We start from the raw sequence: 57,671 nt of genomic DNA on the forward strand, positions 1-57,671 counted from the left end.
CATAATAAATGCTTTACTCCAGTCCCAATCGGTATTAGCAGCATTCATAGGAGCCATGTATAAGGTTTTCCTACCATCACCATCAGGTGTATGCCATATCCATGAATTACTCCCTGCGCTAACAAAATCGAAGAATCTTGCACCACCATTTACATCAAGTTTAGCAGCAGGCGAAGCTGTTCCTATTCCCACATTCCCATTTTCCAGTAATTGAAAACCGACTCCTGTTGATGTCCGAAGTCTTACTCCGCCGAACCAATTAATATCCAATCCATCAGAACCTGTTACAGGATAATGACCTAAGTAAAAATTTACAGGATCTGAGTTACCATACAATTTGTTAAATGCAATATCTTGAGAAAATAATGATCCACAAATAACCAGACCAAAAATTGATAATGTTTTTTTCATAATTTCAATGTTTTTTATATGTTTTATAATTAATAAGTTTCGTTTTAATCTTCAAGGATTCGGCTCAATTGAGAAAGTTGATACTTGCGCAACACTTTAAAATTACAATTGTTGCTAACATTAGTAAGGAGAATGATATGATTTAATTTTCATCTGTTTTAATGTGTTAAAGTTGTTGCAAAAATATATTTTTTAGTTCACAATAAAAAGATTTATTTATAGATTTAATATGATCTTTTTAATCTTTTATACCAGTCCTTAACAGTTCAATTGCAAAGGTATATTCTCAAAGCGACAAAACATGTCGTATTAAAGTATATTTAATTTTTTGTTTACATCATTTCTTTGCTTGTATTATAAATAAAACCATCCCAAATTAATGGGGCAGTCTCTCTAGCTCAAAAACCAATGATAAGTAGAATTACCATTGAGCGTTTTCTGAATCCCTTTGGTAAATTCAAGGGCATTCAGATTCCTATCCAGGAAAGTATCTATATATGAAGACTTATTAGCCTGCGTGAAAAGGTTATAAACTGACCATAAATTGATATTTCCATCTTCCTGTCTACAAAAGTTCTTATCTTCGTAATAGTCCTTTGCCATTGTGTTGATATGGCTGTCATTGAAATTAAGCAGAGGAATATTCTGTTTTTCAGCTCTAGGCAAGTGTTGGTATAACCTGCTCCTACCTATAACCTGTGCAAACTGATGTTCAGAAAGATAATCGTGTGTGAGCTCTTTCATCTCCATTAAATGAAGCTTTGCATTATAATTCTGCATAACTTCCAATGTTTTGGAATACAACTCCTGAGTACCGGATACCCTCATATCTTCCTTGAATCCATCTGTTGATACACATAAATTACAGCATACCTGATTCTGAAAACCGATGAAAAATTTGAATTTTTCCAATGTCTTCTTATTATAAAGGTTCTCCTGGCTATAGCTCCTGACTCCGCCAATGCATAAGGATAATTCATTACCATTCACTATACCCGTGATACCAGGAATCTTGATAATGAATGCCATTCTTTCGTAGTAAATGTTTTTTTTGGTGGTTCAGTAAGTCTTTTACATTCAATGTATTGCGTCCGGTGTTCTGCCTTTAATCTGGTGGGATACCCTTTATTTCAGGTTCTGTAATATTCCGCATGGGAAATACCTTTTGTGCAGCATTCATCACCACATCTATGTACTCATTGTGGGCTATTGTTTTTTCGTTATCTTTGCTGAAAATCGGTATTATGCAGTCATTCTTAGATGGTAAAGCTTGACAGCTTGTGTATTGGCTTCAATAAAGGGCTTATGTTCATATTGTATCATTTCCATTGGTTTGTGCTCCTGGTGAACTTCGATTCTTTGAAAGGAATTATCAAACTCTTGACAGGCTTTATCTTGTTCTGCTTCAGTTGGAACAGCACCAGGAACAAAATAATGATGATTTGAATGATTAGCTGTATCATTGTTCATCCGGCTTTCATACAAAGAAATCTCTTTAATATCCTGTGCTGGTCTAAGTTCAAATGCTTCCTCTAATGTAGCTGGTTGTATTTTATTGATGGTGTCCATTGGTTGAAAAGTTTTGAGGATTAGATAATTTGATTAAGAATGATTTTCTGGCTTCATATTCAGGTTTCAATTCCTGCTGATATTCCGGGTACTGTTTGTAAATAGCCAAAAGCTCTGCAATAGTATTACTGGTACTGATTCTATTTAGAATACTATCTTTAGAGAAGCGCTCATTACCAGGACCAAAATAATCTGTTGAGTTCAGAGAAGTAACAGAGGATTCAGAAGAGGTTGCAAAACTTGCATTTTCTGCAATACCGGAGTTACACCAGTCTAAAATAAGTCGTCCTGTTTCAGATGTAATAATAAATTCGGGCTTATTTGCGAATAGCCCCGTTCTGTCCTTACTTGCTTTAGCTAAGTGATTTTCATTGACTGATTCAAAATTAATCGTCAATTCATATTCGAACCCTTCCCTTGTAATTTCTTTAGTTCCATGCTTCACTACCTGGGTTTTACCATTGCTTCCAACATCTAAAGAATAATCTATTTTTCTCCTGGTGGTTGTAATAATGTGACAGCTTGATTGCAGAATTTTATTGATAAAGGCTTGGTGACGTGGTGAGACTAAACTCCAATCTTGAAATCTTCCTCCCAGCTTCGGGCAAAAGCATCAAGTTTAATGAATTGTAAAAACTATTTAAGTTGACATCTATCTTTTGAATGGATATAGTAGCTCATTGTTCACAACCCAAAAATAATAAAATGTTGCAGTATTGTTGCAGTCAAAAAATAAAAAAAGACCTACATTTCTGTAAGTCTTTTTTGGCTCCTCCTGCTGGGCTCGAACCAGCGACCCTCTGATTAACAGTCAGATGCTCTAACCAACTGAGCTAAGGAGGAATGTCCTTGTTTTTAAGTGGTGCAAATATAGGACGAATATTTATACCCTGCAAATATTTTCAATGATTTTCTCGAAAAAATTATAAACCTCCGGTAAGCATTTTAAAAATATCACTTCCGAATATCAGTACCATTAATCCCAACAGGAAGATAACTCCCACCATCTGAGCATTTTCCAATATTTTTTGTGGTACAGGTTTTCCTACAATGATCTCATATAAGGTAAATAAAACGTGACCTCCGTCAAGTCCTGGAATTGGAATAAGGTTAAGGAACGCCAACCATACAGAGAACATTGCTGTAAAGCCCCAGAACGCCGACCAGTCAATGGAAACATGTCCTGCAGCATCTTTATTTACAGGCATGTTTTTTACAATAGCGATAGGTCCGCCCACTTTCTTATAACCTTTAATCTTTTTATTGAAGATTAATTTGAACTGCTTGATCTGGTAAGTTAAACTCTCAATAGTAAGTGTGAATCCCCTTTTGATTGATCCAAAGAAGTTATAGTCGTTATGAACGGAATATTTTTGAATTTCTTTAAACGCTAAAATTCCAATTGTTCCTTCTTTAGATACCGGGATTTTTAAATCTTCAACCTGATTATTTCTCAATACTTTAAAGTCTGTCACTTTTCCTGCATTAGGAACTACCAAAGGTTTTACTTCATCGTAATAATTAAGAGGTTTTCCATTTACAGAAAGTATTTTATCTCCAATTCTTAATCCTGCATCCAGAGTAGATTTTGTTACAATGGTATCTACAACAGGAGACATTCTTGGTGTTAAGAATGCTTTAGGTTCAGGATCTTGAAATGCAAAAGCCTTTCCGTCGTCATTTGTTGGGAAAGTAACCTCTTTTCCATCTCTTAAAACAGTGATCTCATCACTTAATAAAACATCAAGTGCTAATTTTTTGAAATCTTTCTGAACATTTCCGTCTACTTTTAAGATCTTATCTCCATCCTGAAAGCCCATTTTTTTTGCAGCTTCCGTATAATGAAGAGGAGTTGTGATTTTATCAGCTTCAAAGATGTTTTCTCCATTTTTTCCAACCAATGCTGAAAATATGATCCATGCAAGGAAAAAGTTGACAGTAACCCCACCAAGCATGATGATCAGTCTCTGCCAGGCCGGTTTAGCTCTGAATTCCCAGGATTCCGGATCCTTTTTTAGCTGTGCGGTATCCATGCTTTCATCTACCATTCCGGCAATTTTCACATACCCTCCGAATGGAAGCCATCCGATTCCGTATTTAGTTTGCTCAGGATGTTTTCTCCAGTCGCTGTCCGGAAGTTTTGATATATCGATAGGAACTTCTTCCTTCTTTCCGTTCACCTCTGTTACTTCAGTATCCGGCAGGTTTTTTGAGAAGAATTTATACTTCCATTGACCATTGATCTTCTTCATTGAGAAAATTGAAAAGTAAGGATCAAAAAACAGGAAGAATTTTTCGGCTCTTGTTTTAAACCATATGGCCGGTAAGAAGTGCCCAAGCTCATGAAGAACTACCAGTATAGAGATACTCAGAATGAACTGAAAGAGTTTGATTGCTATTTCCATTAATAAATTTTAGATTTTAATTTGCAAAGGTAACAATTATCAAAACTATGCCAAATAAAAAAGCCTCCCGAAACGAGAAGCTTTGTCATATTTAAAGACGATTGGTTATAAATTGAACGAAACTCCAAGACTTCCATTATTACCGACCTCTGCAAAAACGCCGATTTTTTCTGTGAAAAAGTAACGTGCTCCAATATGAGCTCCTATTCCAAAGTCTTTTCCAAGCACTCCAAGGTCAACTCCCGGGTAAATATCCCATTTGGAAGGAAGGTTCAATGCTTCCTGTAAGTGGAAATTCAGTCTTCCGAAAACAAAAACACGGTTGTCCTTATCGTTATCTTTGTAATTGTCAAAATAGCCATTGATACCGGCTCCCAATGATATCATTTTGTTAAGTCCATAATCATAGGTTCCGGTAATACCTGTTCCGTATCCCCAGGCACTTAAACCCAACTGAATTTTCTGGTCTCCTTTTCCTGTCCATGCCTGTGCATTGGCAGCCACTCCAAAAAAGAGTACCATCACCATAAAAACCAATTTCTTCATAAATTTCTAATTTTTAATGATTTTAATAAAAATTATCACCATCAAAAATGAAACCGAAAACTATTAATCTTGTAAAAACAGAAGACTTTATGAATTATTAAGAAATTCAATATTTTGATAGAAAGTTTTAAAAGAGTAACTATTCAGGGTAAAGAATAGAGGATATAACTCCTCTTTATCTGTTTGTAAATATAAAAGCTGTATTTTTATATATCGGAATTGAAAATAATTTAAAAGTAATTAAAGATGGAAGTGACAGGGCTTAATTTAGATATCATCTGGAAAGATAAAACCGGAAATTTTAAAGCAATAGAAAAAGAACTTCAAAATCAGGAAGCTGATCTCTTTCTTTTGCCCGAAATGTTTTCAACAGGTTTTTGTATGGATGCTTCTGAAGTTTCAGACAGGAATGAAGAATCTCTGGAATTTTTAAAAAAAATCTCAAAAGAAAAGAATACGGCTTTCAGTGGAAGTGCTCCGGTAGAGCAGGATGGGCACTTTTATAACAGGATGTACTTTGTACAGCCGGATGGAGAGACTGTCTTTTATAATAAAAGACATTTATTTTCCTTTTCAGGAGAAGATAAAGTGTATACTCCAGGAAAAGAGCGGGTTATTGTCAGTTGTAAAGGAGTCAGGTTTCTGCTTCAGGTATGTTATGATCTGCGTTTTCCTGTTTTTGCAAGAAACAATAACGATTATGATGCTATTTTATATGTAGCCAACTGGCCGGAAAAAAGGGTAGGAGCCTGGGAGCATCTTTTAAAAGCAAGAGCTATTGAAAACCTGTCTTTTGTTTTTGGGTTAAACAGGATAGGAACGGATGGCAATAATCTCTTTTATCAGGAAAGTTCTCATTGTTTTTTTGCCGATGGAAAAGAAATTTCCCATAAAAACGGGAATAGGGTATCTGCGGAACTGGATATGAATGAATTGGAAGATTTTAGAAAGCATTTCCAGTTTTTAAATGACCGGGATGATTTTTCCATTCAATTATAAGAAATTGCTGAGATTGAAGCTGAGTTTTTAAGCAATAAGGCCCAGCCTCAATCTCAGCCTTAGTTAAATATATTGCTGGAGAAGGGTAGTCAATGTATTGACATCATGTACCCCACTTTCTTTCCATAAAAGCTCTCCATTTTTGAAGATGGCTAATGTAGGTACACCCCGAACTCCGTACTGAGACGCAATAGCCGGATATTGATCTACATCTATTTTTATAATTCTGGCCCCTTCACCAATGTTTTCTTTTACACTGTTCAGCACCGAAGACTGTACCTTACAAGGCTGGCACCAGGTTGCGAAAAAATCAATAAGTACCGGTCTTTCGGAGTTTATAATTTCCTGAAATTTTTGTGACATAGTTTTTAGCTTATTCAAATTATTTGTTGTCAGTTTCGTTCTGGATTGCTTTTACATTTTTCCAGGATGTTCCATCGTAAGCTTCTACACCATTTTTCTTTAAAATTTCCATGGCCTGGTCTGCCTGAATTCCTTTGTTACAGAATACCACTACTTTTTTGCCTTTTAAGGCTTCAATATTATTCTGAATATCAGCCAGAGGAATATTGATGGCATTTTTAGCGGTTCCTGCAGTGTATTGTTCCGGAATCCTTACATCTACCAATGTTACGTCCGAACTGTTTACCACTTCTTTAATATTAGCCTTTGGAGCTTCTGCTATACTGGCTGTTTTGCATGAGCTTAATAGAAAAGCTGAAGCAAAAATAAGCCCCCAGAATTTAATCTTCATGAATTTATAATGTTTTGGATTGACATACAAAATCCGTTGTAGGAAATTTTTCTGTCTTTTTGATTCCGTTAAAGCCTCCTTCAATTTCTGTGAAATTTCTAATCCCGTGAGAATTAAGAATGCTGGCTGCAATCATGCTTCTGTATCCACCTGCACAGTGAAGGAAAAAATGTTTTGAATCATCAATACCGCTAGCCCACTCACTGATGCTGTCTAATGGTTTGTTATAAGCATTGTCAATATGTTCAGCCGAGTATTCACTCAGTTTTCTGACATCAATAACGGTGGCATCTTCTGTAAACTGATCAGCAAATTCAGCAGGGGTAATTCTTTTGATCTCATCTGTTTCCCTGCCTGCATTTTTCCAGGCTTCAAAACCTCCTTTTAAATAGCCTACAACATTGTCAAAACCTACTCTGCTTAATCTGGTAATCACTTCTTCTTCCATTTCTGCATCTGTTACCAATAACAGAGGATGTTTTACATCCACAATAAGAGTTCCTACCCAGGGAGCAAAATCACCTTTTATTCCAATATTGATAGCGTTTGGAATAAATCCTTTATGGAATTCTGCAGCACTTCTGGTATCTAAAATTAAAGCACCGGTTTCTTCTGCAAAAGCTTCGAAATCTTCTGCGGAAACAGGCGTTAAACCTTTGTCCATCACAACGTCCAGACTTTCATATCCGCCTTTATTCATGGCTACATTCATTCCGAAATATTTTGGAGGAGTGGTTAATCCGTCCAGAACTTCTCTGATAAAAGATTCTTTGTCAGGCTGGTTCAGTGCATAATTGGTTTTTTTCTGATTCCCCAGAATATCTACCGTTTCCTTTTGCATGTTTTTTCCACAGGCAGAGCCGGCACCGTGTGCAGGATAAACAGTGATGCTGTCATCCAGTGGCATGATTTTGTTTTGAAGGCTGTCGTATAAGATACCGGCAAGATCTTCCTGAGTAAGACTGGTTGCCTTTTGGGCAAGATCCGGTCTTCCCACATCACCTAAAAATAAGGTGTCTCCAGTGAAAATTGCAGTTTCAGTACCGTTTTCGTCAATCAAAAGATAGGTGCTGCTTTCCATGGTGTGCCCAGGGGTATGCAGTACTTTTATTTTTATTTTTCCGATTTCAAAAATTTGGTTGTCTTCCGCAATGATAGCTTTAAATTCAGGAGCGGCAGTTGGCCCATAAATGATTGGAGCGCCCGTCTTTTCACTTAAGTCTAAATGACCTGAAACAAAATCAGCGTGAAAGTGGGTTTCAAAGATATATTTTAAGGTGACATTGTCTTTTTCCAGTCGATCCAGATAAGGTTTTACCTCTCTTAGCGGATCTATAATGGCAGCTTCATTTTCTGACACAATATAATAGGCACCCTGAGCCAGACAGCCCGTATATATTTGTTCAATTTTCATTGGGTATTTTTTTAATGAGTTAAAGATACAAAGTATTAGATGAATTGTAAACGAAATGTTAAATCTGAGTCATAGTTTCTTTCAATACAACAGCTCAATAAATACGTAGATCCCTTTCTTTTCAACAAAAATAATGCCTTAGAGAATGTTAATTTTTAAATGCTGTTTTTTATCATGTTCTTGTAATGAAACTTAAGATATAAGCTGTTTTAACTTTTTGACTAAACTACAAATCGAAGATTCGGCTTAGTCAAAAACCACAAAACTTTAGTGTGTACTTTTTATACACAAAGTATATAACTTAAATAGCTTAGGTGTTTAAAAATCTTTTATGGTTAAGTTTAAACGGACTTGTTATCTATTCCAGCTTATAATATATCTTGTATACAATTTCATTGGTGCTTTCTGAAATGTTTTATCTATTTTGAGTTGAATATATTCCTCTTTTTTAGCCGCCCCTTCTTCATAATTGATCAATCTGGATCGTGTTTACATACATCTGGTGTTCTTTTAAAAGAATAAGATAGGTATTAATTTGTAGAAAGTAAAAACAAAAATTAATGGTATAATATTTTCTTAATGATTAAATATTTTATAAAAACTTTTATATTTATAAGTTTAAAAAAAGATCAGATGGCAGACAAAACACAATTTATAGAAGAATTAAATGCTAGATATACTCCAAAAGGGGATCATATTATATTGGGAAAGGGAATGTTGGATGGAGAAGTTGTTCCCGAAGTTAATGTAACAATTCCCTTAAAAACGATCAACCGTCATGGTCTTATTGCCGGAGCTACAGGAACCGGTAAAACAAAAACACTGCAGGTTTTTGCAGAACAGCTTTCTCATGCAGGAATACCCTCGCTGGTTTTAGATATTAAAGGAGACTTTTCAGGGATAGCTGAAGCAGGCCAGATGAATGCTATTATTGAAGAGAGATACGCTAAAACGCAACTGCCTTATACTCCACAAGCATTTCCGGTAGAACTCATGAGTATTTCCGGAGGCAAAGGAGTAAAGCTAAGAGCCACCGTTACAGAATTCGGGCCGGTTCTTTTAAGTAAAATACTGCAATTGAATGATACTCAGCAGAGCATCATGTCTATTGTTTTTAAATATTGTGATGATAAAGGTCTTCCATTAATTGACCTGAATGATTTAAAGAAAGTACTGCAATATGTGACGGATAATGCTCAGGGAAAAGCAGAGCTTGCAGCCAATTACGGATCAATAGCATCGGCGTCTTTAGGTACTATTCTCAGATCTATTGTGGCTTTGGAACAACAGGGAGCTTCCGGTTTTTTTGGTGAATTAAGCTTTGATGTTCAGGATCTACTGGCAACAAGAGACGGAAAAGGAGTGGTAAACATTTTAAGAGTAGCTGAGATTCAGAGTAAGCCGCAATTGTTTTCCACATTTATGCTTTCTCTTTTTGCAGAAATATATATGACATTTCCTGAAGAAGGGGACAGTGGAAAACCAAAATTAGTGCTGTTTATTGATGAAGCCCACCTTATATTTGATGAAGCATCAAAAGCTCTTTTATCACAGATTGAAACAATGGTGAAGCTGATCCGTTCAAAAGGGGTTGGTATTTATTTTATTACGCAGATTCCAGGAGATGTCCCTGAAAATATATTGTCACAGCTGGGGCTGAAAATACAGCATGCACTTAGAGGCTTTACTGCAAAAGATAAAAAAGAAATTACTAAGGCTGTTGAAAATTATCCCACTACGGAGTTTTATAATGCTTCAAACCTGATTCAGAATTTAGGAATTGGGGAAGCATTTGTAACAGCTTTGGACGAAAAAGGGATTCCTACTCCATTAGTGCATACCTACCTTATTTCCCCGGAATCAAGGATGGACGTTCTGAGCGATGCTGAAATTTCTGAACTCACCGCGAAATCTGCTTTAGTAGCTAAGTATGAAGAGGCTGTAGATAGAGAATCAGCCTACGAAATGCTGACAAACAGAATGGAACAGGCTGCCCAGAATCCTACACCTAATCAAAGAACAAGACCTGTAAAAGAAGAGCCTGGTATGTTTGAGCAGGTATTACAGAGTAAAGCGGGAAGAACTTTTACCTCTACCTTAATGAGAGAAGGGGCAAAAGCTATTCTGGGAATGTTTGGCCTCGGTGGCAGAAGAAGATAGGTGAAAAGAAAGAGGACCTGTTATGTTTTTGATATATTTTTCGTTACTTTAGCAGGTTATCTTGATGGGTGAAGAAAATATCAGGACCACGGGATTATTAATTTAAATTAAAAATATCAGTTAACGGGAAATTAAATGTATTCGATTATAGATATAGAAAGTAATGGTGCAGGTTATAGAAATGAATGCATTATAGATATTGCCATCTACAGGTATGATGGTCAGAAAATTACGGACCAGTTTATATCTCTTGTAAACCCCGAAAGTGATATTACTCCTTTTGTGCAGAAGCTGACCAGCATTACCCCAAAGATGGTTAAAACGGCACCGAAATTTCATGAAATAGCCAAAAGAGTTATCGAGATAACCCAAAATACCACCTTGGTAGGTCACAATATCGATTTCGATTACCGGATGCTGCGCCAATCTTTCAAAAGACTCGGGTACGATTTTAAAACCAATACATTAGATACTATACCGCTCGCCAAAAAACTCATTCCGGATGAGGTAAGTTACTCGTTAGGGAAACTGGTGAAATCATTAGGAATTCCTTTGACGAATCATCACAGAGCTGAAGGCGATGCCAGAGCAACGCTGGAATTGTTCAAGCTTTTGGTGTCAAAAGATATTGAAAATGAAATTATTCAGAAGCAGCATGAGGAATCTAATGCGCAAACATATATCAATAAGATCAAAGAGCTGACCCAGGATCTGCCAAATGAAAAAGGATTTGTTTATTTTCAGAATGAAGCCGGAAAGATTATTTTCTCGGACTATGTTCAGGATATCAATAAATTTTCAAAAAAAGTTTTCAATTCAAAATCAAAAAAATGGGAAGAGGTTCAAAAAAATGTCACCCAGATTAATTTTGAGCTTACCGGCACAGATATTATTGCAAAGCTCATTCTCAATTCTAAAAATGTTAAGAAGAAGGAGGTCCTGCCTTTCGGACTTTATTTTAGAAATAATAAATATGTTGTTGAAAAAAACAACCTCAATAAAACAGAAAAGCCAATTTTGAAATTCAGGTCTTTCACCCAGGGAACAAAAGCGGTACAGTTTCTCGGAGCATTACCGGAATATAAAGAAGCTGCTGTACTGAAACAAAAAATAGACTTCCGAAAAAGGAATGAGCTCTGGCTTGGATCAGGAAGGAAACTAGGGGAAAAGTTATTTTTAATTATTGAAAACGGAAAGGTGATATCATACGGTTTTTATGAACTGTTTACGCAGATACAAACCCTGAGTAAGCTTGCTAAATTGAAAATTGATCTTCCTTTACCTGCGGGTGATTTGAATAACGAATTACAGCTGGCACTGCTTCGTGGTGATTTTGAAACATTGCCGTTACCGAAATAATAGAAAAATTTGCACCTTACAGGTTTTATCAAGAAAAAGAGCTTTTCAAATCAATTTTCATAAAATAAAAAATAAATAGTATTTTTGCAAAAAATAAAAATAAGCAATGCAAAATTTTAAACAAATAAAAACTGGAAAAAAGGGAGCTGTAAAGTTCTCTAAGGTTTGGAATATTTAAAAGACTTGTCTTGCATAAAAATAAGTAATGTGGCAGGCTCTTTTTCGAAGAATCTGCCTTTTTTTATGTTAAAAATGAAATTATGAATTCAAAAGAATTATTAAAGATTGCCAATGAGTTTGGCACACCCGTGTATGTTTACGATGCTGAATCCATCAAAGTTCAATACGAAAAACTTACATCTTCTTTTTTAAAACACACTAAGTTCTTCTATGCAGCGAAGGCGTTGACAAACATCAATATCCTTAAGTATGTCAAGAAGCTGGGTGCTTCTTTGGATTGTGTATCTATTAATGAAGTTAAACTTGGACTAAAGGCAGGATTTACGAAAGATAAAATACTGTTTACTCCAAATTGTGTTGACTTAGCTGAAATAGAGGAAGCAATGACTTTTGGAGTTCATATTAACATTGATAACATCTCTATTCTAGAGCAGTTTGGTAATAAATATGGAAATTCTTACCCTATTTTTGTGAGAATTAATCCACATATTTTTGCCGGCGGAAACTATAAAATTTCTACAGGACATATCGACAGTAAGTTCGGAATCTCAATTCACCAGCTTCGTCACATCGAAAGAGTAATGAAGAGTACAAACGTTAATGTGGAAGGGCTTCACATGCATACCGGAAGTGAAATTAAAGATCCCGAAGTTTTCCTTCAGGCTTTAGATATTATGCTTGAGCTTTCTGAGCATTTCCCTAACCTGAAATATCTTGATATGGGAAGTGGCTTCAAAATTCCTTACCAGGATAGCGAAGAAGAAACGGACGTTAAAACATTAGGTAAAAAAGTAGAAAGAGTTTTAGCTGAATTTGCTAAAACATCAGGAAGAAAGTTTGAACTTTGGTTCGAACCAGGGAAATTTTTAGTAGGAAAAAGTGGCTATCTTTTAGTGAAAGCCAATGTAATCAAACAGACAACAGCTACTGTTTTTGTGGGGGTGAACTCTGGGTTTAACCATTTGATCCGCCCGATGTTCTACGACTCTTACCACTTCATTGAAAACCTGTCTAATCCAAAAGGAGCAGAAAGAATTTATACTGTAGTAGGAAATATCTGCGAAACGGATACATTCGCATGGGACAGAAAACTGAATGAGGTGAGAGAAGGCGATATCCTTGCTTTCCATAATGCCGGAGCTTACGGTTTTGAAATGAGTTCTAACTTCAATTCAAGATTAAAACCTGCTGAGGTTTTATTTCTTGATGGAAAAGCGCATTTGATTCGTAAAAGAGATGAATTCGAAGATTTATTGAGAAATCAGATTGAAGTAGTTATTTAAATCAAAAATATAATGTATAAACGGCTGTCCTTTGGATGGCCGTTTTTTATTTTCAATACTGTAGTCATTCAGGTTTAAAAATCTTTTGTTAATCGCAAAGTTGCATTTTGTAGGGACGGGTTTATTATTAAATTACCATTTTTTAACATTGAAACCACGGGAAGGTTTCATTTTAATTAGTTAAATTTGATAGGGATACAGATTTTTCAAGGCTGTATTTTATCTTAAAATAACACCAAACCTATTAATTATGGCTAAAAATATAGCAGAGCAGATTGTTGAAATGCTCGAAAATGCCAATGTGAAAAGAATTTATGCAGTAACCGGAGATAGTCTCAATCATCTGAATGTGGCCGTAAAAAAAAGCAGTATTCAATGGATTCATGTGAGACATGAAGAAGTGGGAGCCTATGCCGCCGCCGCTGAGGCTGAGCTGGATGGCCTTGCTGTATGTGCAGGAAGTTGCGGTCCGGGACATGTTCACCTGATCAATGGGGTGTATGAGGCACATCGTTCCCATGTTCCCATGTTGGTTATTGCTTCCACGATTCCCAGTGAGGAAATGGGGATGGATTATTTCCAGGAAACGAATACAATAAAGCTGTTTGATGACTGCAGCTACTACAATCAGATGATTACAAGACCCGAACAGGTGCAAAGAACACTGCAGACTGCTATTCAACATGCCATCTCTAAAAAAGGAGTAGCAGTGATCGGTCTTCCTGGAGATGTTTCTGAGCTGGATGCAGAGGAAGCAGCTACTTCCGCCCAGATATTTAAAACGAATCCTGTTATCAGACCGTCGGATGACGAGCTGAAACACCTGGCGGAACTTGTGAATGATAATAAAAAAGTTGTTCTCTACTGCGGAATAGGAGCTGGTGTAGCCAATGCTGAAGTGGTGGAATTGTCAAAATTGTTAAAAGCTCCGGTGGGATATTCATTCCGGGGAAAAATGGCTATTCAGCCCAATAATCCTAATGAAGTGGGCCTTACAGGACTATTAGGATATCCGTCAGCTTACCATGCAATGCATGAAGCAGATCTCGTTATCCTTCTGGGAACAGATTTTCCTTACCAAAAGTTTATGCCAGTCAAAAATAAAATCATACAGATTGATGAAAGCCCGGAAAGGCTTGGAAGGAGAGCTAAGCTGGAACTTGGACTGACAGGAGATGTGAAAGAAACAATTAAAGCATTACTTCCAATGTTGAAAGAAAAAACAGATGATCATTTTCTCAATGAACAGCTGGCATTCTACGAAAAAGTAAAAGAAAACCAGCTCACGTATGTCAAAGATTTTGGAAAAAAAGATGCTATTCAGCCGGAGTATGTGGCATATACCCTGGACCAGCTTGCCAAAAAGGATGCTATTTTTACGGTAGATACAGGAATGTGCTGCGTCTGGGGAGCAAGATTCATTACCGGAACGGGAGAGCGGAAGATGCTCGGTTCTTTTAACCATGGATCAATGGCCAATGCGATGCCAATGGCTATTGGAGCTTCTTTAGCTCATCCTGAAAAACAGGTGATTGCGATGTGTGGAGATGGAGGATTGTCGATGCTCTTAGGAGATATGGCAACCATTTTTCAGTATAAACTTCCCATAAAGCTGATTGTTTTTAATAACAGAACATTAGGAATGGTGAAGCTGGAAATGGAAGTGGGAGGCATGCCGGATAATGAAACCGATATGATCAATCCTGATTTTGCTATGGTAGCTCAGGCAATGGGATATCCGGGGAAGAATGTTCATGATCCTGAAGAGGTGGAAAATGCGATTAAGGAGTGTTTAAACTATAACGGACCTTACCTTCTCAATATATTCACTAATCCTAATGCTCTGGCCCTTCCCCCAAAAATTGAATTTGATCAGGTTATAGGCATGACAAAATCAATGGCCCAGCTGATGCTGGGTGGTAAAATGGAGGAAGCTTTTGAAACGGTAAAGTCCAATTATAAGCATATTAAAGGATTGCTGTAAACTGAAATTGCATGGTGATTCCCTAAACTCAACTTAAAACTTCATACTGATTGTGTGAAGTTTTTCTTTTTTATAAGGAGGGTAAATATTTACCTTTGCTTATTTATACATATAAACTATGAAAACGATATTTTTACTTCTGGCTCTTTGTGCTGCAAATTTTTCATTTGCCCAGGACCTTGAAGACAGAGACGATTCTTTTATCACGGAGAACAATAAAAATATTTTAAAAATAGATATTAAAGAACCTTTTATGCAGGTTGCTGTTAAGTGCAATGATTTTAAACCTGCTGCTTATGAAGGAGGAGCAGCTGCATACAAAGAGATACTGAGAAAATATATGTATACCTATCTGAATTCGGATTTCTATACCCTGACAGGAGACTTTACATTTACATTAACGATTGATGAAAAAGGAAAAGTGACTGACATTGTGGGTTCTCCTAAAGTACTTCATAGCGAAGTTTTCTTTGATGATATGCAGTATGTGGTGAGAAGGATAAAGAAAAACTGGGTACCTGCCACCTGTAATGGCCAGCCTGTAAAATCTGAAATGAAACTGAGAATGAGCTTGACTTCTTTATCTGTAGACCTATAAATATGAAAAAATATATTGTAATCCTGTTCCTTCTTTTTAGCTTTTTGGGGTATTCTCAAGAATCAAAGCCACAGAATGAAAGTGTAACCAGTTTGCAGAATGCTGAATTTCCCGGCGGAGATGCTGCTTTTACTCAGGAGTTTTTAAAAATGATTCATGCTTATATTGATTTAAAGAAGTATGCCGTAAACGGACAATTCGTTTTTGTTTTTGATGTGAATACGAATGGGAAGGTTGAAAATCTTGATGTTTTGCCCAAAGTAAAAAATAGCGAAATGTTTATTGACGATATGCAGTTTGCCATCAAAAGAGTAAAAAAGAAATGGAAGCCGGCCATTAAAGATGGAATACCGGTGATTTCTAAAAAAATAATTAAAATCAACTTTACATCAGATCATTTTGACCATGGAGATTAGAAAATAAGTTCTTGATAGATTTTTAAAAAGGATTAGCATAAATGCTTACAATTTAATGATTTGATGGTGATCTTATTTCTTAAATCCAAGTTTTAAAAATAGGATAATACTTCAGTAGAATCTCCTGACATTCTGTCACAATATTTTGTATCTTTGCAAACTTATCTGTTTGTGATTTAAGTTTTCAGGACGTGTGCCCTGAAATTTAAATTCCGAACCTTAAACTGATTATTGTGCAAGAAAAATATATAGACGAAACAAAGCAAGGGGAAGCTTTTGCAGTGGCTGAAAAACCTGAAAATTCTAAAAAATTATTTTTAGAAAGCTACGGGTGTCAGATGAATTTTTCTGATTCTGAGATTGTTGCTTCTATTCTTAATGAGCAGGGATACAATACAACAATGAAGGTGGAAGAAGCGGATCTTATTCTTCTGAATACATGTTCTATCCGTGAAAAAGCAGAACAGACTGTAAGAATGCGTCTCTCTCAGTTCAAAAATCTTAAGAAGGAAAAACCCAATATGACGGTAGGAGTTCTCGGATGTATGGCTGAAAGGTTAAAAACCAAATTTTTGGAAGAAGAACAACTGGTTGATCTTGTTGTGGGACCTGATGCTTACAGAGATCTTCCCAATCTTTTGAAAGAAACAGATGATGGAAGAGATGCCATCAATGTTATACTTTCCAAGGAAGAAACCTATGCTGATATTAATCCTGTCCGTTTGGGTGGTAATGGTGTAACCGCTTATGTAACAATTACCAGAGGTTGTGATAATATGTGTACATTCTGTGTAGTTCCGTTTACAAGAGGACGGGAAAGAAGCCGTGATCCACACTCTATTATCGAAGAATGTAAAGAACTTAGCAATAGTGGTTATAAAGAAATTACCCTTCTGGGTCAAAATGTAGACTCCTATCTATGGTATGGAGGAGGTCCTAAAAAAGATTTTGCTAAAGCTTCTGAGATGCAGAAAGCAACAGCTATTAATTTTGGACAGTTACTTGATTTGGTGGCGAAAGCGGTGCCTGAAATGAGAATCAGATTCTCTACTTCAAATCCTCAGGATATGAGTTTGGATGTATTCCACATGATGGCTAAGCATGATAATATCTGTAGATATGTACACCTTCCGGTACAGAGCGGAAGTAATAATATGCTTAAGGCCATGAACAGACAGCATACCCGTGAGGAGTATTTGGAGCTGATCAGAAAGGCTAAAGAAATTGTTCCTGATGTTTCATTTTCACAGGATATGATCGTTGGATTTTGTGATGAGACTGAAGAAGATCATCAGGATACTTTAAGCCTGATGAAAGAAGTAGAGTATGACTACGGCTATATGTTTGCGTATTCAGAAAGACCGGGAACCCCTGCTCACAAGAAGATGGAAGACAATATTCCGGCTGATGTGAAACAAAGACGTTTGGCTGAGGTTATTGCACTTCAGGGAGAGCTTTCCAGAAAAAGAATGATCTCTTATGTTGGAAAAGTACATCAGATTTTAATTGAAGGAATTTCCAGGAAAAACAAAAACCAATGGAAGGGCAGAAACTCTCAGAATGCCGTTTGTGTCTTCGATAAGCTTGAAGGACAGAAAATAGGAGACATTGTGGACGTTTTTGTGTATGATAATACGCAAGGCACACTTTTAGGGAGAATTGCTGAATAATTTGAAGTTTTGGTAAAAGCAATCTGTTTTCTAGCCTTGTTTTCCTGTATTCTGATATCGTGTCAGGCAGAGAAAAAGGTGAGTAAATACCCCAATACGGTTGGAGATATTGAATATGACAGGAAATTAGATGCCGCAGATCTTAAGAAATGCGGAACAGGAAAAGATAAACCTTTCAGTTTTCAGTATTACCACGGCGCAAAAGGCTTTGATTACAAAGGAGAAAAGATGGCCATTGTAGAAAAACTGAAAAAAGAAAATATTTATTCTGAAAATAAGAGTAACGGTTTTATTACCGTCAGATTTTTAGTAAATTGTGAAGGAAAGACAGGACTGTTCAGGCTGCAGCATATGAGCCCGGATCTGAAAGATACAGTTCTGGATGTAGAATTGGAAAATAAGCTGTTACAGTTTACCCAATCATTAGATGGATGGATTCCAAAGGAAATCAATGGTTCTAAAGTAGACTATTATCAGTATTTAACCTATAAAATTGAAAATGGAAAAGTTTCAGAGGTATTACCTTAGCTTTTTATTACTTATAGTGTATACCAATACTATTGCACAGGTTAACTGTAATGCAATAGAGGGAGAGGACTGTAAAAAAGCTTGTGAGTTATACAACCTGGCTTCCGATTTTCAGGGGTACAGGGCATCTCAGGAAGGCTTTGATAAGGCTATTGAGTTGTGTCCGGATTTTGCCAATGCCTATATGGAGAAGGCCGTTCCCTATCTAAAAAATGGAGATTTTGTAACGTGGAAGGTATTAATTGATAAGGCGGTTGCTTTAGATCCTAAAATGCATTTAGGATACAGAGGCTGGTGCAAATTTCAGTTTTTAAGAGACTATAGTGGTGCTATTCTGGATTTAGATGCACTAAAAAATTATTATCCTGAAGATTTGGGAAGATCTCTAAACGGAGATTATAACCTGAGCATAGTAAAAGCTATGTCTTACAGTGCTTTAGGACAGAAAGAGAAGGCTGCCGGAATTATTGAAAGACAGCTGGCCACCAGAGGGTATGTAAAGGGAATGTTTGACCATTACCAGCTGGGTGTAACCTATTTTGAACTGGGGAGATATGATAAAGCCCTGGAAAATTTTGAAAAACAAAGCAAAGAATACGACTTTGCAGAGAATATATACTTTAAAAGTAAAGTTTCGAAAATAAGAAACAAAGATTATTTGGATTTAAAAACGTTGGCATTGCAAACGTATGATGAAGGAAAGACCATGAAAGATGTCTATACCCATCATTTTAACAAAGTCTACAGAAAGCAGATTGAAGAGCTGTAGATAACATTAAATCAATAATCAAACATTTACTTATGAGCAACGAGTTACAAAACATAAAAAACCGCTTTGGAATTATCGGAAATTTTCCGGCACTTAACCGGGCTTTAGAAAAGTCTATCCAGGTAGCACCTACGGATATTTCCGTTTTGGTGATTGGAGAAAGTGGGGTAGGAAAAGAATTTATTCCAAAAATCATCCATTCAGAATCCAGGCGAAAACATCAGCCTTATATTGTAGTTAACTGTGGAGCTATTCCTGAAGGAACTATAGACTCTGAATTATTTGGACACGAAAAAGGAGCTTTTACAGGGGCTACAGCCACCAGAAAAGGATATTTTGAAGTAGCCGACGGCGGTACTATATTTTTGGATGAGGTGGGAGAGCTTCCGCTGCAAACACAGGTTCGCCTTTTAAGGGTACTGGAAAGCGGTGAATTTATGAAAGTAGGTTCTTCACAGGTTCAGAAGACCAACGTAAGGATTGTAGCGGCTACTAACGTTAATATGATGAAGGCTATTCATGACGGAAGATTTCGTGAGGATTTATATTACCGTCTGAATACCGTTCAGATAGATATGCCTCCTTTAAGAGAACGAAAAGGAGATATTCATTTGTTATTCAGAAAGTTTGCAATAGATTTTGCAGAGAAGTATAGAATGCCTGAACTTGAATTGGAACCCAGTGCCGTTCATTATATTGAAAACTATGCTTTCCCGGGAAATATCCGCCAGTTAAGAAATCTGGTTGAGCAGATGACTGTGGTGGAAAGAAATAGAAGTATCACAGCAGAGAAGCTTGCAGAATATATCCCAATGGAAACCCATCTTCCAATGGTGGTCAATAATCAAAATACGCCCAAGCAAAATGACTTTGGAAGTGAGAGGGAGATTATGTACAAAATTCTCTTTGATATGCGAAATGATATCAATGATTTAAAATCCCTAACTTCGGAATTGATAAAGAACAGAGGGACAGCTGACTTGAGTAATCAGGAGAAAAATCTGATCAACAGGATTTATACTCCGGAAAGCCAGCCACAGGTAACTCAGGGATCTTTATTGTATTTTGAAAATAATAACGATACTCAGGCTGTTCAGAACCCAACGATTATCTCATCGCAGGATGACAGCTATGAAGATATTGAAGACATTGAAGTGGAGGAAAATAAACCGGAATCCCTTTCTCTTCAAAATAATGAAAAAGATTTGATTGTCAAGGCTTTGGAGAAGCATAAGGGACGCAGAAACAGAGCGGCAGATGAATTGGGAATTTCACAGAGAACCTTATATAGAAAAATAAAACAGTATAATCTGGAAGACTAATCCTGCATACAGGAATTGGATTCTATGAAATAAAATAAAAAATGAATATTAAGATTAAAAATATTAGTCTGAAGAGACCAATATTAGTTGGGGTACTTTTCGTTTTGCTGGGAGTTCTAAACTCATGTTACAGCTTCACAGGGTCATCCCTGACAGATGAAAAGACAGTTCAGATCAATGAGTTTCCTAATAATGCGGCGCTTGTAAATCCTACATTATCCCAACAGTTTTCTACTGATATTCAAAACAGATTTCTGCAGAGAACAACATTGAAAGGGACTAAAGAAAATCCTGATATTCTGATAGAAGGAGAAATTTCAGATTACAGCATTTCTCCTACTACCATCAGTTCCAATACCCAGACAAATCCTTCTGGTGGAGTGATACAACAGGCTCAAAACAGACTTGTAATAACAGTGAAAGTACATTATGAAAATAAAGTACACCCTGATTCCAGTTTTGACAGAACCTACACGGATGAAGCTGCTTTTAATAGCAATTTATCACAGAGTGAGATCGAAGCTTCTCAGGTGAAAATTGTTACAGAAAGAATAATTAATAAGATATTTAACGACATTGTAGCGAATTGGTAAGATGAATCCAAGAGTTTTAGAATTAATAAAAAATCCGAAAAATATTCAGTCAGAAGATCTTCATCTTTTGAAAGAAGAGATTCACGCTTTTCCCTATATTCAAAATATTAGGGCACTCCACTTATATGGGGTACATCTCTATGACAAAGAAAGTTATCAGAAGGAGCTTTCCATAACGGCGGCTTATACCACAGATAAAAAAATTCTTTATCAGCTGATCAATGGAGTGATTCAGCAAAGCCCTAAACCTGGAATTACAGAAGAAAAGCAGGTTTCTGAAAACGCTCAGAAGCCAGTCCGGTATTCTTTTAATAAAGAAAAAATCTTTCCTATCAAAAGAGAGCCGTCTTCTGAAAAAGAAGTGGAGCAGGAAGAAGGCATTTCGTGTATGTTGCAGACCTCGCAAGGAGTTGAGCCTATTTATGTTAACGGTGAACGTAACAGAATTCTTTTTGAAGGAGAAGAGAATTTTCTTGATGAAGAGCATACTGAAAAGATTGATCTTGAATCTACATTGGAGTCAGGTACACTGGTTACGCAGAAGCCTGTATCTCAAACTGTGGCAAAAAATATAAAAGAGGAAGAAAAAGAAGAAAATGTAGGAGAAAATTTCACGCCGGAAACCATTATTACTGAAGATGAAATTTCTTCAGAGCCTGAAGCGGAAGAGATTGAGAAAGAAGAGGAAGTAAGCTTCCATGAAGTAGAAGCTATATTGCCGGAAGTTACCGTTGAAGAAGAGACTGTTCAGGAGCATGAAGAGGGAGAAGAAAATTTCACACCGGAAACCATTATTACTGAAGATGAAATTTCTTCAGAACCTGAAGAGGAAGAAGTTCAGAAAGAAGAGGAAGTAAGTTTCCATGAAGTAGAAACTATATTGCCGGGAGTTACCGTTGAAGAAGAGATTATTCAGGAGCATGAAGAGGAACAAGAAAATGTAGAAGAAAATAATAATGCGGTTTCTAATAATGAAGGGATTGCTGATGAACCTGAGGCTGAAATTAGTTTCCATGGAACAGATTCATTTATGCCGGATGTCAAAATTCAGATAAATGAAGAAGAAATAAAAGAAAACACAGCAATTTCCCAACCTAATGTAAACAAGCATGAAGACGAAATGAGACGTCTGATTGAAGAGGTTGAGAAAAAAATGAAAGAGGCTAAATCTGCTCCACAAGAGGAAAAAGAAGAGCCGGAAGTAGTTGCTGATCATGAAATAAGCTTTGCAGAAACTCAAAATTTCCATTTCTGGTCTACGGAGAAAGAAGAAGAACCTGCCAAAGATGAGGAAGTACTGTCAGCTTCAGGAGAAGAAAAACAAGAAACTCCTGAACCGGTAGAAGAATCTCATATAGAAGAGGTTACACAGGAAGAAAAGAAAACTCCTGAAATCCGGTCTGCATGGAAGCCAATGAGTCTTGAAACCAATATGCCGGATTCCTTACTCACTAAACCTGCAAAAGTTTCTGAACCTGAAATAGAAGCGTCCTTACAGGATGAAACTCCTACAGAAGTGGAAGTGAAAAGGGAAAATATCACAGCCGTTGAAGAGCCTGAAAATACAATAGAAGAGTCTGTTGCAGAAGTGGTACAGATTGTAGAAGAAGTTCCTGAACTGCCGGAAAATGAAGCTGAACATGCTCAGGAAAATGCTCAAAAAGGGGCAAAAGAAGAAGCTCCGGTGATGAATGTATCATTCTTTGGAACGGATATTTCGAGCCTGAGAGTTGCAGAAGGAAAGAAAGAAGCTAATGAAGATTCAATGAAAGAAGAAACAATGCAGGAAGTTCCGGTACAAAAAACAGTTCAGCCTGTTGTAGACAGCAATGTTCCTGGTTTTATCAATACATGGCAAAGCTGGCTGAAAATCGACAGACCGGAAGAGGCTGAAAAAGAAAAGCCTGAAAAGAAGATAAAAGTTATTGATAACTTTATTGAAAATAACCCTAAGATCAGTCAGTTAAAAGAAGAAAGCTCTTATGTTGTTAAGGAGAAGAATGACGATATCTCCCATTTGATGACAGAAACATTGGCTAACCTTTATTTTGAACAGAAGCTATATACTAAAGCAATAAAAGCATTCGAAATATTAATCAAGAAAAATCCTGATAAAAAAGAATATTTTGAATCTAAAATCAAGGAAATAAAAGATTTTAGAAGTAAAAACTAAAAAAAATGTGCTGTCTCCCGGACAGCACATTTTTTATAAGGTATCATGAGTCTCTTTACGGCCCCGTAACTTCCTCCAGGCTTTCCGTCCGAAGACAACCACCAAAATAATAAGTAAGACAGCTAAAATAGCTGCTACCACCGGCATAGCCATTGCAAGAATAGACATTACACCTGCTCCTGCAGTCTCAGTAGTTCCCACTATGGGATTTCCCAGACCTCCTGTTGTTGCTGTAGAGGCTGCACGTAGTCCCGCAAAACCGGAACTTATCGTTGCGGCTGTTCCCCCTCCTGCAATAAGAGCCAATGCCCACTGAGGGAAGGTTTCCAGGCCTGCAAACTGGCTGGCAAATAATACTGATCCGGCTACCGCAGCCATTGGAACAGAAACCGTATCCAGTAAATGATCTATAAAAGGAATATAATAGGCCAGGATCTCCGCGATGGTAGCAATACCGGTGGTAATGAGTGCCGGCAGGCCGGAAAGCCATTCAAAATTTTCACTCATGGGGATCCAATGGAAGTAAGAAGCCAGGCTTACAAAAAACATGGGAAGGAAGACCCGGAATCCTGTGGCGGCAGCCAATCCAATGCCGATAAATGCGCTGAGAATGTAAGAAAAATAGGGAACATGGTCTAACATATTAATTTTCAGATTTATTGTTTCCCTTAAAAGTACAAAAAGTATCCCAGTGATGAAAACTTAAATTCACAAAGGTATACAGGTCAAGATGCCCGAAGTATGGTGTCAAAAAAGGAAGAATATAAAAAAATAAAAATCTGCTTACCCTATACACCTGAAAGCTAAAAATAGCATGTACAGATTTTATTGAATAAGCAGATATTTGTATTGTATATATTGCCGTTATGGCTTTTTTTGTGCTTCGCAGAGCTTGATAAACTGGTCCTCTACATCCTGGTATTTTTGAGGCATTTCCGAAGAAACCCAAAACAGCATAGCAAGGGTTTTTTCTCCGAATGCCGTCTCGAATAATCCCTTGTTCAGACGGTAGCATTCTCTCAGAAGCCTTTTCAAACGGTTTCTGTGGACCGCTTTTTTAAAATATCTTTTAGAAACAGAAACCCCGAACTTGACGCTTTCTACCGGAAGATTAGGCTTATCTTTTAAAATGATTATTCTTAGATTTCCACAAGTTCTCCATTTACCTTTTTCGAAAAGTAAAGCGATTTCTATATTCTTTTTGAGTTTTTTAGCTCTGGGATATGTAAAATTTTGCATTAATCTTGTTTCAATAAATAATTGATGACTTCAGAGGCAGCATACAGACCAAAAATGGCCGGGATATAGCTTATGGTGCCATAGAAAGATCTTTTGTAATTAGCTCCATCGGTCATCTTAAGGCTTTCCTCATTTTGAAGCTCATTGGAGAAAACACATCTAAACCCTTTATTAATCTTTTCCTTTTTAAGTCTTTTTCTTATTTGTCTGGCCAGGAAACAGTTTTGTGTCTTACTGATGTCTCTTACCATGACCTTACTTGGATCGGTCTTTCCACCGGCTCCCATAGAGCTTACAAGTTTTATTTTCTTTCTTTTAGCAGCACGGATAAGGTATAATTTAGGAGTTACACTGTCTATACAGTCCAGGATATAATTAAACTTACCGGAATCAAGCACTTCATCCATTCTTTCAGGATTCAGAAACTCATTGATTTTAATTAATTTTATCTGGGGATTGATGTCCAGAAGTCTTTCTGCAACTACTTCTACCTTATGTTTTCCTATGGTAGAATGTAAAGCAGGAAGCTGCCTGTTGATGTTCGTAATATCTACAGTGTCGCCATCTACAATAGTCATATGCCCTACGCCCGCTCTTGCGAGAAACTCTGCAGCAAAAGAGCCAACACCACCCAGACCTACCACCAGGACATTTGCTTTTGTCAGCTTTTCCAATCCCTCATCTTTAACTAAAAGCTCAGTTCTCTCGAGCCAGTATTTATCCATTTTTTATAGTGTGTAAATTTTCTAAAATTTGTTCATTGACTTGTTCCAAAGAAATCCCCTTTATTTCTGAGACTTTCTGATATAATTCTTCAATATCAAAATCTTCATTGTCAGTTTCTAAAAAGAATTTATCTGATGGTATGTTCCTTAAAACATGCTGCAAAGATAAATTATACAAAACAGCTTTTCCAAAACTCAGATAAAAATTATGAGCCAGCAGATCTTCCGCAATTTTTTGTTTTTTGTTAAAACCATGAATAATCATAGCTTGTTCAGCCTTTTTTGTAAAAGAAATTACCTCATAAAACTTTCTGACACAGTGAATAATAATAGGCTTTTTTATCTCATTGGCTATTTGGATCTGTTTCAAAAAAACATCCTCCTGAATTTTCTGGTTAATCATCACCAAAGAATCTAAACCACATTCCCCAATAGCAAAACAATTTTGTGATACCGTATTTCTAACCAGCTTAAGCTGTTCTTCAATATGGTTAACATCAATGTCTTTAGGGTGAATTCCTATTGAATAAAGGGAATCTGACGGAATTTCTCCAATATTTACATTGTAAATTCCATATCTGATGTTTTTTTTATGGTGATGAAAATCAAAAAATTCCATCCTCAAAAATACGACTATTTAGAATTAATATAAAATTATTAAACAAACGTTTACAAATGTGTTAAAAATTTCTTAACTTTACTCAAAGTGCACTTCATGAAGAAAAAATTTACAGAAAAACAGATTCACATTTTAGATATTGCTGAAGAATTAATAGCAAAAAAAGGATACGAAGGAACTTCTGTAAGAGATATCTGTTCAAAAGCAAATATCAACGTAGCAATGATCTCCTATTATTTTGGATCTAAAGAAAAGATGATGTCTTATCTCTACCAATATAGAGTGCTGAAGACCAGAGAGAATTTTTCTGAATTTGCTGATACGATCAAAGAAGGAAAACCTGAAATGCAGATGAGAGAAATGATCAAATACATTGTATCACAGCTTTTCAAATACAATTATTTTCATGGTTTTGTTACCCAGGAACTTCGTCATACCGAAAACCTGAAAGATGAGCTGCTTGATTTCTACCAGCTGTTTGTAAGGAAACTGGATGAAGTCATAAAAAAAGGGGTGGCATCAGGCGTTTTTACTTTTACCCCAAAACCCGAAGATATTCTTACCATGATTATAGGATCCACTCTATTTGTGATCCGAAATAAAAACTTCTACGAGCTGTATGTCCCAAGTAAAAATGATGAAACCTATGCAAAAGAAGCCGAAAAGAAAGTAAGAATGAATCTTTTATTGAGCGTTTTTGCAATTTTGGGATACGCTGCAGACTAAAATTACGTTAAATATTCATAAAAAAAAATCTATTGACAAAAAAGTTATATTTTTGCAAATTAGTAAATCGGCTGTCTAATCCGAAAACTGTTGAATTTTTTATATGAAAAAATATATTTTAGGGCTGTTTGCTGTAGCAGTGGTTGCTTCATGTGCAAGCCGTCAGGAAAAAGCAATGAAGAGTGCTGACAAAGATTTTATCTTAAAAGCAGCGAATGACAACTTTGCTAAGAAAAAGTGGAAAAATGCACTGGCTCTTTATGACAGACTTACCAATCTGGTAGCAGGAACAGATGATTTTCCCAACGTAGGTTTCAATACAGCCTATGCAAACTATTACGATAAAAGTTATAAACTGGCGGGGCATCAATTTAAAAACTTTGCGGTCAACTTTCCAAAAGATCCCAGAGCAGAAGAAGCGGCTTATATGTCAGCATTATGCTACTATGAAGGATCAATGGATTATAACCTTGACCAGTCCAGTACAGAACTGGCAATTAACGAACTTCAGGATTTCCTTACCAACTATCCAAATTCTGAAAGATCTAAAAATATCAGCCAGCTTATTGATGAGCTGACTTATAAATTAGAGTTCAAAGCCTATGAAAATGCAAGACAGTATTTCAAAATGGGGCAGTATAAAGCCGCTACCGTAGCTCTTGAAAACGTGTTGGAAGATTTTCCAAGTACAAAACTCCGTCCGAAGATTTATGATTATATCATGAAATCCCGTTATGAGCTAGCCGCAAAATCTGTTTATGAACTTAAAGATGAACGTATTGAAAGTGCATTAACCTACACAAAGGTGGTAGAAAAAGAATTGCCTAATACGGAATACTCTAAAACGGCAATAGATCTACGTGCTAAATTGGAAAAAGAAAAGAAAGATTTCGCTGTTGTTAAAAAACAGGTAGAAGCTAGAGTTGCCACTTTGAATGCAAAACAAAAGAAAGAGGAAGCAAAACTGACTGAAAAAAATAAAACTGATCAACAAATCAAGGATCAAATCAGTAATGAAAAGAAAGCAATGCAGATCCAGAGGGATAGTGCGGCACTTAATACCCCTCCTCCAGCGGCGACTTTCAAAATTAAAAGATAATTCGTAAATTTGCCGTCTTATAAATAAAATAATTTTCTCAAAATGAGTGTAAAAGATACAAAAGCCGAAGTAAATACTATTACTTACGACAAAGATAAGATTGAAGATAAAGTAGGTTCAATCTACGAAGCTATTGTTATCATGGGAAAGAGAGCAGAGCAAATCAATGCGGAGATCCGTACGGAACTTCACAATAAATTAGACGAATTTGCCGTTCACAATTCTACATTAGAAGAAGTTTTCGAAAACAGAGAGCAGATTGAAATCTCTAAACATTACGAAAAACTTCCAAAGCCAACTTCAATCGCTATTGAAGAATGGCTAAATGAAGATATTTATTTCAGAAAAACAGAAGAAAGAAAATAATCATCTGTATTTTTATAGACAAAGGTCATAAAGGAACTGAGTTCTTTTATGACCTTTGTTGTTTTAAACCCTGATTGTGGGAAAAAATAAGTATTTTAGTATTTCAAAAAAATTAGAACTAAATGAGTGTTTCCGGTAAAAAGATACTTATCGCAGTTTCCGGAGGGATTGCTGCCTACAAAATTCATTTTCTGATAAGGGATTTTGTAAAGAAAGGTGCCGAAGTACAGGTTATTATGACTCCCGATGCTGAACATTTTGTGACGAAGTTAAGCTTGTCTACATTATCGAAAAAGCCTGTTTATTCAGACTTTTATGGAGATAATGGAAGCTGGAACAGCCACGTGGAGTTAGCACTTTGGGCAGATGTAATGCTGGTGACACCTTGTACAGCCAACACACTGTCTAAAATGGTTCATGGGATGTGTGATAATCTGGTTATTGCTACCTATATGTCTGCAAAATGTCCTGTATTTATTGCTCCTGCGATGGATTTGGATATGTATGTTCACCCATCTACAAAGAAAAACATAGAACTTGCAGAAAGTTTTGGGCATACAATAATTCCTGCAGAAAACGGAGAATTGGCAAGTGGACTTATTGGACAGGGAAGAATGGCAGAGCCTGAAACCATTTTTAATGCAGTTGAAAATTATTTTAACACTGAAGCTAAGGAAAAAAGTCTTGAAGGAAAAACGGTATTGATTACTGCAGGTCCAACATATGAGGCCATTGACCCGGTGAGATTTATAGGAAACCATTCTTCAGGGAAAATGGGATTCGCTTTAGCTGAAGAAGCGTCAAAGAGAGGAGCAAAAGTAATTTTAATTTCAGGACCTAGTGCCCAGGTGATTCATGATAAAAATGTGGAACTTCACAAAGTAACTTCTGCTAAAGAAATGCTGGCTAAAGTATTTGAGTTTTATGATACAATAGACATCGGAATTGCCAGTGCTGCCGTAGCAGACTATGCCCCTAAAGAAGTGGCTAAAGAAAAGATCAAGAAGAATGATGAAAATCTGACAATTGAGCTGGTGAAAAATCCTGATATCTTAAAAACAATGGGCGAAAAGAAAACCCATCAGTTTTTGGTAGGATTTGCCCTCGAAACACAGAATGAAGAAGAGAATGCCAAAGGAAAACTTGAAAAGAAAAATCTTGATATGATTGTTTTAAATTCTCTGCGCGATGAAGGTGCAGGCTTTAAAAACGATACCAATAAAATTAAAATATTTACCAAAACGGAAAAGACAGAATTTAACCTTAAATCGAAAGATGAAGTAGCCAAAGATATTCTCAACTTTGTGGAAGCTCAGCTTTTAAAATAATTTTAATAAATTTCCGTTCTCAATTTTTAACAGACAATGAAAAAAATTATAAGCTTATTTTTTCTGCTTTTTATATACAGCATCAGCTTTTCCCAGGAATTGCTGGCAACCGTACAGGTAAACTCCCAACAATTGGGGGGAAGTAACCAGCAAGCTTATAAGGCTTTGGAAAAAAGCCTCAAAGACTTTATCAATAATACCAGCTGGACAGGAAAAAAACTGCAGAATTTTGAAAAAATAAAATGTGGTTTCTCTATCGTTATCTCTGAAAGAACGGATAACAGATTTAAAGGAGCTATAGTAGTACAGGCTGTACGTCCTGTTTATAGCTCAAATTATGAATCTCCCTTAATAAACCTTCAGGATCAAAGATTTGCATTCGAATATATTGAAAATGAAAATCTTATATTTAATGAAAGACAGTTTTCCGGGAAGAACCTTACCGATGTAATCAGTTTTTATATTTATCTGATCTTAGGATATGATGCCGACAGCTTCCAGTCTATGGGTGGTTCACAATGGTTTTCAAAAGCCCAGCAGATCGCCCAGAATTCGCAGAACAGAAATTATGAAGGATGGAATACCGTCAATGAGCCAAGAAGCCGCACGATACTGGTTAATGAAATTTTGAATCCTAACTGGAGTCAATTACGCTCAGTAATTTACACCTATCACAGGGCAGGATTAGATAATCTCTTCAATCAGGATCAGGGAGGAGCCAAAAAAGTGATTTTTGATGCCCTGATGCAGCTGAAAATGTACGAAAACTCATTTCAGCAGTCATACTTCTTTAATACTTTCATGGATAATAAAAGTGACGAGATCTTCAATATTTTTAATTCAGGAAATAATGGTCCCGTCAATATTAATGATCTGAAGCAGACCATGATTATTATTTCTCCAAAAAATATTGATAATAAGTGGAATAAATGGAAATAAAAGAATTCAAACATTCAGCTATTGAATACTGAACACTAAAATTCTATATTTGCACTACTTAAAGTAACCAGCCCCTCATCCATGCTTTCGAGAATTTATATTAAAAACTTTGCCCTGATTGATACCCTTGAAGTGTCATTGAAAAACGGTTTGCAGGTAATAACCGGTGAAACGGGAGCTGGTAAATCTATTATTCTGGGTGCACTCAGACTTATTCTGGGTGAAAGGGCAGATGTAAAGTCAGTTTCGAACGCAGAGGAAAAAAGTGTCGTAGAAACCGAATTTGCACTGAATAATCAGTTTAAAAAATTCTTTATAGAAAATGACCTTGATTATGAACTTCAGACGATCATAAGAAGGGAAATTCTACCTTCGGGAAAATCACGGGCATTCATTAATGATGTTCCGGTCACCCTGGATGTGCTTAAAGAGTTTTCATCACAGCTGATTGATATTCATTCTCAATTTGAAACTTCCAATCTTTTTACTTCAGAATATCAGTTTAAAATAATTGACGGACTTTCTGAAAACAAGCAGATCATTGAAGAATATCAACAGGTATTTTCAGATTTCCAAAGTTTGAAACTGCAGCTTAAAAAGCTTCATACACAGCTTTCCGAAACCAATAAAGAAAGTGATTATAAAGACTTTCTGCTTAATGAGCTGGAAGAGCTGAAGCTGGATGAAGTAGATTACGAAGAGATGCAGAATCAGCTTGCCATTCAGGAAAATGCAGGAATGATTTCTGAAAATCTGGGTCAGATCTTATCGAGATTCCACCAGGAAGAAATCGGGATTTTATCTTTCTTTAATGAAGCAAAGAATAAACTGTCTAGGATTTCTGAGATTTCAACCAGCTTTGCTGAACTGGACCAACGGTTGGAAACTTCTTTTGTAGAAATAAAAGATATCATTTCCGAGCTTGAAAACGAAGCCGAAAATGTAGAAATTAATCCGGAGAACTTATTACTTCTTACAGAGCTTAATAATAAAATCAATGCCTTACTCTTAAAGCATAATGTATCAGACGTAAATGAGCTGATAGCAGTGAGGAATGAACTGGCGGGCGATCAGAAAGGCGCTTCAGAATTAGAAGCACAAATTATTGAAACAGAAGGAAATATTTCTGATAAAGAAAAAATACTCCAGGCTCTTTCTGAGAAACTTTCAAAAAACAGAAAAAAGAATGTGCCTATTTTTGTAAAAAAAGCAGAAACCCTTCTTAAAAAATTAGGTCTTGAAAAAGCAAAAGTAGATATAGAGCTTCTGGATATTCCTGAATTTAATGCATTCGGAAAAGAAAATATCCAGCTTTTATTTCAGGCGAACTCAGGATTTCCGTTACGACCTATTCAAACGGCTATTTCTGGTGGCGAAAGGTCAAGGGTTATGCTTGCTGTAAAGAAAATTATTGCAGAAAGTGATGACCTTCCGACTCTTATTCTGGACGAAATAGATACGGGTGTTTCAGGGAAAGTAGCTGAAGAAATCGGAAACCTTATGAGAGAAATGTCTAAAGACATGCAGCTTATCGTTATTTCTCACCTGGCACAGGTAGCGGCAAAAGGAAATGATAACTATAAGGTGGTAAAACAGGATGTTTCCGGAAGAACCCAATCTACAATTATTCCTTTAACAGAGGATCAAAAGCTAACCGAAATTGCCCAGCTGCTTTCCGGAAGTAAGATTACAGAAGCAGCTTTGGCACAGGCTAAAGAATTGATCGGTTAAAACTTTAACAGACTTGTAGATCAGCATTCTGTTACGTACCTTAATTCAAAAAAATAAGCATGAGTTTAGAATCGCAAAATGTTACGGATTACCCTAACACAAATACCATATTCATGGTTTGGAAGCTTAATGATGTTCCACAGCTGAAAGAGGTTTTCCAGGAGCTATGCGCGTTGGTTTTAAATCTTAATAATTCTGTTTTCAACAGATTTCCGGACAGCAGGGCCAGTTGTGTGATGGGAATTGGTTGTGAAGCATGGAAAAAGCTGAGCCTTCCGACACCTATGCCGAAAGAACTTGTGGACTTTGAAGAGATTAAAGGACTGAAACATACTGCCGTTTCTACTCCCGGAGATTTACATTTTCACTTAAGAGCAGACAATCAAAGTGTTATTTTTGACATGGGTATTGAGATATCCAAATTATTAAGTTCTGTGGCGGAAAGTATTCTGGAAGTTCATGGATTTAAATATTGGGATGCAAGGTCTATTCTTGGTTTTGTAGACGGAACAGAAAACCCACACGGAGAAGATCGTGATTATTTTGCGAAAATTGGAAATGAAGATTCCCAATATCAGGGAGGAAGCTATCTCTTTGTTCAGAAATATCTTCATAATATGGATGCCTGGAAAAGCCTTTCTACAGAAGACCAGGAAAAGGTAATCGGGAGGTCAAAAGATAAGGATATTGAAATGTCTGATGAAGTGAAACCGTCAAATTCACATATTGCGTTAGCGAATATAGAAGGGGAAAATGGCGAAGAACTTAAAATTGTAAGAGACAATATGCCTTTCGGAAATCCTTCCACGAATGAATTTGGAACCTATTTCATTTCTTATGCAAGTACTTTTAGCACCGCGAAAAAGATGCTTACAAATATGTTTATTGGCAATCCTCCGGGAAATTATGACCGGATTTTAGATTTCAGTACCGCGGTAACAGGAACACTTTTCTTTGTTCCAACCAGAAATATGCTTGACGAATTTTCAGGATAATATAAATAAAAAAGGCTGCTTCATCATTGAAGCAGCCTTTTATCAATTACTTACAGAGATGATATCAGATGATAATCTCAATCACACATTCCAATAGGAAGTTGGCACATGACAGTCTGGGAGCAGGGATAATCTGTTTGTGCTACGCAGCATGCAGAATATCCGTTATAATAGGCAGGATATTTAAATCTCCCCTGGCAGTTTGAAGCTAAATTTCCTCCTAGTACTTCCCTTAAGTTTTGTCTCTTTAATTTCGTTAAGTTTTTCATGGATTTTGTTTTGAAACTATATCACTAATTTATGAAAAAATAATATGCGAATCTGAATTTAATAAAAAATTGTTAGTCAGTATTTTGCATTACCAAAAAAGCCCGGGAATTCCCAGGACTTTACTGATATATATTCTGTTTTTAACATTATTTCAGGCTTCCCACCATGTCTTCAGGTTTTACCCATTCGTCAAATTGTTCGGCAGTTAACAAGCCCAGATTCACCGCTTCTTCTTTTAAAGTGGTCCCGTTTTTATGGGCTGTTTTTGCAATTTTTGCGGCATTTTCATAACCAATATGAGTATTGAGAGCGGTTACAAGCATTAAAGATTTGTCGACAAGCTCTTTAATTCTCTCATGGTTAGGTACAATTCCAACCGCACAATGATCATTAAATGAAATACATGCATCGGCAATCAGCTGGGCAGATTGTAAGAAATTGTAAGCCATAACAGGTTTAAAAACATTAAGCTCATAATTTCCCTGAGTTCCTGCAAAAGAGATCGTAGTATCATTTCCTAAAACCTGAGCACAAACCATAGTCAAGGCCTCATTTTGAGTAGGATTTACTTTTCCCGGCATGATAGATGATCCAGGTTCATTTTCAGGAATATGGATTTCACCAATTCCAGATCGGGGTCCGGAAGCCAGTAACCTGATGTCCTGTGCAATTTTGAATAATGATACGGCAAGCTGTTTTAAAGCACCATGACTTTCAACAATAGCATCATGAGCAGCAAGGGCTTCAAATTTATTTTCAGCAGTAATAAAAGGCAGGTTGGTAAACTTTGCAATATGCTCGGCTACTTTTACATCATAGCCGTTTGGCGTATTCAATCCGGTTCCTACTGCTGTTCCGCCAAGTGCAAGTTCAGAAAGGTGAGGCAGGGTATTTTTTAAAGCTCTTAATCCAAATTCCAACTGAGCAACATATCCTGAAAATTCCTGCCCAAGAGTAAGGGGAGTAGCATCCATCAGGTGAGTTCTTCCGATTTTTACAACGTCCTTGAATGCTTTGGATTTTTCAGATAATGTATTTTTTAATTTTTCTACAGCAGGAATCGTTACTTCCACTACTTTTTTATACGCTGCAATATGCATCGCTGTAGGATAGGTATCATTGGATGATTGAGATTTATTGACATCGTCATTTGGGTGAATTTCAGATTTTTCTCCTAAAGTACCCCCATTATTGACATGTGCCCTGTTGGAAACAACTTCATTGACATTCATGTTTGACTGGGTTCCTGAGCCGGTCTGCCAAATAACCAGTGGAAACTGATCATTGAGCTTGCCCTCCAGAATTTCATCACAGACTTTAGCAATCATATCTCTTTTTTCAGCGGGAAGAACTCCCAAATCACTATTGGCGTACGCTGCTGCTTTTTTCAAATAGGCAAATGCCTCAATGATTTCATGTGGCATTGAGCCCTCAGGACCTATTTTAAAATTATTTCTGGAACGCTCTGTCTGTGCTCCCCAAAGTTTATCTGCAGGTACCTGCACTTCGCCCATGGTGTCTTTTTCTATTCTGTAATTCATTGTGATTGAAATTTTTATAAAGTTACTGATAACACCAGAATTTCGCAATTTATAATCATTATAAATATCAATTTTAATGACTGATTTTACTCATATTTTTTACGGTAGCCGTATTTTTGCGCAAACAAAAAATTGAATGGAATTTAGATATCAGGATCCGTATCCAATTCAGAAAGATGATACGGTGTATAAAAAGCTTACATCAGATTATGTAAAAGTTGAAAAATTAGGAGACAGAGAAATCTTAACTGTAGATCCTAAAGGGTTGGAATTACTTGCTGAGGAAGCTATGGCGGATGTTTCTTTTATGTTGCGTTCTTCTCACTTAGAGAGTCTTAGAAGAATTATTGATGATCCTGAAGCTACAGATAATGATCGATTTGTTGCTTATAACTTGCTACAGAACGCTGCAGTAGCTGCTGAGGGAGCTCTTCCTTCTTGTCAGGATACAGGAACAGCAATTGTAATGGGTAAAAAAGGAGAAAATGTATACACAGGAGTAGACGACGGTGAGTTTTTAAGCCGTGGAATTTTCAATACCTACCAAAAAAGAAACTTAAGATATTCTCAGGTAGTCCCTTTAACCATGTTTGACGAGAAAAATTCAGGATCAAACCTTCCGGCACAGATTGATATCTATGCTAAAAAAGGAGATTATTATGAGTTCTTGTTTTTAACAAAAGGAGGAGGTTCTGCCAATAAAACATTTCTGTACCAAAAGACAAAATCTTTACTGAACGAAAAGTCTCTTGAAGAGTTTGTCAAAGAGAAAATTTCAGATCTTGGAACGGCAGCCTGCCCTCCGTATCACCTTGCTTTAGTCATTGGAGGAACTTCTGCAGAAGCGAACCTTGCCGCTGTAAAGAAAGCTTCCGCTAAATATTATGATCATCTTCCGACAGAAGGAAATGAAGCCGGGCAGGCGTTCAGAGATCTTGAATGGGAAGCTAAAGTTCAGAAAATATGCCAGGAAAGTGCTATTGGAGCACAGTTTGGAGGGAAATATCTTACCCATGACGTACGAGTGATCAGACTTCCAAGACACGCTGCTTCATGTCCGGTAGGAATGGGAGTTTCCTGTTCTGCAGATAGAAACATTAAAGGAAAAATTACAAAAGAAGGAATTTTCCTTGAGCAACTGGAACAGGATCCAAAAAGATTCTTACCAGTTACACCTCCTCATTTGGAAGAAGCCGTGGAAGTTGATTTGAATAAGCCTATGCAGGATATTCTAGCTGATCTTTCAAAATATCCAATCAAAACAAGACTAAAATTAAATGGTACTCTTATCGTGGCTAGAGATATCGCTCATGCTAAGATCAAGGAACTGATAGATAGTGGAAAACCAATGCCAGAGTATTTCAAAAACCACCCGATTTATTATGCCGGGCCTGCAAAGACTCCGGAAGGAATGGCATCAGGAAGTTTCGGACCTACTACTGCTGGAAGAATGGATGTGTATGTTGACGAGTTTCAAAGCCATGGCGGAAGTATGATTATGCTGGCTAAAGGAAACAGAAGTAAAGATGTTGCAGATGCATGTAATAAATATGGAGGGTTCTATCTTGGATCTATCGGAGGGCCTGCAGCTATCCTTGCAAAGGATAATATTGTATCTGTAGATGTAGTGGATTTCCCTGAATTGGGGATGGAAGCCGTAAGAAAAATTGAAGTAAAAGACTTCCCTGCATTCATTATTACAGATGATAAAGGAAATGATTTCTTCGCAAATCTTGCCCACTAGTTAGTTTAAAATTAAAATAAATTATAAAATAGAGCCTATATCTTTTGTGTAAAAAAGAAAAAAGCTCTATTTTTGCCTAAAATCTAAAGAGAATGATAACTATTTTATCAGCATTTTGGCCGTTCTACCAGTTCCTATGGACTGTATTCTTTATTACTATGTTCTTAGTAGGGTTCTGGTGTATTTTTATGTTCTTCGGATTGGTCATTCCAATGTGGCTTACGGAAGGTTTGAAAGAATACTTTGGAAAAGTAAAGGCTTTCGATCCTGAAGATATCAGAAGAAAGAATATTTATGAGCAGGAAGGTGTAGAGGTTCTTTACAACCAGCCTAAGGGTAACGGACCTTTCATTCACGATCACGGACATCATCATTAATTGATTGTCATTGCTTTTTCACCTTAATTCTGAAAAAGTAATATCAAAGCAAAACAACATATATAAACCGCTTAATTTTTTAGGCGGTTTTTCTATTTGTTATTTCTCAAATTTTCAGGAGCAACACCAAATTTCTTTTTAAAGGCGCGTGTAAAATTCTGTACATATTCATACCCGCATTCAATAGCGATTTCTTTGATCATTACATCACTGTTGGTAATCAGTTTTTTCGCCTTTAGCATTCTTAGTTCAGAAATATAATGGGAAATGGTCATATGATACTGGGTTTTGAATTCCTGCCGGATTATATTCTGATTAATCCCGAGTAGTTTTCCTATTTCTTCAGCCTTTATATTGCTGTGGTAATTTTCATCCAGGTATTTTTTGATCATTTCCGGAGTCCCCGGTTTTGATGGTCCCCTGTTTTTTTCATGGAACTGCTCAAATACAAGAATAAGAAGCTTAATAATCTTTGCCTCGATAAACAACTTCTGAATAACACCTTTCTTTGGAGAATCTATGATTTCTTTAAGAATCATATGCATTTCAACGGTCATGCTGGGAGGTGTTTCTTTATGCAGATAGATGAAATTATTCGTGATCATATTTTCCAGTATATCCGTGCTTTCCTGGCTGGATTGAGGATTAATAAGGTTGACAATATACTGATAGTCAATCCGGATCAGTAAATATTTGAGTGCTTCCTGACTGTCACAGCGTAATTCAGCTTTATTTTCTTCAGAAGAATAATAAAGGATGTATTGATTTTTTCTAAAAACCATTGGGAGCAGGCAGACAGATTTTTCAAGATAAATGTCTGACCCCAACAGGAAGAGCAGAGTAAAGCTCGATCCAGCTTCCAGTATTGAAGTTCTTGAATATCGTTCGGAACAAAATTCTATGCTAATATTATCTGAGGCAAACAATATCTTTTCTCCATTTAAATAACTCATAATCAGCATTGTTTTTAATAATATTCATATATAACTCCTATACCGGATAACTAAAAGTTGGGAAATGATAACTCTGAATTAAACGGGAAAGCTACTTTTGTGCAAAATTAATTAAATTTAGAATAATTAAAAATAATATTGATTATGTTTGAAAATCTATATTTTTCGATGAGAAAAATAAATGTGGGAATGATGCTGATATTCATTGCTTTGAATAGTTTATATGCACAGGGAAATCCACAAAACTGTACCAATACAGATCCTGGAAATAATCCTGGAGATGTAGGATGTGTGAAATTTACATACCGTGGCCAAACAGTTTCTTATACTACGGTAAGAGGAAATGATGGAAAAATATGGCTGCAGCAGAATCTGGGAAGTTCTAAAGTAGCCTCTTCTCTGGATGACGAAGCTTCATATGGTGATCTTTTTCAATGGGGAAGATGGGATGATGGACATCAGGAAAGAAATTCTGCCACCGTTTCTGCTCCAACCCCTAACAGACCGGATGGTTTAGCAGGAGTGAGCTCGTACATTATAGGAACACCCGCGTGGTGGTCCACTCTTGAGCCTACTGATGAATGGACTGCAAAGAACATAGATGGGCTAGGAAAAACAGTGGGTGTAGACCCATGCAAGGCAATAGGTGCTGATTGGAGAATGCCAACACAGACAGACTGGGCAAGTATTGTTAGCCTTGAAAGTGTTACGGCTCCCGCAAGTGCTTACAGCAGTCATCTGAAATTGCCTGCAGGAGGATATCGCAGTTCTTCAGACGCTAGTTTTACTTTTGTAGGAAAGAGAGGATATTTTTGGAGTTCGGATATATCCGGACTTGGAGGGAAATATCTGTACGTAGGGACCATAAGTGCGAATGCTTCAGCAGGGGCACCCAGAGGGCAGGGGGCATCGGTAAGATGTATTAAACCTACCTCGGAACTTGCTACTTCGGAGGTAAGACTCAATCATAACAACATAGGGGTTTATCCCAATCCAACAAAAGGAATTCTGACCATTAAAGCAGCTTCCACAATTGAAAGTATAAACATAACAAATACGGTAGGACAAAAGATGGACGCCGGGTTTTTAAATGATCAGATGAATATGACAGGACTTCCGGACGGTTTATACATTGTAGAAATAAAATTAAAAAACGGACAGACGGTTTCTAAAAAGATTATTAAAGGATAAGCAGTCTTCTTGTAGAATCACTGTATTCCCTTTACATAAAATAGTTCACTTCAATTACAATTACTTTTATTAGGGAGGCTTATGAAATTTTTCATAAGCCTTTTTTATGCTGCGTTTGTAAATCGTAAAAACGGCTTTTGCATATTGAAAAAAATAGTCTACTTTTGCAGTAGATTTATCAAGAAAGGTGGAGGGATTTGGCCCAAAGAAACCTTAGCAACCTACACAATTCCAACAGTGTAAAGGTGCTAATTCCAACCCGATGGGGGAGATAATTGAAGTCAATATTCTTATATGAATTCCATTTCTTGAAGTCTTGTGTGTCTGAGGATTGATTCTCGGAATGTATAATAATTTTTGCAGGAACAAAAGATGAAAAAAGTAAGCATAGCTGTATTATTGCTTGGTGCCATTGGGATCGCTGCCCAGGAACAGGAAGAAAAAGGAAAACAAATTGAAGATATTATCATCGTAGGCAACCGAAATGTTAAAAGGACAAAACTAGAGACGCCGGTTCCTGTAGATGTTATTAATATCGATAAAATACAGAAAGCATCCCCACAAATAACGGTTCAGGATTTATTGAACTATGTCATTCCCTCATTTAATTCTGTAAGACAGTCTGCTTCTGACGGAACCGAGCATATTGATCCAGTGACATTGAGAGGAATGGGCCCGGATCAGGTCTTAGTATTGGTTAATGGGAAAAGAAGACATACCACTTCTTTGGTCAACTATCAGAATACAGTTGGAAATGGTTCTGTGGGAACAGATTTGAGTACAATTCCTGTTATTGCTATTGAAAAAATTGAAGTATTAAGAGATGGAGCAGCGGCACAGTATGGCTCTGATGCCATTGCGGGAGTAATCAATATTATTCTCAAAAAGAATGCAGGCGCATCAGCAAGTATTACCTACGGATTAAGCGGAAGGAATGATGGGGACACCTACCAGGCAGGAGTTAATTACGGGGCATCATTAGGAAAAAAAGAAGGTTACGTCAATCTTTCGTTACAGCTAAGCCACAGAGGAAAAACAACAAGGACTCAAAATCATGATTTAGATATTTTCGGAAATAATTTTGCGTATCCTTTCGCTGATGATCCTGAGGCCGCAAGAGCTGCAGATGATGAGGAAATTAAAAAAAGGGGTTTAACCCGTGATTACTTCAACTTTCAGATTGGAGACGCACAGATCAAGCAGGCGCAGCTGTTTTTTAATTCAGAATATTCTTTTAATAACAATTTTAAACTTTATTCCTTTGGAGGCTTCAGTATTAAAGAAGGAAAAGGATATGGTTTCAGAAGGCTTCCCAGTGAAACGTTTAATGTTGTTTCATCCATTTATCCCAATGGATTTCAGGCGGAGCTGGGATCTCAGGTATATGATATCTCTTATGCCGTCGGAGCAAAATATAATGTAAACAACTGGCTTTTTGATGTAAGCAATACGTTTGGAAACAATACGTTCAATTATAATGTAAGCAATACGAATAATGCTTCTTTAGGAGCAAAATCGCCGACCCGATTTTATGCCGGAGCACACAGTTTTCTGCAAAATACCCTTAATCTTGATGTTTCTAAAAATATAAATAACTTTAATATAGCATTTGGAGGTGAATTCAGATTTGAACAATATCAGATCAAATCCGGAGATCCTGCATCTTATACTCAGTATGATGTTAACGGAAATGTAGCTGGTACGGGATCAACAGTGATCGGAGCAGGAGGATCGCAATCATTCATTGGCTTTTCACCGGATAATACTTTAAAAAAAGACAGGCATTCTACAGCGGTATATGCTGATATATCTTATGATTTGGATAAAAAGCTGAATATTGATGCAGCAGCAAGGTTTGAAAACTATTCTGATTTTGGAAATACCCTGAATGGAAAACTAGCCGTACGGTATGAGTTTATAAAAAATTATGCTGTAAGAGCAGCAGTAGGAACAGGTTTCAGAGCTCCTTCCCTACAGCAGCAGTATTTCAATAATTCTTATGCAGATATTTCAACTTCAGGATCTACGATTGTAACCAAAGGGATTTTTAATAATGACAGTAAAGCTGCACAGGTGCTTGGATTTGATAAGCTAAAACAGGAAACCTCTGTCAATGGAAGCGTTGGATTTACTTTAAAGCCGGTGAAAGGCCTATTCATTACTTTAGACGGATACTTCATTAAAGTGAAAGACAGGATTGTCATTACAAGTAATATTACAGATTCCAGGTTATCAGACCCTGATGTAGTAGGCGTGGGAAAAGAGGTCGAAAGCGGAAGATTTTTTGCTAATGCTATTGATACCGAAACCAAAGGAGTGGATCTGGTTATTTCCTATGACTGGAAGTTGGGAGACGGAAACCTTAATATAAACCTTGCCGGAAATTATACAGAAACAAAAATTACAGATTTTCATTTTCCTCAAAACTTAGAAACTCCTCAGAATGAATTTTTTGGACCCGACCAGATCAATATTATTGAAACTTTATCACCCAAAACAAAGGCCTCATTAGGATTGAATTATGGGATTGGAAAGTTTAATTTTCTCGTAAGAAATACCTATTTTGGTAAAGTAATAAGGGACGGATATCCTTTTGGAAGCGTTCAGGAATTTTCGCCGAAGGTGATTACAGATGTCAGTGTAGGATATGATATTACAAAAAATATCAACTTTACCGTAGGTGCTAATAATGTCTTTGATGTATTCCCTGATCGTCAGATTTATGAAAATTCATATTATGGAGTATTTAAGTATGCTCCTGTACAAATGGGAACTTTGGGTAGCTATTTCTTCGGAAGGCTTAATTTTAATTTTTAATCATCAATGAATACTCCTTCACATCAGATCGGCTGGAAAACAGCTGCAGCTATTGTGGTTTCCAATATGATAGGAACCGGAATTTTTACAACACTGGGATTTCAGTTGTCTGATATTACAAATACCTACAGCATCTTTCTGCTATGGAGTATTGGTGGAATTCTGGCATTATTCGGGGCTTTTTGCTATGCCGAATTAGGATCTCATTTTAAAGGAAATGGGGGTGATTTCATCTATCTCAAAGAAACCTATCATCCGTTATTCGGATACCTTATCAGCTGGATATCTTTGATTATTGGTTTCTCTTCCCCGGTGGCTTTAGCGGCGTTAGCCATGTCAAAATATCTCTCAGTATTTCAATACACGTTTGGAAATGGTTTTGCCATCGCAGTGATTTTTATCGTAGCGGCTGCCTTATCCTTTAGTTTAAAAGCTTCAAGTAGATTTCATAATTTTTTCACGTTAATCAAAATCACTTTTATTATCGTTTTGGTTATTTTGGGTGTAGGACTTTCAGAATCTGCCCAAATGGGAAACAGTCTTAACTTCAGTGACAGCTGGCAGAATGAAATCATGCTTCCTGCTTTTGCTACTTCTCTGGTTTTTGTTACCTATTCATATACCGGTTGGAATTCAGCATCTTATATTGCCGGAGAAATCAAGGATGTACAGAAAAACCTTCCCAAATCTCTGATTATAGGAACTGTTTTTGTGACAGTAAGCTATATTTTAGTCAACTACATTATGCTGAAGCACGCTTCAGTGGATCAGTTGGCAGGAAAAGAGGATGTAATGGGTGAAGCTGCGGTTAATATGCTGGGCTCTGCTTTTGGAAAAATAGTGAATATCTTTATTGCCTTACAACTGATTGCAACCATTAGTGGCTATTTATGGGTAGGTTCGAGGCTTACTCAGGCTTTTGCGAAGGATACCTATCTGTGGAAGCCTCTTTCAGCAGGCAATAAAAAAGGAATCCCGGTAAGAGCTGTTTTTGCTCATGCTGTTATTGCTTCGGTAATTATTTTAACAGGAAGTTTTAAAGAGATTTTCGTTTATACAGCATTCATTCTTCAGTTATTTGCCAGTCTGGCTATTTCTACAGTATATTTTCTTAAAAAAGAAGACCGGAAAATATTTAAATCCAATGCTTTTTATATTTTCCCCACTGTTTTTTTACTGTTCAGTATTTATATCCTTTATTTTACTTTGATTCACAATCCTAAGGAAAGTTGTATTGGGTTGGGAATTGTAGCAGTAGGAATTACATTGTACTTAATCGATAGAAAACTTTCTAAAAGAAATAAGCCGGAAACTGATGATTCCAAAAGTGAATAAGTGAATTTGTAAATTGACCTTCTGATATTGTACTCTATTGTTCAAAAATTTATGCTGATTTGTAATTTTAATTTTGAATTAATAATCCTTATCTTTGCACCCACAAAAATTCTATAATGTCTAAATCATTAATTCCAAAATTAGAAGCTATAAAACAGAGATATAATGAGGTTGCAGACCTTATTATACAGCCTGATGTCATTTCAGACCAAAAAAGATATTCTTCTTTGAACAAAGAATATAGTGATTTGGGTAAAATTGTAAAGGTTTATGATCAGTACAAAGGAGCCTTGGATGCTATTGAAGAATCTGATGAGATCATTGCTGATGGTTCGGATAGAGATTTGGTAGATCTTGCAAAAGAAGAAAAATTAGAAGCCCAGGCTAAGATTCCCGGTTTGGAGGAAGAGCTGAAAGTATTGCTTATTCCTAAAGATCCTGCAGATGATAAAAACATTATTGTAGAATTACGTGCCGGAACCGGAGGTGATGAAGCAGCTATTTTTGTGGAAGATATCTACAGAATGTACTCCATGTACTTTAAAACAAAAGGATGGAGACATGAAGTGACAGATTCTAATGAAGCTGCAAAAGGCTACAAAGAACTGATCATGAAGGTGGAAGGTGAAGGTGTTTACGGAATTATGAAATTCGAATCAGGAGTTCACCGTGTACAGCGTGTACCGGAAACAGAATCTCAGGGAAGAGTTCATACCTCTGCCATTACCATTGCTGTTTTACCTGAAGCTGAAGAAGTGGATGTAGAGATTAACCCGGCTGATATTGAAATGCAGACTTCACGTTCAGGAGGTGCAGGAGGTCAGAACGTTAACAAGGTTGAAACTAAAGTTCAGCTTACACACAAGCCTTCAGGTCTTGTAGTGGTTTGTCAGCAGGCCCGTTCTCAGCTCGCTAACCGTGAATTGGCAATGGAAATGCTTCGTGCCAAATTATATGATATCAAATTGCAGGAAGTTCAGGGAGATATTGCCGCTCAGAGAAAAACAATGGTTTCTACAGGAGACCGTTCTGCAAAAATCAAAACATACAATTACCCCCAGGGAAGAGTAACGGATCATAGAATCAATAAATCTATGTATAATCTTGATGCCTATATGAATGGAGATATTGCAGAAATGATAGATGCTGTAATCATGGCGGAAAATGCAGAAAAGATGAAAGGAGAAGAAGAAAATTATTAAAATATTTAAAAATAAAAGTAAAGCCTCCGATTTTTTGGAGGCTTTGTTTTTTTCCAAATCAACAACATATCATAAAATCGAACTATGAAAAACTACAAAATTATTTTATTTGTATTACTTACCATGCTGGGTAACTACGCTACAGCTCAGACAGAAGTAAAAAAGCCGGCAGAAGCTTTTGAATTATTTTTTGGCGCTTTTGTAAATAACGATGATGCTTCAATTGGTAAGCTTAATGATTATTTAAGACCTACGGTAGAAGGGCAGGATGCTTATCAGGTTAACTTTAAAGAAACCTCTGAAGAAATGATTAAGACGACTGCAGAAAACTTCCTGACAGCTTTCCCTAAAACAGTAGCCTCAACCTGTAAAAAAGAAGCTGAAGATTACTTTAGAGTGATGTTTGACAACTTCAGAAAAGGAAAACTTACCGTTAAAAATGTGAAAGTGGTTGCTAATGAATATGTTAAAGACCAAAAGATTGCTCAGTTAAGCTATAATGTAAGCTTTAAAGTTCCTTCAAAATTAGCACCGGAGCCTGCAGAAAATCCACAAAAAGTAAAAGCGGAAGATTTGAAAAAATATCTGGTTCAGGCTGTTCAGGATTTTAAAAATGCAGATAAAACGGTAAGCATCGATCAGGAGTTCAGTTTATATGAGCTTAAAGAAAACAATAAAATATATTACTGGAACGGTAGTCCGGATGAGATTGTTACCAATCTTACCGATTTCTATTTTGACAGTTTCGGATCAAAAGAATAATGATCAAGAATGTATTGAAGAGTAAAAGGCCCTGTTTTTCGGGGCTTTTTTTATTTCGCCTACTTTACGTATTTTTGAGAAAACCGTTCACTATGAATTTTAAACCTTTATTATTAACTGCTGGAGTTCTGTTTTCAGCATCTTTTTATTCTCAAAAAATGAATTATCCTAAAGCATTAAAGGGAAGCCAGACTGATACCTATTTTGGGAGTGCTGTAGCTGATCCTTTCAGAGATTTGGAAAATGATTCGGCACCTACCAAAAAATGGGTGGATGAAGAAGTAGCTTACAGTCAGAATTATCTTTCAAAAATTCCATTCAGAGATAAAATTAAAGATCAACTGAGAGAGATCTGGAATTATGAAAAAATTTCAGCCCCTTTCAAAGAAGGAGATTATACATATTATTCTAAAAACGATGGTTTACAGGCACAGTCTGTTTTGTACAGAACAAATAATAAAACCAAAGCAACAGAAGTATTTTTAGATCCTAATAAATTTTCAGAAAAAGGAACAACTTCACTTTCTAACTTGTCATTCAACAAAAAAGGAAACCTTGCAGCCTATTCTATCTCTGAAGGAGGAAGTGACTGGAACAAGATTATTATCATTGATGCGGTCACTAAAAAGCAGATTGATGACACCCTTCTGGATGTGAAATTCAGTGGTATTTCGTGGCAGGGAGACGAAGGTTTCTATTATTCAAGCTATGATAAACCAAAAGAAGGAACGGTGCTTTCTGGGATGACGGATAAACATAAGGTGTATTTTCATAAATTGGGAACCAGGCAGTCTGAAGATAAGCTGATTTTCGGTGGCGAGAAAACCCCAAGAAGATACCTGGGAGCAAGTGTTTCTGAAGATCAGAGATTTCTGATTATTTCTGCAGCCAACGCAACCAATGGAAATGAGTTGTATATCAAGGATTTAAAGAATGGAAGAGACTTTGTACAAATTACAAAAGGATTTGATATTAATGCCAGTATTGTAGATACGCAAGGTGACGATCTTTTTATATTCACGGATAAAGATGCTCCGAATATGCGTCTTGTGAAAACCTCCATAAAAAACCCGGCTCCTGAAACATGGAAAGATGTGATTCCACAAACGGAAAATGTATTGGGGATTACCCAGGGAGGAGGATACTTCTTTGCTACGTATATGATTGATGCCATTGATCAGGTAAAACAATTTGATAAGACAGGAAAATTAATCAGGGAAATAGCACTTCCAGGAAAAGGTAATATTTCCGGTTTTGGAGGAAAAGAAAAGGAAAAAGAGGTATATTATTCATTCAGTAATTATATCACACCGGGAACCACTTATAAATTTAATGTAGATTCCGGTAAATCTGACGTATACCAAAAGCCGAAAGTGAAGTTTAATCCTGAGGATTATGTTTCTGAACAGGTATTCTATACTTCTAAAGATGGTACAAAGGTTCCTATGATGATTAATTATAAAAAAGGAACTAAGCTTGATGGTAAAACCCCTACTATTCTATATTCTTATGGAGGTTTCAATATCAGCTTACAGCCTTCTTTCTCTGTAGTGAATGCCATCTGGATGGAAAATGGCGGTATTTATGCCGTTCCAAATATCCGAGGCGGGGGTGAATATGGGAAAAAATGGCATGATGCCGGAACCAAAATGCAGAAAAAAAACGTTTTCGAAGACTTTATTGCTGCCGGAGAATACCTGCAAAGTAAAGGTTATACTTCAAAAGAATATATGGCTCTTTCAGGAAGATCAAACGGAGGACTATTGGTAGGTGCTACCATGACTATCCGCCCGGATTTAGCAAAAGTAGCATTCCCGGGAGTAGGCGTTTTGGATATGTTGAGGTATAATAAATTTACTGCCGGTGCCGGTTGGGCCTATGACTATGGTACAGCAGAAGACAATAAAGAGATGTTTGAATATCTTAAATCATATTCTCCGGTTCATAACGTAAAAGCGGGTACTTGCTATCCTTCTACCATGATTATTACAAGTGATCATGATGACAGGGTAGTTCCGGCACACTCATTCAAATTTGGAGCAGAGCTTCAGGATAAGCAGGCTTGTAAAAATCCAATTTTACTGAGAATAGAAAAAAATGCAGGACATGGAGCAGGAAGATCTACAGAACAAGTAATTGCTGAAAATGCAGATCTTATATCGTTTGCTTTGTATGAGATGGGAATTAAGAAATAATACATAAATAATAAAAAATAACAAAAACGGCTGATTTTATTAAAATTAGTCGTTTTTTTTCGATGTTACCTTAGTTGTAATTAGTATTTTTACGATGGATATTTAAAGTTTACTAATTTTTATTCAATTAAGTAATTATGAAAAAAAGAATTTTACTAGTTTGTGCACTAGCGGCTGGGCTGTCCAGTTTTAATGCACAGAGGTGGACGCCTGCATCGCAAAGAACGTCCGAAATCAGAAAAGAAGTAGAAGTTCAGCATTCTTATAGACTAGATTTACAGTCTCTTAGGAATGTTTTAAAAGATGCTGTAGAAACAGGAAAAGGAGCTCAGGCAGTGATTGTTTCTCTTCCTACAGCAGAAGGGAAAATTGAAAGATTTGCTGTATACAGTGATCCTGTAATGGAGAAGTCTCTGGCAGACAGATACCAGTTAGGGTCTTATATGGGAGTGGGGGTAGACGATCCGTCTAAATATTTAAGATTTAGTACCTCCCCTACAGAAATGCAGTCTATGATCATTAAAGATGGAAAATTCCAGTTTATTGAGCCTATTACTTCAGACAAACAAACATATGGTGTTTTCTATAAAACAAAGAGAACGGAAGGAGAACATGGGTTTGAATGTACAACAGAAGAGAAAAGCATTAAAGATATAAAATCATTAGAAGCTTACGGAAAAAAAAACCTTTCTAATGTAAATGTTGGGATTACCAATAGGCCTGCAAGTACAAAATTCAGAACGTATAGATTGGCTCTTTCCGCATCAGGAGAGTATACCCAATATTTTATGAACCAGGCAGGGGTGCCCGCTACTGCTACAGATGCTGAAAAAAGAGCTCCTGCACTCGTAGCGATGAATAATACAATGACCCGTGTAAACGGAATTTTTCAGAAAGATTTTGGTATTAAAGCTTTGATCCAGGACCTTCCTAATATCATATATATTGATCCTGCTTCAGACCCTTATACAGGAAATTTAAATTTACAACTTCAGCAGACATTAACGGCACAAGTTGGAAATGCAAATTATGATATGGGGCACGTATTCAATGCGGCAGGAGGTAACGGTAATGCGGGAGGTATAGGAACCACATGTACTAATCCTGCAACTGCAACTTCTTTAGCAAAAGGTTCTGCTTTTACACAGAATACAACTCCAACTGGAGATGCTTTTGATATAGATTATGTAGCTCATGAAATGGGACACCAGTTAGGAGCAAACCATACATTCTCACACAACTCAGAAGGATCGGGAGTAAATATAGAACCAGGTGGTGGTACTACCATCATGGGATATGCCGGAATTACAGGAGATAATGTACAGAACTTTACGGATGCCTATTTCCATTATTCCTCTGTGAACCAGGTGTTAAACAAGCTGGATAGCAAGACAACATGCGGGGTATGGCAGGATATAACAACCAATACAGCTCCGGTAATTTCACCTCTTACTGCTTATAGTATTCCTAAAGGTACTGCTTATTATCTGGATGCTGCAGCTACAGATGCTGACCCTATTAAATATACGTGGGAACAGTATGATAGTGTTGATCGCAATCATTCAATATCTGGAGATACGGGTTGGGGATATAACGCTCAGGGAGCATTGACAAGATCTTATTTTGGAACAGCAAGTGGAAGAAGATATTTTCCTAGCCTTCCTATAGTGATGTCAGGAAATCTAACAGATAAAGCGAAATGGGAAAGTGTTTCTTATATTCCAAGACTACTTAAATATGCTGTGACTGTTAGGGATGAAAATGCTACCCCAATGTTAGTGTCTGCTGAAACTACGGTAGATGTTAAAGCGGATGGTCCTTTCAAATTTAAAGGTCTTACTGAAGCTACAGTATTATACAATAATGCTGCTAATACAATTTCATGGGATGTAGTGAATACTAACTCTGCACCGTACAACGTAGCTAACGTAAAAATAGAATATACAACGGATCTTGTAAACGGATCTTCATGGACAGAGCTTGTAGCTTCTACTCCTAATACAGGAAGTTATACTGGCCAAATCCCTTCTGGTGTTACGGGTCCTATTAAATTAAAAATTTCTGCAATTGGAAATATATTCTATGCAGTATCTCCAAAAGTTACCATTGGTACTGCTCCAACTTCAACTACAGATGCGCCAACCGGAGTATCTGCCATCGCTGCGGATATATTGAAAAACACTGCTGTTGTAGGCTGGAATAGTGTTCCTGGTGCTACCTATTCTATTAATTATAGAAAAGCAGGAGTTACCAACTGGACAAATACTACGAGCCCTACTAATTCTGTATTGCTAAGCGCTCTTGAAGATGAAACTAATTATGAAGTACAGGTGGCTGCCGTAGTAAATTCTGTCCCAGGAACATTTTCTTCTAACTATACCTTTAAAACTAAAGGATTAAGAACAGGAGCTGATTATTGCTTAATGAGCACTGGTGGAAATAGTTTTGCAAGCTTTACACTTAACAGTGGTTTGGCTAAATTAAACGTAGCTAATTTAGCTTACTTAGATGCAACCTATAAGAGTATCTTCAGAACTTATTTAGATTTCAGTGAAGATGCTACCAAAGTGATTAATCTTACCCAGGGAACACAATATACATTGTCTTACATTGATATAGGTAACGAGATCGGAGATGCAAGTTATCCTGATATTGTAGAGGTATGGATAGACTACAACAGAAATGGTGTTTTCGAAAGTACAGAGAAAATTGGATCTAAAAGTGGTACTCCTGATGCGAATTCTCTGCATGCAGGAACAATAACATTTACTGTCCCTGGTGATACCTATTCAGGAGATAAAACTTTAAGAATGAGAGTAGCAAGTACTTCTTTTGTTGATGCAGGTGGACCATGTGGTAGCCCGTCTTACATGGAAGGAGGACAAATCTATTCAGCTGGTTCATTTAAAGATTTCCCGGTTAAAATTGCAGGTAACCTGGCAGTAGGTGAAGTAAACAATACAAAAACATCTGAAGTATCTATCTATCCTAACCCTGCTGATACCTTTGTAGAAGTGAAAAACCTTAAAGGTAAAGCGGATTACAAAATCTATTCTGCGGACGGTAGATTGGTTCAGGAAGGTAAGATTGAAGGAAGAATCAACGTTGCTTCATTAATCAAAGGAATGTATGTAGTGACAATCAAAGACGAGAAAAATACGTACAATACGAAGCTTATCAAAAAATAAACAAAACGTATATCAACATAGACCGGGCATTTGTCCGGTCTTTTTTTTGTGGCTAAGTTTTAGATCAATAGAATGTTAACAGAAGTTTTGTGTTTCATTCAAAAAAATTAACTTTACGCAGACAAAAATTATTGGAATGCGAAAGACAATTTCTGTGAAAAAGCCGGATTTTAATGTATTGCCTCAGGAAAGAGAAATATACAATTTTGAAAAAGACGGATTGGAGCTTAAGTCATCTTATGAAAAAAAAGATGTAAAAGATGAATCTTTAACACAGACTTCTCCGGGAATTGAACCTTTTCTGAGAGGCCCGTATTCCACGATGTACGTTCAGAAACCATGGACAGTCCGACAATATGCAGGATTTTCCACAGCAGAAGAATCCAATGCATTTTACAGAAGAAACCTGGCTGCGGGGCAAAAAGGACTGTCGGTTGCTTTTGACCTTGCCACCCACAGAGGATATGATTCCGATCATGCAAGAGTAGTAGGTGATGTAGGAAAAGCAGGAGTTGCCATAGACTCTGTGGAAGATATGAAAATCCTCTTCAACGAAATTCCTTTGGATCAGATCTCTGTTTCCATGACGATGAATGGGGCGGTGCTTCCTATTCTGTCTTTTTATATCGTTGCAGCAGAAGAACAGGGTGTAAAACAGGAACTCCTTTCAGGAACTATTCAGAATGATATCCTGAAAGAATTTATGGTGAGAAATACCTATATCTACCCGCCGGCACCTTCCATGAAGATTATTGCTGATATCTTTGAATATACTTCACAAAATATACCCAAATTTAACTCGATATCCATTTCGGGATACCACATGCAGGAAGCCGGGGCTACTCCGGTACTGGAAATGGCATATACCCTTGCAGACGGTTTAGAATATGTAAGAACGGGGATTAAGGCCGGCATGAATGTAGATGATTTTGCACCACGATTGTCATTTTTCTGGGCAATCGGGATGAATCATTTTATGGAAATTGCTAAAATGAGAGCTGCAAGGTATATCTGGGCTACGCTTTTAAAGCAGTTTAATCCTCAGAATCCAAAATCTTTAGCCTTAAGAACCCATTCACAAACTTCCGGATGGTCTCTGACGGAGCAGGAACCTTTTAACAATATTACAAGAACAGCTATTGAAGCATTGTCTTCAGCGTTAGGGGGAACACAGTCCCTGCATACCAATGCATTGGATGAGGCTATTGCTTTGCCTACAGACTATTCAGCGAAAATTGCCAGAAATACACAGATCATCCTTCAGCAGGAAAGTGGAATTTGTGATGTGGTAGATCCTATGGGAGGAAGTAATCTTGTAGAAAGCCTTACTCAGCAGATGATAGAAGAAGCGATGAGGTATATTGATGAGGTAGAGCAGGAAGGAGGAATGACTAAGGCCATTGAAGCCGGAATTCCCAAAATGAGAATTGAAGAGGCTGCTGCAAAAAAACAGGCTAAGATTGATAGTGGGGAAGAATTCATTATTGGTGTCAATTCATTCAAATCCTCATTGAAACAGGATGGAATAGAGATTCTGGATATTGATAACACAGAAGTTCGCAGAAAGCAGATCGAAAGATTGAATACCATCAAAGCAGAAAGAAACGCTGAAAATGTTGGACAGATTTTAAATGATATCCGTGAAAGCGCTAAAACAGGCAAAGGAAACCTATTGGCTTTGTGCATCGAAGCGGCAAAAAGAAGAGTTACTCTTGGCGAAATGAGTGATGCCATGGAGGAAACCTTCGGAAGATATAAAGCAAATATTAAAACAATCTCTGGTGTATATGCTATGAATGCCGGTAAAAACGAATATTTTGAAAAAGCCCTTGCCCTTACTCAGAAATTTGAAGAAGAAGAAGGCCGCCGTCCGAGAATTATGGTAGCCAAAATGGGCCAGGATGGGCACGATAGAGGAGCAAAAGTAGTAGCTACAGCATTTGCAGACATGGGGTTTGACGTTGATGTTGCTCCATTGTTCCAGACTCCGGAAGAAGTGGCAAAACAAGCCATTGAAAACGATATTCATATTCTGGGTGTATCTTCACTGGCTGCGGGACACAAAACATTGGTGCCACAGGTTGTAGAAGAGCTTTCGAAATTGGGAGCAGATGATATTACCATTGTGGTAGGAGGCGTTATTCCACAGCAGGATTATGAGTTTCTTTATGCCAATGGAGCCGATTTTATTTTCGGGCCAGGAACCAACCTTCCTAAATGTGCTGTGGAAATCTTAGAAAAATTTTTAAATTAACATTTTTTATAGAATAAGTGCACAACTTTTGTATAGTTTAAGTGAAAAATTTCATTATGGCTTATACAGTAGTTTCAGTATTTCCGGTGACTGTAGATACAGAGGAAATTAAAAAGAATTTAAAAGAAAAAGGTTTTGATGAAGCAAATATTATTGTTTCAAAATCTAAGGTAGAAAGTGGATTGTCTGCTGATCATTATCAGGAGGACGAACAAACAAAAGGATTTTTTGAATACGTTTTTGCCCACGATGCAGAAATGCTCGAGGCCTACCGCAAACACAGTATTGGCAGAAGCAATGTTATTGTGTATGCGGATAACCTTCAGCAGGCTAAGGTGGCTAAAACTGTTTTAAATGAAAATGGCGCGTTGGAAGTTTACCGTAAACCGTCAGAAGCCCGGGACACCATTCCTGAAGGCATGTCGGAAGAGGAATATAACGGGATCATTGCCAAAGCAAGACACAATATTTATTTCCTGGGGTCAGAAAGAGTCTACCATTCCAATGAAGTTAAAGGAATGGAGGATGAGATGGACAGCTTAGGATCAAAAGATTAATCTCCCTATAAAGGAAAACCTGGATATAAAATATTCAGGCTTTTTTATTAAAAAAATTGAATATTCAGAAAAATTAATATATTTGCACCTGAAAATCAAGTTTAACCATTAAAAAAACAACGAAGCAATGTTCAGAACAAAACAGAATTCTACACTTGGATTGCCACTTATCGTGGTAAGGCTTCGCGGTTTGGTATACTCATAGAATAACAGTACAATGAAATATCAGAACCCGAAGTCGTAAAGATTTCGGGTTTTTTATTGCGCAATATTTCAAACTCACGTTTCCCCGAAATCTTTTCAGTGTCATTAAGGACAGAATGAAAGAATCTCTATGATTCAGATTCATGATGTTTATTATCATAAAATCATTCAACTAAAATTTAAGTTGAAAAAACAGATACAGTACAAGTCATCATCTTTGATTTTGTATCAGATATCTGATGTCTTAAAATGGAAAATGATAACCTTCTGTTTTCTCGCCTTAGAAGCGCCAGAAGCACGAAAAGAACAGTTAGAAAAGATATAATAAAGCAGATAAGAAAAAAGTATAAACGTAGTGAAGAGCTTTGGAGTATAAAAATAAATATTCCATGGATTCCTCTAGAGAATCCTTATCAAAGAGGATTTATAAGATTCTTTGTCGTTAGGGAGGATGTAATGAGATCCAAAGACGGAGAGCTTTTTGAAGGAATTTTGAAGAAAATCAATACCTCTATGTTTTCCGATAGCCGGCAGTTTCTTAAGAAGAAGAGAAAATTCGGTAAAAGAATATATGTAGAAAAAGAGCAGAAGCTTAAACGTGTTTCTTCCTGGTCCTGGAATGATCCAAAATTTGGACTCACTGTACAAGAGCGGCAATATTTTCTGAAATACGAAGAATATTGTCCCTATCGGAAATGCAACGAAGTGTACTACGAATTTATCGAGCCATGGAGGTTTATCTTAAGAGTAAGACCCCATATGATTACCCACTATAAGCCTATAGACTTTGAACTGGAAAAAGAATATGCGGAGTTGGAATCTTATGTAAAGCATCATAAAATTGCCGGAATTGTCCAGAAAACAATCTATGGCAAATCAAATTCATGGAGAACGAAAAAAGAAGACTTACATCTTATCAAAAGCAGGAGATATATTGCCTGCAGAATGTCTGCAACAGAGATTGCAGAAAGCTTTATGGACGATATAGGTCCTACTATTATTTAAAACAAAAACAATGGGAAATTTAAAACTAAAAGGAAAAGATATATTAAAACTGGGCTATCCAAATAATCAAAGTGTCAATGTGGTTTTGGAAGTCATGAAAAGAAATTTTGCCGCCAAAAATATCCACCATGTGAAATCTCTTTTAAAGGAAATACTGGTACATCCGGAAAATTTTGAAAAAGATCTGACCTTTGGACAGATTGCAGAGAGCCTGCTTTCATCCAAAAAAACAGAAAAAAGAGTGCTGAATGCCCAGCGCGCTTCTTTTCAGATCTTCGGGAGCAATATTTCGGAAGAAGCAAAAAGCCAGCTGTATACTGCTTTAAAACTGCCGGTATCAGTTCAGGGAGCTTTAATGCCCGATGCACACAGTGGCTATGGCCTTCCGATCGGGGGAGTTCTTGCGGTAGAAAACGCAGTAATTCCTTATGGAGTTGGGATGGATATCGGCTGTAGGATGAGCCTTAGTATTTTGGATACACCGGTGTCATATCTTAACGGAGCACGAGATAAATATGAGAAAGCTCTTGCAGAACACACAAAATTTGGGATGTATGAAACCCATAAATCCCATATAGACCACGAAATCTTTGATAGAGATACCTTTGATCATATTTCAATTCTTAGAAGGTTAAAGGGTAAAGCCATTAAACAAATGGGATCCTCAGGGGGAGGAAATCATTTCGTGGAATTTGGAGAAGTGGAAATTACAGCGGAGGATGAACAGATCGGATTGCCAAAAGGAAAATATCTGGGAATTCTCTCTCATAGTGGCTCCAGAGGGTTAGGGGCAGAGATTGCCCAGTATTATTCAAGAGTGGCTGTGGAACAGTGTCCGCTGCCAAAAGAAGCCCAGCAATTTGCCTGGCTGGACCTTAGTACCCATCTTGGATTAGAATACTGGACCGCCATGAATCTCGCAGGAGACTACGCCTCGGCCTGTCATGATGATATTCACCGGAGATTGGTGAAAGCTGTAGGCGGAAGAGTAAAAGCCAGAATTGAAAACCATCACAACTTTGCCTGGAAGGAAATTCATCATGGTAAAGAAATGATTGTTCACAGAAAAGGGGCAACTCCAGCCAATGAAAATGAACTGGGAATGATTCCCGGGTCTATGACGGCAAAAGGATTTATTGTTCGTGGAAAAGGAAATCCGGATGCCCTGAATTCTGCATCACACGGGGCAGGAAGAGCCCACTCCAGAGGAGCATGCAGAAGTCTTTTCACCCAGAATGACATTAAAAAGGAACTGAAACTGAAGAATGTTACCTTAATGGGTGGTAATGCTGAAGAAGCACCAATGGCTTATAAAGACATCAATGAGGTGATGAACGCACAAAGTGAACTGGTGGATATTTTAGGAACATTCCAACCAAGAATCGTAAGAATGGACCGATAATTAAGCTTATGGTTTATTGCTGACAGTTGAGAAAACTTGACTGTTAGCTGTAAACCAACAGCTTTCAATAAATAAACAATGGAAAAATTAATACAAATAACTTCAGGAAGAGGACCTTTAGAATGCCAGTGGGTAGTTGCTAAAGTATTGAAAATCTTTCTTGAAGAAATAAAGCAACATACAATAGACTATGAAATTATTCATCGTGAAAACGGTGATGAAAACCTGACCCTAAAATCGGTAACCCTGCTCTTAAAAGGAAAAGAAATTAATAATTTTTTGAAAGGCTGGTTAGGAAGTATCTGCTGGATGGGGAAAAGTACATTCAGAAAACTGCATAAAAGAAGCAATTGGTTTATTGGAATTTTTGAACTGGAAAACCTTGGAAAAATTGACTTCAATGAAAAAGATATCCAGTTTCAGACAACAAGAAGCCAGGGAAGTGGCGGTCAGAATGTAAACAAAGTGAATACAGCTGTTCGTGCTACCCATATGCCGACAGGACAAGCCGTATTTGTACAGGATTCACGTTCACAGCTGGAAAATAAAAAACGGTCAGTCCTTAGGTTAAAAGAAAAGGTAATGGGAGTGTATATTCAGGAGCTGGAAAGAAGAGTACAGGAGACATGGACTCAGCATCTTCAGGTACAGCGCGGAAATCCTGTCCGCACATTTTCCGGGACAGACTTTAAGAAAAATTATAAGGATACCTCTTTCAAAAAAGAAAGAAATACTCTAAAAAATGAACTGAAAAATTATAAAAATGACCTTAACTAAAAGTAAATATTATTTTGAAGCGTTAGACTATTTTCCATACAATCTTTCTGAATGTATGGAAGCTCTGAACTATGCGCTTAGAAGTATGGTTGAAATGATAGAAGACAAAGAGAAATTTATTAAAAGTAAAATGCCTAAAACCAGATTGCCGGGAAAGGATGATTAACTTATAAACTCTTTACAATTAGAAGGATAAGCTTTCAGTAATAGAAATTGTTTTTAATATTGAAAGTTAATTTTATAATGCAAAATCTTTTGAATGGTTAAATAAAAAAACTAAAAGATTGGAAAACACACAATAAGTTTGCATTTTTGATTTTTTAATAATGTTTTTTAGTTTTTTGTGCTTATGTTATTTAGATTTGATATTTTAAAAACAAAAACATGAATAAAAAACTATTTTTGATGCCAATTTCAATGGCGGTGTTTTTTGCTTTTGGCAGTATACATGCTCAAAATTCTACAAAACAAATTCAGGACTACTATCAAAAAAGTGGGCAATTGGCACAAAAAAACTCCAGTCAGGAGAAGATTGGAGTCATTATACTCAATGAAGATGTTTCCGAAAGTTTAAGGGCCAATATTGTAAATGTACAACAAACCTATAATGGGCTGAGGATTTATAATGCTTTGGGGAAAGTTATCATTAAAGAAGGTAAAATTATCTCTGAAAAAAATGATTTCAGCAGAAATCTGGTTGTAGCTAAACAGGGTAAAGTACAGGAGAGGTTCAGAGAAGAAGCTCTACAGCAGAAGCTTGGATTAGAGAAGATTTCCAAAGTAGATTATCTGGCCGATGTATACTTTGAAAAAAACAATGTATACATCCTTTCAAAAGAACTATTTGTTTCGGATAAGAATTCTCCGAATGTCTGGCATGTGATCGCTGATGCCAGTACCGGTGAAATACTGAGTAAAAATAATATGACACTCAGTTGCGATTTTGAAGATAATTCTAATATACATCAAAAATCTGATGAGAGATTAAATCTTTTGG

49 protein-coding genes, 1 tRNA gene, 2 pseudogenes and 1 riboswitch (1 of these 53 running past the window's edge) are annotated in these 57,671 nt (G+C 36.8%); of the genes and pseudogenes, 36 read left to right on the plus strand and 16 right to left on the minus strand.

The features are described from left to right. From MP478_RS14030 to MP478_RS14065, 6 genes and pseudogenes are all read right to left on the minus strand, one after another. Positions 1 to 411 (minus strand): annotated as a pseudogene (locus MP478_RS14030) (hypothetical protein); the annotation flags it as partial. A gap of 393 nt (positions 412 to 804) precedes the next feature. Continuing rightward, positions 805 to 1,740, minus strand: a pseudogene (locus tag MP478_RS14035) (DUF3871 family protein). A 223-nt stretch (positions 1,741 to 1,963) separates the two neighbouring features. Then, on the minus strand, positions 1,964 to 2,425 hold the full coding sequence (locus MP478_RS14050) for a hypothetical protein (RefSeq protein WP_257200788.1): 462 nt from the start codon (positions 2,423 to 2,425) through the stop codon (positions 1,964 to 1,966). A 321-nt stretch (positions 2,426 to 2,746) separates the two neighbouring features. Beyond that, positions 2,747 to 2,823, minus strand: a tRNA-Asn gene (locus MP478_RS14055). Between the two features lie 80 nt (positions 2,824 to 2,903). Further along, positions 2,904 to 4,385 carry an RIP metalloprotease RseP gene (gene rseP / locus MP478_RS14060; RefSeq protein WP_257189604.1) on the minus strand — a complete coding sequence of 494 codons (1,482 nt, stop codon included), beginning with the start codon at positions 4,383 to 4,385 and terminating at the stop codon, positions 2,904 to 2,906. Positions 4,386 to 4,490: 105 nt separating this feature from the next. Continuing rightward, entirely contained in the window at positions 4,491 to 4,931 is a 441-nt protein-coding gene (locus MP478_RS14065) for a DUF6646 family protein (RefSeq protein ID WP_230032796.1), read from the minus strand. A gap of 246 nt (positions 4,932 to 5,177) precedes the next feature. On the opposite strand from MP478_RS14065, the gene MP478_RS14070 reads away from it, so the two are divergent. Next, positions 5,178 to 5,930, plus strand: a complete 753-nt coding sequence (locus tag MP478_RS14070) for a nitrilase-related carbon-nitrogen hydrolase (protein ID WP_257200789.1) — start codon at positions 5,178 to 5,180, stop codon at positions 5,928 to 5,930. Between the two features lie 63 nt (positions 5,931 to 5,993). On the opposite strand, the gene MP478_RS14075 is transcribed toward MP478_RS14070, so the two are convergent. The 3 genes from MP478_RS14075 to MP478_RS14085 are packed head-to-tail and all read right to left on the minus strand — an operon-like array spanning position 5,994 to position 8,098. Next, positions 5,994 to 6,293: a co-chaperone YbbN gene (locus MP478_RS14075; RefSeq protein WP_230032793.1), complete on the minus strand. Its 300-nt coding sequence runs from the start codon at positions 6,291 to 6,293 to the stop codon at positions 5,994 to 5,996. Between the two features lie 19 nt (positions 6,294 to 6,312). Then, complete coding sequence (locus MP478_RS14080) at positions 6,313 to 6,684, minus strand: rhodanese-like domain-containing protein (RefSeq protein ID WP_230032792.1); 372 nt, start codon at positions 6,682 to 6,684, stop codon at positions 6,313 to 6,315. A gap of 4 nt (positions 6,685 to 6,688) precedes the next feature. After that, positions 6,689 to 8,098, minus strand: a complete 1,410-nt coding sequence (locus tag MP478_RS14085) for a rhodanese-like domain-containing protein (protein WP_257200790.1) — start codon at positions 8,096 to 8,098, stop codon at positions 6,689 to 6,691. Between the two features lie 633 nt (positions 8,099 to 8,731). On the opposite strand from MP478_RS14085, the gene MP478_RS14090 reads away from it, so the two are divergent. From MP478_RS14090 to MP478_RS14145, 12 genes are all read left to right on the plus strand, one after another. Continuing rightward, entirely contained in the window at positions 8,732 to 10,258 is a 1,527-nt protein-coding gene (locus tag MP478_RS14090) for a DUF853 domain-containing protein (protein ID WP_257189608.1), read from the plus strand. A 135-nt stretch (positions 10,259 to 10,393) separates the two neighbouring features. Continuing rightward, entirely contained in the window at positions 10,394 to 11,617 is a 1,224-nt protein-coding gene (locus tag MP478_RS14095) for a PolC-type DNA polymerase III (protein ID WP_257200791.1), read from the plus strand. Positions 11,618 to 11,877: 260 nt separating this feature from the next. Then, on the plus strand, positions 11,878 to 13,080 hold the full coding sequence (gene lysA, locus MP478_RS14100) for a diaminopimelate decarboxylase (protein WP_257189610.1): 1,203 nt from the start codon (positions 11,878 to 11,880) through the stop codon (positions 13,078 to 13,080). A 250-nt stretch (positions 13,081 to 13,330) separates the two neighbouring features. Further along, a complete protein-coding gene (locus tag MP478_RS14105; RefSeq protein ID WP_257200792.1) occupies positions 13,331 to 15,064 on the plus strand; it encodes a thiamine pyrophosphate-dependent enzyme in 1,734 nt (577 codons plus the stop codon). A 118-nt stretch (positions 15,065 to 15,182) separates the two neighbouring features. Continuing rightward, complete coding sequence (locus MP478_RS14110; protein WP_257200793.1) at positions 15,183 to 15,662, plus strand: energy transducer TonB; 480 nt, start codon at positions 15,183 to 15,185, stop codon at positions 15,660 to 15,662. 2 nt (positions 15,663 to 15,664) lie between these two features. Further along, positions 15,665 to 16,078, plus strand: coding sequence for an energy transducer TonB (locus tag MP478_RS14115; RefSeq protein ID WP_257200794.1), 414 nt, complete (start codon positions 15,665 to 15,667; stop codon positions 16,076 to 16,078). Between the two features lie 233 nt (positions 16,079 to 16,311). After that, on the plus strand, positions 16,312 to 17,748 hold the full coding sequence (miaB, locus tag MP478_RS14120) for a tRNA (N6-isopentenyl adenosine(37)-C2)-methylthiotransferase MiaB (protein ID WP_230032773.1): 1,437 nt from the start codon (positions 16,312 to 16,314) through the stop codon (positions 17,746 to 17,748). A gap of 78 nt (positions 17,749 to 17,826) precedes the next feature. Next, complete coding sequence (locus tag MP478_RS14125) at positions 17,827 to 18,276, plus strand: hypothetical protein (RefSeq protein WP_257200795.1); 450 nt, start codon at positions 17,827 to 17,829, stop codon at positions 18,274 to 18,276. Beyond that, positions 18,248 to 19,045, plus strand: coding sequence for a tetratricopeptide repeat protein (locus tag MP478_RS14130; RefSeq protein ID WP_257200796.1), 798 nt, complete (start codon positions 18,248 to 18,250; stop codon positions 19,043 to 19,045). Before MP478_RS14125 ends, MP478_RS14130 begins: the two co-directional genes overlap by 29 nt. Before the next feature lie 32 nt (positions 19,046 to 19,077). Beyond that, a complete protein-coding gene (locus MP478_RS14135) occupies positions 19,078 to 20,367 on the plus strand; it encodes a sigma-54-dependent Fis family transcriptional regulator (protein ID WP_257200797.1) in 1,290 nt (429 codons plus the stop codon). A 41-nt stretch (positions 20,368 to 20,408) separates the two neighbouring features. Beyond that, the gene (locus MP478_RS14140; RefSeq protein ID WP_047491908.1) at positions 20,409 to 20,960 is read left to right on the plus strand and encodes an LptE family protein; all 552 of its coding nucleotides are present in this window, start codon (positions 20,409 to 20,411) and stop codon (positions 20,958 to 20,960) included. A gap of 1 nt (position 20,961) precedes the next feature. Further along, positions 20,962 to 23,133, plus strand: a complete 2,172-nt coding sequence (locus MP478_RS14145) for a tetratricopeptide repeat protein (RefSeq protein WP_257200798.1) — start codon at positions 20,962 to 20,964, stop codon at positions 23,131 to 23,133. A gap of 33 nt (positions 23,134 to 23,166) precedes the next feature. Here MP478_RS14145 and MP478_RS14150 read toward each other — a convergent pair whose 3' ends face one another. The 4 genes from MP478_RS14150 to MP478_RS14165 form a co-directional block, all read right to left on the minus strand. After that, on the minus strand, positions 23,167 to 23,775 hold the full coding sequence (locus tag MP478_RS14150; protein WP_230032764.1) for a DUF4126 domain-containing protein: 609 nt from the start codon (positions 23,773 to 23,775) through the stop codon (positions 23,167 to 23,169). A gap of 222 nt (positions 23,776 to 23,997) precedes the next feature. After that, the gene (gene rnpA / locus MP478_RS14155) at positions 23,998 to 24,372 is read right to left on the minus strand and encodes a ribonuclease P protein component (RefSeq protein WP_257200799.1); all 375 of its coding nucleotides are present in this window, start codon (positions 24,370 to 24,372) and stop codon (positions 23,998 to 24,000) included. After that, on the minus strand, positions 24,372 to 25,097 hold the full coding sequence (locus MP478_RS14160) for a tRNA threonylcarbamoyladenosine dehydratase (protein WP_257200800.1): 726 nt from the start codon (positions 25,095 to 25,097) through the stop codon (positions 24,372 to 24,374). The genes rnpA and MP478_RS14160 overlap by 1 nt, the downstream gene beginning before the upstream one ends. Beyond that, positions 25,090 to 25,716, minus strand: a complete 627-nt coding sequence (locus tag MP478_RS14165) for a TatD family hydrolase (RefSeq protein ID WP_257200801.1) — start codon at positions 25,714 to 25,716, stop codon at positions 25,090 to 25,092. Before MP478_RS14165 ends, MP478_RS14160 begins: the two co-directional genes overlap by 8 nt. 96 nt (positions 25,717 to 25,812) lie before the next feature. Between MP478_RS14165 and MP478_RS14170 the strand changes: the two genes are divergently transcribed. The 7 genes from MP478_RS14170 (at position 25,813) to MP478_RS14200 (ending at position 32,900) form a co-directional block, all read left to right on the plus strand. Continuing rightward, the gene (locus MP478_RS14170; protein ID WP_230032758.1) at positions 25,813 to 26,442 is read left to right on the plus strand and encodes a TetR/AcrR family transcriptional regulator; all 630 of its coding nucleotides are present in this window, start codon (positions 25,813 to 25,815) and stop codon (positions 26,440 to 26,442) included. Between the two features lie 103 nt (positions 26,443 to 26,545). Continuing rightward, positions 26,546 to 27,541, plus strand: a complete 996-nt coding sequence (locus MP478_RS14175; protein ID WP_230032754.1) for an outer membrane protein assembly factor BamD — start codon at positions 26,546 to 26,548, stop codon at positions 27,539 to 27,541. 42 nt (positions 27,542 to 27,583) lie between these two features. Next, the gene (locus MP478_RS14180; protein ID WP_027378789.1) at positions 27,584 to 27,907 is read left to right on the plus strand and encodes a DNA-directed RNA polymerase subunit omega; all 324 of its coding nucleotides are present in this window, start codon (positions 27,584 to 27,586) and stop codon (positions 27,905 to 27,907) included. Positions 27,908 to 28,029: 122 nt separating this feature from the next. Continuing rightward, the gene (gene coaBC / locus MP478_RS14185) at positions 28,030 to 29,235 is read left to right on the plus strand and encodes a bifunctional phosphopantothenoylcysteine decarboxylase/phosphopantothenate--cysteine ligase CoaBC (protein ID WP_230032752.1); all 1,206 of its coding nucleotides are present in this window, start codon (positions 28,030 to 28,032) and stop codon (positions 29,233 to 29,235) included. A 36-nt stretch (positions 29,236 to 29,271) separates the two neighbouring features. Beyond that, positions 29,272 to 30,174 (plus strand): DUF4835 family protein, encoded by a 903-nt coding sequence (locus tag MP478_RS14190; RefSeq protein ID WP_230032749.1) that lies wholly within the window; start codon positions 29,272 to 29,274, stop codon positions 30,172 to 30,174. Positions 30,175 to 30,255: 81 nt separating this feature from the next. Continuing rightward, the gene (locus MP478_RS14195) at positions 30,256 to 31,905 is read left to right on the plus strand and encodes a DNA repair protein RecN (RefSeq protein ID WP_257200802.1); all 1,650 of its coding nucleotides are present in this window, start codon (positions 30,256 to 30,258) and stop codon (positions 31,903 to 31,905) included. Positions 31,906 to 31,964: 59 nt separating this feature from the next. Further along, positions 31,965 to 32,900 (plus strand): Dyp-type peroxidase, encoded by a 936-nt coding sequence (locus MP478_RS14200; protein ID WP_257200803.1) that lies wholly within the window; start codon positions 31,965 to 31,967, stop codon positions 32,898 to 32,900. 77 nt (positions 32,901 to 32,977) lie between these two features. Here the strand turns inward: MP478_RS14200 and MP478_RS14205 are convergent, their stop codons facing one another. Both MP478_RS14205 and fumC read right to left on the minus strand, forming a co-directional pair. Further along, positions 32,978 to 33,169 (minus strand): hypothetical protein, encoded by a 192-nt coding sequence (locus MP478_RS14205; protein WP_257200804.1) that lies wholly within the window; start codon positions 33,167 to 33,169, stop codon positions 32,978 to 32,980. 147 nt (positions 33,170 to 33,316) lie between these two features. After that, on the minus strand, positions 33,317 to 34,711 hold the full coding sequence (gene fumC, locus MP478_RS14210; RefSeq protein ID WP_257200805.1) for a class II fumarate hydratase: 1,395 nt from the start codon (positions 34,709 to 34,711) through the stop codon (positions 33,317 to 33,319). 136 nt (positions 34,712 to 34,847) lie between these two features. On the opposite strand from fumC, the gene MP478_RS14215 reads away from it, so the two are divergent. Both MP478_RS14215 and MP478_RS14220 read left to right on the plus strand, forming a co-directional pair. Continuing rightward, a complete protein-coding gene (locus tag MP478_RS14215) occupies positions 34,848 to 36,455 on the plus strand; it encodes a fumarate hydratase (RefSeq protein WP_257200806.1) in 1,608 nt (535 codons plus the stop codon). Positions 36,456 to 36,547: 92 nt separating this feature from the next. After that, positions 36,548 to 36,832, plus strand: a complete 285-nt coding sequence (locus tag MP478_RS14220) for a hypothetical protein (protein WP_174772367.1) — start codon at positions 36,548 to 36,550, stop codon at positions 36,830 to 36,832. Between the two features lie 92 nt (positions 36,833 to 36,924). Here MP478_RS14220 and MP478_RS14225 read toward each other — a convergent pair whose 3' ends face one another. Continuing rightward, entirely contained in the window at positions 36,925 to 37,785 is an 861-nt protein-coding gene (locus tag MP478_RS14225; protein WP_257200807.1) for a helix-turn-helix transcriptional regulator, read from the minus strand. 168 nt (positions 37,786 to 37,953) lie between these two features. On the opposite strand from MP478_RS14225, the gene MP478_RS14230 reads away from it, so the two are divergent. From MP478_RS14230 to MP478_RS14295, 14 genes are all read left to right on the plus strand, one after another. Next, a complete protein-coding gene (locus tag MP478_RS14230; RefSeq protein WP_257200808.1) occupies positions 37,954 to 38,976 on the plus strand; it encodes a T9SS type A sorting domain-containing protein in 1,023 nt (340 codons plus the stop codon). 172 nt (positions 38,977 to 39,148) lie between these two features. Beyond that, positions 39,149 to 39,254: riboswitch (SAM riboswitch) on the plus strand. Positions 39,255 to 39,348: 94 nt separating this feature from the next. After that, positions 39,349 to 41,793, plus strand: coding sequence for a TonB-dependent siderophore receptor (locus MP478_RS14235; RefSeq protein ID WP_257200809.1), 2,445 nt, complete (start codon positions 39,349 to 39,351; stop codon positions 41,791 to 41,793). Between the two features lie 6 nt (positions 41,794 to 41,799). Then, positions 41,800 to 43,128, plus strand: a complete 1,329-nt coding sequence (locus MP478_RS14240) for an APC family permease (protein ID WP_257200810.1) — start codon at positions 41,800 to 41,802, stop codon at positions 43,126 to 43,128. 116 nt (positions 43,129 to 43,244) lie between these two features. Beyond that, positions 43,245 to 44,330, plus strand: a complete 1,086-nt coding sequence (prfA, locus tag MP478_RS14245) for a peptide chain release factor 1 (protein ID WP_047491851.1) — start codon at positions 43,245 to 43,247, stop codon at positions 44,328 to 44,330. A gap of 84 nt (positions 44,331 to 44,414) precedes the next feature. After that, positions 44,415 to 45,092, plus strand: coding sequence for a hypothetical protein (locus tag MP478_RS14250; protein WP_257200811.1), 678 nt, complete (start codon positions 44,415 to 44,417; stop codon positions 45,090 to 45,092). Positions 45,093 to 45,184: 92 nt separating this feature from the next. Then, the gene (locus MP478_RS14255) at positions 45,185 to 47,287 is read left to right on the plus strand and encodes a prolyl oligopeptidase family protein (RefSeq protein ID WP_373691713.1); all 2,103 of its coding nucleotides are present in this window, start codon (positions 45,185 to 45,187) and stop codon (positions 47,285 to 47,287) included. 137 nt (positions 47,288 to 47,424) lie between these two features. Next, positions 47,425 to 50,475: a reprolysin-like metallopeptidase gene (locus tag MP478_RS14260; RefSeq protein ID WP_257189638.1), complete on the plus strand. Its 3,051-nt coding sequence runs from the start codon at positions 47,425 to 47,427 to the stop codon at positions 50,473 to 50,475. 136 nt (positions 50,476 to 50,611) lie between these two features. Beyond that, on the plus strand, positions 50,612 to 52,729 hold the full coding sequence (scpA, locus tag MP478_RS14265; protein ID WP_257200813.1) for a methylmalonyl-CoA mutase: 2,118 nt from the start codon (positions 50,612 to 50,614) through the stop codon (positions 52,727 to 52,729). Positions 52,730 to 52,785: 56 nt separating this feature from the next. Further along, positions 52,786 to 53,286: a hypothetical protein gene (locus tag MP478_RS14270; protein ID WP_257200814.1), complete on the plus strand. Its 501-nt coding sequence runs from the start codon at positions 52,786 to 52,788 to the stop codon at positions 53,284 to 53,286. Between the two features lie 453 nt (positions 53,287 to 53,739). Next, the gene (locus MP478_RS14275) at positions 53,740 to 54,495 is read left to right on the plus strand and encodes a hypothetical protein (protein WP_257200815.1); all 756 of its coding nucleotides are present in this window, start codon (positions 53,740 to 53,742) and stop codon (positions 54,493 to 54,495) included. Positions 54,496 to 54,505: 10 nt separating this feature from the next. Then, positions 54,506 to 55,897, plus strand: coding sequence for an RtcB family protein (locus MP478_RS14280; RefSeq protein WP_257200816.1), 1,392 nt, complete (start codon positions 54,506 to 54,508; stop codon positions 55,895 to 55,897). A gap of 78 nt (positions 55,898 to 55,975) precedes the next feature. Further along, positions 55,976 to 56,674, plus strand: a complete 699-nt coding sequence (gene prfH, locus MP478_RS14285; protein ID WP_257200817.1) for a peptide chain release factor H — start codon at positions 55,976 to 55,978, stop codon at positions 56,672 to 56,674. After that, on the plus strand, positions 56,661 to 56,840 hold the full coding sequence (locus MP478_RS14290; RefSeq protein ID WP_257189645.1) for a hypothetical protein: 180 nt from the start codon (positions 56,661 to 56,663) through the stop codon (positions 56,838 to 56,840). The genes prfH and MP478_RS14290 overlap by 14 nt, the downstream gene beginning before the upstream one ends. 218 nt (positions 56,841 to 57,058) lie before the next feature. Continuing rightward, positions 57,059 to 57,671: the start of a T9SS-dependent M36 family metallopeptidase gene (locus tag MP478_RS14295; RefSeq protein WP_257200818.1), read on the plus strand. It continues 1,964 nt past the right edge of the window; the window shows 613 of its 2,577 coding nt (coding positions 1-613); it begins with the start codon at positions 57,059 to 57,061; its stop codon lies beyond the right edge, outside the window.

This window comes from Chryseobacterium sp. WG14 (assembly GCF_024586945.1).
Lineage (GTDB): Bacteria > Bacteroidota > Bacteroidia > Flavobacteriales > Weeksellaceae > Chryseobacterium.

What these genes read in the sequence shown, in the direction of transcription:
- prfA (WP_047491851.1), top strand. Translation starts at nt 43,245, where the DNA reads ATGTCTAAATCATTAATTCCAAAATTAGAAGCTATAAAACAGAGATAT.
- MP478_RS14255 (WP_373691713.1), top strand. Translation starts at nt 45,185, where the DNA reads ATGAATTTTAAACCTTTATTATTAACTGCTGGAGTTCTGTTTTCAGCA.
- scpA (WP_257200813.1), top strand. Translation starts at nt 50,612, where the DNA reads ATGCGAAAGACAATTTCTGTGAAAAAGCCGGATTTTAATGTATTGCCT.
- MP478_RS14250 (WP_257200811.1), top strand. Translation starts at nt 44,415, where the DNA reads ATGAAAAACTACAAAATTATTTTATTTGTATTACTTACCATGCTGGGT.
- MP478_RS14085 (WP_257200790.1), bottom strand. Translation starts at nt 8,098, where the DNA reads ATGAAAATTGAACAAATATATACGGGCTGTCTGGCTCAGGGTGCCTAT.
- MP478_RS14215 (WP_257200806.1), top strand. Translation starts at nt 34,848, where the DNA reads ATGGAATTTAGATATCAGGATCCGTATCCAATTCAGAAAGATGATACG.
- MP478_RS14175 (WP_230032754.1), top strand. Translation starts at nt 26,546, where the DNA reads ATGAAAAAATATATTTTAGGGCTGTTTGCTGTAGCAGTGGTTGCTTCA.
- MP478_RS14110 (WP_257200793.1), top strand. Translation starts at nt 15,183, where the DNA reads ATGAAAACGATATTTTTACTTCTGGCTCTTTGTGCTGCAAATTTTTCA.
- MP478_RS14200 (WP_257200803.1), top strand. Translation starts at nt 31,965, where the DNA reads ATGAGTTTAGAATCGCAAAATGTTACGGATTACCCTAACACAAATACC.
- MP478_RS14205 (WP_257200804.1), bottom strand. Translation starts at nt 33,169, where the DNA reads ATGAAAAACTTAACGAAATTAAAGAGACAAAACTTAAGGGAAGTACTA.
- MP478_RS14130 (WP_257200796.1), top strand. Translation starts at nt 18,248, where the DNA reads ATGGAAAAGTTTCAGAGGTATTACCTTAGCTTTTTATTACTTATAGTG.
- MP478_RS14135 (WP_257200797.1), top strand. Translation starts at nt 19,078, where the DNA reads ATGAGCAACGAGTTACAAAACATAAAAAACCGCTTTGGAATTATCGGA.
- MP478_RS14065 (WP_230032796.1), bottom strand. Translation starts at nt 4,931, where the DNA reads ATGAAGAAATTGGTTTTTATGGTGATGGTACTCTTTTTTGGAGTGGCT.
- MP478_RS14220 (WP_174772367.1), top strand. Translation starts at nt 36,548, where the DNA reads ATGATAACTATTTTATCAGCATTTTGGCCGTTCTACCAGTTCCTATGG.
- MP478_RS14095 (WP_257200791.1), top strand. Translation starts at nt 10,394, where the DNA reads ATGTATTCGATTATAGATATAGAAAGTAATGGTGCAGGTTATAGAAAT.
- MP478_RS14230 (WP_257200808.1), top strand. Translation starts at nt 37,954, where the DNA reads ATGAGAAAAATAAATGTGGGAATGATGCTGATATTCATTGCTTTGAAT.
- MP478_RS14280 (WP_257200816.1), top strand. Translation starts at nt 54,506, where the DNA reads ATGGGAAATTTAAAACTAAAAGGAAAAGATATATTAAAACTGGGCTAT.
- rnpA (WP_257200799.1), bottom strand. Translation starts at nt 24,372, where the DNA reads ATGCAAAATTTTACATATCCCAGAGCTAAAAAACTCAAAAAGAATATA.
- MP478_RS14275 (WP_257200815.1), top strand. Translation starts at nt 53,740, where the DNA reads ATGGAAAATGATAACCTTCTGTTTTCTCGCCTTAGAAGCGCCAGAAGC.
- fumC (WP_257200805.1), bottom strand. Translation starts at nt 34,711, where the DNA reads ATGAATTACAGAATAGAAAAAGACACCATGGGCGAAGTGCAGGTACCT.
- MP478_RS14195 (WP_257200802.1), top strand. Translation starts at nt 30,256, where the DNA reads ATGCTTTCGAGAATTTATATTAAAAACTTTGCCCTGATTGATACCCTT.
- MP478_RS14150 (WP_230032764.1), bottom strand. Translation starts at nt 23,775, where the DNA reads ATGTTAGACCATGTTCCCTATTTTTCTTACATTCTCAGCGCATTTATC.
- MP478_RS14290 (WP_257189645.1), top strand. Translation starts at nt 56,661, where the DNA reads ATGACCTTAACTAAAAGTAAATATTATTTTGAAGCGTTAGACTATTTT.
- MP478_RS14115 (WP_257200794.1), top strand. Translation starts at nt 15,665, where the DNA reads ATGAAAAAATATATTGTAATCCTGTTCCTTCTTTTTAGCTTTTTGGGG.
- MP478_RS14270 (WP_257200814.1), top strand. Translation starts at nt 52,786, where the DNA reads ATGGCTTATACAGTAGTTTCAGTATTTCCGGTGACTGTAGATACAGAG.
- coaBC (WP_230032752.1), top strand. Translation starts at nt 28,030, where the DNA reads ATGAGTGTTTCCGGTAAAAAGATACTTATCGCAGTTTCCGGAGGGATT.
- MP478_RS14240 (WP_257200810.1), top strand. Translation starts at nt 41,800, where the DNA reads ATGAATACTCCTTCACATCAGATCGGCTGGAAAACAGCTGCAGCTATT.
- MP478_RS14260 (WP_257189638.1), top strand. Translation starts at nt 47,425, where the DNA reads ATGAAAAAAAGAATTTTACTAGTTTGTGCACTAGCGGCTGGGCTGTCC.
- MP478_RS14075 (WP_230032793.1), bottom strand. Translation starts at nt 6,293, where the DNA reads ATGTCACAAAAATTTCAGGAAATTATAAACTCCGAAAGACCGGTACTT.
- MP478_RS14080 (WP_230032792.1), bottom strand. Translation starts at nt 6,684, where the DNA reads ATGAAGATTAAATTCTGGGGGCTTATTTTTGCTTCAGCTTTTCTATTA.
- MP478_RS14105 (WP_257200792.1), top strand. Translation starts at nt 13,331, where the DNA reads ATGGCTAAAAATATAGCAGAGCAGATTGTTGAAATGCTCGAAAATGCC.
- MP478_RS14225 (WP_257200807.1), bottom strand. Translation starts at nt 37,785, where the DNA reads ATGAGTTATTTAAATGGAGAAAAGATATTGTTTGCCTCAGATAATATT.
- MP478_RS14145 (WP_257200798.1), top strand. Translation starts at nt 20,962, where the DNA reads ATGAATCCAAGAGTTTTAGAATTAATAAAAAATCCGAAAAATATTCAG.
- lysA (WP_257189610.1), top strand. Translation starts at nt 11,878, where the DNA reads ATGAATTCAAAAGAATTATTAAAGATTGCCAATGAGTTTGGCACACCC.
- MP478_RS14090 (WP_257189608.1), top strand. Translation starts at nt 8,732, where the DNA reads ATGGCAGACAAAACACAATTTATAGAAGAATTAAATGCTAGATATACT.
- MP478_RS14165 (WP_257200801.1), bottom strand. Translation starts at nt 25,716, where the DNA reads ATGGAATTTTTTGATTTTCATCACCATAAAAAAAACATCAGATATGGA.
- MP478_RS14170 (WP_230032758.1), top strand. Translation starts at nt 25,813, where the DNA reads ATGAAGAAAAAATTTACAGAAAAACAGATTCACATTTTAGATATTGCT.
- MP478_RS14070 (WP_257200789.1), top strand. Translation starts at nt 5,178, where the DNA reads ATGGAAGTGACAGGGCTTAATTTAGATATCATCTGGAAAGATAAAACC.
- MP478_RS14160 (WP_257200800.1), bottom strand. Translation starts at nt 25,097, where the DNA reads ATGGATAAATACTGGCTCGAGAGAACTGAGCTTTTAGTTAAAGATGAG.
- MP478_RS14235 (WP_257200809.1), top strand. Translation starts at nt 39,349, where the DNA reads ATGAAAAAAGTAAGCATAGCTGTATTATTGCTTGGTGCCATTGGGATC.
- MP478_RS14180 (WP_027378789.1), top strand. Translation starts at nt 27,584, where the DNA reads ATGAGTGTAAAAGATACAAAAGCCGAAGTAAATACTATTACTTACGAC.
- MP478_RS14190 (WP_230032749.1), top strand. Translation starts at nt 29,272, where the DNA reads ATGAAAAAAATTATAAGCTTATTTTTTCTGCTTTTTATATACAGCATC.
- prfH (WP_257200817.1), top strand. Translation starts at nt 55,976, where the DNA reads ATGGAAAAATTAATACAAATAACTTCAGGAAGAGGACCTTTAGAATGC.
- MP478_RS14140 (WP_047491908.1), top strand. Translation starts at nt 20,409, where the DNA reads ATGAATATTAAGATTAAAAATATTAGTCTGAAGAGACCAATATTAGTT.
- rseP (WP_257189604.1), bottom strand. Translation starts at nt 4,385, where the DNA reads ATGGAAATAGCAATCAAACTCTTTCAGTTCATTCTGAGTATCTCTATA.